This is a genomic window from Paraburkholderia sartisoli, assembly GCF_900107685.1.
GTDB classification, from domain to species: Bacteria; Pseudomonadota; Gammaproteobacteria; order Burkholderiales; family Burkholderiaceae; genus Paraburkholderia; species Paraburkholderia sartisoli.
Map to the genome: position 1 here is coordinate 56,095 of NZ_FNRQ01000007.1, position 57,671 is coordinate 113,765.

The 57,671-nt window shown below is 64.4% G+C and carries 44 protein-coding genes and 1 pseudogene (2 of these 45 only partly in view); 19 read left to right on the plus strand and 26 right to left on the minus strand.

What is annotated here, in order from left to right; genetic code table 11:
- Nucleotides 1-11: the final stretch of a glutamate/aspartate ABC transporter substrate-binding protein gene (locus tag BLV45_RS20155; RefSeq protein WP_090535748.1), read on the plus strand. 895 nt of this gene lie to the left of the window's left edge; the window shows 11 of its 906 coding nt (coding positions 896-906); its start codon lies off the left edge, out of view; the stop codon is at nt 9-11.
- 83 nt (nt 12-94) lie between these two features.
- On the opposite strand, the gene BLV45_RS20160 is transcribed toward BLV45_RS20155, so the two are convergent.
- Nucleotides 95-589 carry an MgtC/SapB family protein gene (locus tag BLV45_RS20160; protein ID WP_245753433.1) on the minus strand — a complete coding sequence of 165 codons (495 nt, stop codon included), beginning with the start codon at nt 587-589 and terminating at the stop codon, nt 95-97.
- A gap of 387 nt (nt 590-976) precedes the next feature.
- On the opposite strand from BLV45_RS20160, the gene BLV45_RS20170 reads away from it, so the two are divergent.
- Entirely contained in the window at nt 977-1,741 is a 765-nt protein-coding gene (locus BLV45_RS20170; protein WP_090535750.1) for a hypothetical protein, read from the plus strand.
- Between the two features lie 10 nt (nt 1,742-1,751).
- Here the strand turns inward: BLV45_RS20170 and dapA are convergent, their stop codons facing one another.
- On the minus strand, nt 1,752-2,609 hold the full coding sequence (gene dapA / locus BLV45_RS20175) for a 4-hydroxy-tetrahydrodipicolinate synthase (protein ID WP_090535751.1): 858 nt from the start codon (nt 2,607-2,609) through the stop codon (nt 1,752-1,754).
- Nucleotides 2,610-3,015: 406 nt separating this feature from the next.
- Here dapA and BLV45_RS20185 point away from each other — a divergent pair, with 406 nt between their 5' ends.
- The gene (locus BLV45_RS20185) at nt 3,016-4,308 is read left to right on the plus strand and encodes an aspartate carbamoyltransferase (protein ID WP_090536305.1); all 1,293 of its coding nucleotides are present in this window, start codon (nt 3,016-3,018) and stop codon (nt 4,306-4,308) included.
- Nucleotides 4,309-4,366: 58 nt separating this feature from the next.
- Here BLV45_RS20185 and BLV45_RS20190 read toward each other — a convergent pair whose 3' ends face one another.
- The 3 genes from BLV45_RS20190 to garD all read right to left on the minus strand — a co-directional run bounded on the left by BLV45_RS20190 (nt 4,367) and on the right by garD (nt 8,939).
- The gene (locus BLV45_RS20190) at nt 4,367-5,932 is read right to left on the minus strand and encodes a methyl-accepting chemotaxis protein (protein WP_090535753.1); all 1,566 of its coding nucleotides are present in this window, start codon (nt 5,930-5,932) and stop codon (nt 4,367-4,369) included.
- Between the two features lie 253 nt (nt 5,933-6,185).
- Nucleotides 6,186-7,280 (minus strand): lactonase family protein, encoded by a 1,095-nt coding sequence (locus BLV45_RS20195; protein ID WP_090535754.1) that lies wholly within the window; start codon nt 7,278-7,280, stop codon nt 6,186-6,188.
- A gap of 69 nt (nt 7,281-7,349) precedes the next feature.
- The gene (gene garD / locus BLV45_RS20200; RefSeq protein ID WP_090535755.1) at nt 7,350-8,939 is read right to left on the minus strand and encodes a galactarate dehydratase; all 1,590 of its coding nucleotides are present in this window, start codon (nt 8,937-8,939) and stop codon (nt 7,350-7,352) included.
- A gap of 205 nt (nt 8,940-9,144) precedes the next feature.
- Between garD and kdgD the strand changes: the two genes are divergently transcribed.
- The 3 genes from kdgD to BLV45_RS20215 all read left to right on the plus strand — a co-directional run bounded on the left by kdgD (nt 9,145) and on the right by BLV45_RS20215 (nt 12,850).
- On the plus strand, nt 9,145-10,062 hold the full coding sequence (gene kdgD, locus BLV45_RS20205; protein ID WP_090535756.1) for a 5-dehydro-4-deoxyglucarate dehydratase: 918 nt from the start codon (nt 9,145-9,147) through the stop codon (nt 10,060-10,062).
- A 209-nt stretch (nt 10,063-10,271) separates the two neighbouring features.
- A complete protein-coding gene (locus tag BLV45_RS20210; RefSeq protein ID WP_090535757.1) occupies nt 10,272-11,621 on the plus strand; it encodes an MFS transporter in 1,350 nt (449 codons plus the stop codon).
- Nucleotides 11,622-12,106: 485 nt separating this feature from the next.
- The gene (locus tag BLV45_RS20215; protein WP_090535758.1) at nt 12,107-12,850 is read left to right on the plus strand and encodes a FadR/GntR family transcriptional regulator; all 744 of its coding nucleotides are present in this window, start codon (nt 12,107-12,109) and stop codon (nt 12,848-12,850) included.
- Between the two features lie 121 nt (nt 12,851-12,971).
- On the opposite strand, the gene BLV45_RS20220 is transcribed toward BLV45_RS20215, so the two are convergent.
- Nucleotides 12,972-14,555, minus strand: coding sequence for an aldehyde dehydrogenase (NADP(+)) (locus BLV45_RS20220; RefSeq protein WP_090535759.1), 1,584 nt, complete (start codon nt 14,553-14,555; stop codon nt 12,972-12,974).
- Between the two features lie 398 nt (nt 14,556-14,953).
- The gene (locus BLV45_RS20225; RefSeq protein WP_090535761.1) at nt 14,954-16,141 is read right to left on the minus strand and encodes a porin; all 1,188 of its coding nucleotides are present in this window, start codon (nt 16,139-16,141) and stop codon (nt 14,954-14,956) included.
- 1,048 nt (nt 16,142-17,189) lie between these two features.
- Here BLV45_RS20225 and BLV45_RS20230 point away from each other — a divergent pair.
- Genes BLV45_RS20230 through BLV45_RS20240 form a run of 3 tightly spaced genes read left to right on the plus strand, consistent with a single transcriptional unit; the run spans nt 17,190 to nt 21,132 of the window.
- A complete protein-coding gene (locus BLV45_RS20230; protein ID WP_090535763.1) occupies nt 17,190-17,906 on the plus strand; it encodes a (2Fe-2S)-binding protein in 717 nt (238 codons plus the stop codon).
- 11 nt (nt 17,907-17,917) lie between these two features.
- Entirely contained in the window at nt 17,918-18,919 is a 1,002-nt protein-coding gene (locus BLV45_RS20235) for an FAD binding domain-containing protein (protein ID WP_090535765.1), read from the plus strand.
- Nucleotides 18,916-21,132 carry a xanthine dehydrogenase family protein molybdopterin-binding subunit gene (locus BLV45_RS20240; protein WP_090535767.1) on the plus strand — a complete coding sequence of 739 codons (2,217 nt, stop codon included), beginning with the start codon at nt 18,916-18,918 and terminating at the stop codon, nt 21,130-21,132. Before BLV45_RS20235 ends, BLV45_RS20240 begins: the two co-directional genes overlap by 4 nt.
- Before the next feature lie 71 nt (nt 21,133-21,203).
- Here the strand turns inward: BLV45_RS20240 and BLV45_RS20245 are convergent, their stop codons facing one another.
- The 9 genes from BLV45_RS20245 to BLV45_RS20285 form a co-directional block, all read right to left on the minus strand.
- A complete protein-coding gene (locus BLV45_RS20245; protein ID WP_322788618.1) occupies nt 21,204-21,788 on the minus strand; it encodes a PqiC family protein in 585 nt (194 codons plus the stop codon).
- Nucleotides 21,788-23,407: a PqiB family protein gene (locus BLV45_RS20250; protein ID WP_090535770.1), complete on the minus strand. Its 1,620-nt coding sequence runs from the start codon at nt 23,405-23,407 to the stop codon at nt 21,788-21,790. Before BLV45_RS20250 ends, BLV45_RS20245 begins: the two co-directional genes overlap by 1 nt.
- Nucleotides 23,400-24,686 (minus strand): paraquat-inducible protein A, encoded by a 1,287-nt coding sequence (locus tag BLV45_RS20255; RefSeq protein WP_090535771.1) that lies wholly within the window; start codon nt 24,684-24,686, stop codon nt 23,400-23,402. Before BLV45_RS20255 ends, BLV45_RS20250 begins: the two co-directional genes overlap by 8 nt.
- The gene (locus tag BLV45_RS20260) at nt 24,683-26,176 is read right to left on the minus strand and encodes an efflux transporter outer membrane subunit (RefSeq protein ID WP_090535773.1); all 1,494 of its coding nucleotides are present in this window, start codon (nt 26,174-26,176) and stop codon (nt 24,683-24,685) included. The genes BLV45_RS20255 and BLV45_RS20260 overlap by 4 nt, the downstream gene beginning before the upstream one ends.
- Nucleotide 26,177: 1 nt before the next feature.
- On the minus strand, nt 26,178-29,405 hold the full coding sequence (locus BLV45_RS20265; RefSeq protein WP_090535775.1) for an efflux RND transporter permease subunit: 3,228 nt from the start codon (nt 29,403-29,405) through the stop codon (nt 26,178-26,180).
- Between the two features lie 13 nt (nt 29,406-29,418).
- Nucleotides 29,419-30,627, minus strand: coding sequence for an efflux RND transporter periplasmic adaptor subunit (locus BLV45_RS20270; RefSeq protein ID WP_090535777.1), 1,209 nt, complete (start codon nt 30,625-30,627; stop codon nt 29,419-29,421).
- Nucleotides 30,628-30,925: 298 nt separating this feature from the next.
- Nucleotides 30,926-31,312 (minus strand): response regulator transcription factor, encoded by a 387-nt coding sequence (locus tag BLV45_RS20275; protein WP_090535779.1) that lies wholly within the window; start codon nt 31,310-31,312, stop codon nt 30,926-30,928.
- A gap of 127 nt (nt 31,313-31,439) precedes the next feature.
- On the minus strand, nt 31,440-32,090 hold the full coding sequence (locus BLV45_RS20280) for a response regulator transcription factor (protein WP_090535781.1): 651 nt from the start codon (nt 32,088-32,090) through the stop codon (nt 31,440-31,442).
- Nucleotides 32,077-33,645: a sensor histidine kinase gene (locus tag BLV45_RS20285; RefSeq protein ID WP_090535785.1), complete on the minus strand. Its 1,569-nt coding sequence runs from the start codon at nt 33,643-33,645 to the stop codon at nt 32,077-32,079. Before BLV45_RS20285 ends, BLV45_RS20280 begins: the two co-directional genes overlap by 14 nt.
- Nucleotides 33,646-34,234: 589 nt before the next feature.
- On the opposite strand from BLV45_RS20285, the gene BLV45_RS20290 reads away from it, so the two are divergent.
- The 3 genes from BLV45_RS20290 (at nt 34,235) to BLV45_RS27635 (ending at nt 35,992) form a co-directional block, all read left to right on the plus strand.
- A complete protein-coding gene (locus BLV45_RS20290) occupies nt 34,235-34,825 on the plus strand; it encodes a nucleotidyltransferase family protein (RefSeq protein ID WP_090535788.1) in 591 nt (196 codons plus the stop codon).
- 163 nt (nt 34,826-34,988) lie between these two features.
- Nucleotides 34,989-35,705 (plus strand): PIG-L family deacetylase, encoded by a 717-nt coding sequence (locus tag BLV45_RS20295; protein WP_090535790.1) that lies wholly within the window; start codon nt 34,989-34,991, stop codon nt 35,703-35,705.
- A 125-nt stretch (nt 35,706-35,830) separates the two neighbouring features.
- Entirely contained in the window at nt 35,831-35,992 is a 162-nt protein-coding gene (locus BLV45_RS27635; protein ID WP_176954216.1) for a hypothetical protein, read from the plus strand.
- A 35-nt stretch (nt 35,993-36,027) separates the two neighbouring features.
- On the opposite strand, the gene BLV45_RS20300 is transcribed toward BLV45_RS27635, so the two are convergent.
- The 3 genes from BLV45_RS20300 to aepX are packed head-to-tail and all read right to left on the minus strand — an operon-like array spanning nt 36,028 to nt 39,970.
- Nucleotides 36,028-37,095: a 2-aminoethylphosphonate aminotransferase gene (locus tag BLV45_RS20300; protein ID WP_090535791.1), complete on the minus strand. Its 1,068-nt coding sequence runs from the start codon at nt 37,093-37,095 to the stop codon at nt 36,028-36,030.
- Nucleotides 37,095-38,273: a phosphonopyruvate decarboxylase gene (gene aepY, locus BLV45_RS20305; protein ID WP_090535793.1), complete on the minus strand. Its 1,179-nt coding sequence runs from the start codon at nt 38,271-38,273 to the stop codon at nt 37,095-37,097. Before aepY ends, BLV45_RS20300 begins: the two co-directional genes overlap by 1 nt.
- Nucleotides 38,270-39,970 carry a phosphoenolpyruvate mutase gene (gene aepX / locus BLV45_RS20310; RefSeq protein WP_090535795.1) on the minus strand — a complete coding sequence of 567 codons (1,701 nt, stop codon included), beginning with the start codon at nt 39,968-39,970 and terminating at the stop codon, nt 38,270-38,272. The genes aepY and aepX overlap by 4 nt, the downstream gene beginning before the upstream one ends.
- A gap of 41 nt (nt 39,971-40,011) precedes the next feature.
- Here aepX and BLV45_RS27640 point away from each other — a divergent pair, with 41 nt between their 5' ends.
- The 3 genes from BLV45_RS27640 to BLV45_RS20320 all read left to right on the plus strand — a co-directional run bounded on the left by BLV45_RS27640 (nt 40,012) and on the right by BLV45_RS20320 (nt 44,287).
- Nucleotides 40,012-40,155 (plus strand): hypothetical protein, encoded by a 144-nt coding sequence (locus tag BLV45_RS27640; protein ID WP_176954217.1) that lies wholly within the window; start codon nt 40,012-40,014, stop codon nt 40,153-40,155.
- Nucleotides 40,156-40,750: 595 nt separating this feature from the next.
- Nucleotides 40,751-42,295: a methyl-accepting chemotaxis protein gene (locus tag BLV45_RS20315; RefSeq protein ID WP_090536307.1), complete on the plus strand. Its 1,545-nt coding sequence runs from the start codon at nt 40,751-40,753 to the stop codon at nt 42,293-42,295.
- 261 nt (nt 42,296-42,556) lie between these two features.
- Complete coding sequence (locus BLV45_RS20320) at nt 42,557-44,287, plus strand: peptidoglycan D,D-transpeptidase FtsI family protein (protein WP_090535797.1); 1,731 nt, start codon at nt 42,557-42,559, stop codon at nt 44,285-44,287.
- Nucleotides 44,288-44,333: 46 nt separating this feature from the next.
- Here BLV45_RS20320 and BLV45_RS20325 read toward each other — a convergent pair whose 3' ends face one another.
- Nucleotides 44,334-45,440 (minus strand): GGDEF domain-containing protein, encoded by a 1,107-nt coding sequence (locus BLV45_RS20325; protein WP_090535798.1) that lies wholly within the window; start codon nt 45,438-45,440, stop codon nt 44,334-44,336.
- A gap of 235 nt (nt 45,441-45,675) precedes the next feature.
- On the opposite strand from BLV45_RS20325, the gene BLV45_RS20330 reads away from it, so the two are divergent.
- Nucleotides 45,676-45,972: a hypothetical protein gene (locus tag BLV45_RS20330; RefSeq protein ID WP_090535800.1), complete on the plus strand. Its 297-nt coding sequence runs from the start codon at nt 45,676-45,678 to the stop codon at nt 45,970-45,972.
- A 39-nt stretch (nt 45,973-46,011) separates the two neighbouring features.
- Here the strand turns inward: BLV45_RS20330 and BLV45_RS20335 are convergent, their stop codons facing one another.
- A complete protein-coding gene (locus BLV45_RS20335; protein WP_090535802.1) occupies nt 46,012-46,917 on the minus strand; it encodes a LysR family transcriptional regulator in 906 nt (301 codons plus the stop codon).
- A gap of 160 nt (nt 46,918-47,077) precedes the next feature.
- On the opposite strand from BLV45_RS20335, the gene BLV45_RS20340 reads away from it, so the two are divergent.
- A complete protein-coding gene (locus BLV45_RS20340) occupies nt 47,078-48,013 on the plus strand; it encodes a 2-hydroxyacid dehydrogenase (protein WP_090535803.1) in 936 nt (311 codons plus the stop codon).
- 78 nt (nt 48,014-48,091) lie between these two features.
- Nucleotides 48,092-49,441, plus strand: a complete 1,350-nt coding sequence (locus BLV45_RS20345) for an MFS transporter (RefSeq protein ID WP_090535805.1) — start codon at nt 48,092-48,094, stop codon at nt 49,439-49,441.
- A 132-nt stretch (nt 49,442-49,573) separates the two neighbouring features.
- Here BLV45_RS20345 and BLV45_RS20350 read toward each other — a convergent pair whose 3' ends face one another.
- The 5 genes and pseudogenes from BLV45_RS20350 to xylA form a co-directional block, all read right to left on the minus strand.
- On the minus strand, nt 49,574-50,773 hold the full coding sequence (locus tag BLV45_RS20350; RefSeq protein ID WP_090535807.1) for a sugar ABC transporter permease: 1,200 nt from the start codon (nt 50,771-50,773) through the stop codon (nt 49,574-49,576).
- Nucleotides 50,770-52,335, minus strand: coding sequence for a D-xylose ABC transporter ATP-binding protein (xylG, locus tag BLV45_RS20355; protein WP_090536309.1), 1,566 nt, complete (start codon nt 52,333-52,335; stop codon nt 50,770-50,772). Before xylG ends, BLV45_RS20350 begins: the two co-directional genes overlap by 4 nt.
- Before the next feature lie 96 nt (nt 52,336-52,431).
- The gene (xylF, locus tag BLV45_RS20360; protein ID WP_090535809.1) at nt 52,432-53,460 is read right to left on the minus strand and encodes a D-xylose ABC transporter substrate-binding protein; all 1,029 of its coding nucleotides are present in this window, start codon (nt 53,458-53,460) and stop codon (nt 52,432-52,434) included.
- A 146-nt stretch (nt 53,461-53,606) separates the two neighbouring features.
- Nucleotides 53,607-55,085, minus strand: coding sequence for a xylulokinase (xylB, locus tag BLV45_RS20365; RefSeq protein ID WP_090535811.1), 1,479 nt, complete (start codon nt 55,083-55,085; stop codon nt 53,607-53,609).
- Between the two features lie 114 nt (nt 55,086-55,199).
- Nucleotides 55,200-56,521, minus strand: a pseudogene (gene xylA, locus BLV45_RS20370) (xylose isomerase).
- A 292-nt stretch (nt 56,522-56,813) separates the two neighbouring features.
- On the opposite strand from xylA, the gene BLV45_RS20375 reads away from it, so the two are divergent.
- Nucleotides 56,814-57,671 carry the 5' portion of a XylR family transcriptional regulator gene (locus BLV45_RS20375; protein ID WP_090535813.1) on the plus strand. The gene runs 345 nt beyond the window's last position, so only the first 858 of its 1,203 coding nucleotides appear in the window; it begins with the start codon at nt 56,814-56,816; its stop codon lies off the right edge, out of view.

The following is a 57,671-nucleotide window of genomic DNA, read 5'->3' on the forward strand; positions in this document are numbered from 1 at the left end:
CGTTCGAATAAGGCGTTCCGCCTGCATCGGATCGCATCGACTGCATTGACTGCATTGGCTGCATTGACTGATACGCGGCGCGGAACGTCGCGTATCAGTCGTCCGTGGCGGTGATTTCGTCGCGTTCGCGTTCTGGCCGTCGCATCCAGAACCGGTACAATGGCTTCTCGATAAAACGGCCGACGAACAGCAACGCAAACAGCAGCACGAGCGCGGCGAGCGCAACCGACCACGCGCCCGTGCCGCACACGATCCCCAGCGCCGCCGTGACCCAGATCGATGCCGCCGTGGTCAGCCCGCGTATCTTGTCGCGTGCCGGATTCTGCACGATCACGCCCGCGCCCAGAAAGCCGATCCCGGTGACGATGCCCTGAATCACGCGCGCCGCGTTCACGTCGGCGGCAACGCCGTTGACGACGAAGCCCATGCTCGCCATCGTCGCGAGACACGAGCCGAGTGAGACAAGCCCGAGCGTCTTGATGCCGGTCGGCTTGCCATGGAGATTGCGGTCGAGACCGACGATGCCGCCGATCACCACCGCGACCGCCATGCGCAGAATGACTTCATACAGTGTGGAAGCAGGCAGCATATAAGGCTCTCAGGTCGTGTGACTGTCGTTTCGGGTGTTTTACCGTGCAGTGTGCGCCGCTTTCGACCGGCGCGACATGCCCACTCAAAGCGGCGCCGGTTCGCCGGAGAATTCGCGGCGGTACGCATCCAGGCGCGCAAGCGTCATTCTCGCGCAACCCGGGCGACCGGCGGCCTCGCCGGTCGAATCGACGAAGGTTTCGATCGCGCGAAGCCATCGTACGAAGCGTCCGGTACGCCGCTCACCAGCAAAGCGTGGAAATCGCACGCGTGCGGAATATGCACACCGTCCCTGCCGTTTACCTCGGGTAGCCCATCACGCGCGAGCGGCGCAACCGCTGCCGCGGCGCGCGGATGCGTTTGTCTCATCGACCGGTGGCAGGCTGTCATGAATATCCACGTTGCGCGTTTTTCCCGCCCCGCGCTGGCTTCATCGTGCGCGGCCCTGGTTGCGACACTGGCAGCGTGCGGCGGTGGCGGAGACGGGGGTGTCAGCGCCGGCACGCCTGCCGCGACACCCGTGAGCATGACCGTGTCGGGTACGGCCGCGAGCGGCAAGCCGCTGGCGGGCGCCGCAATCGGCGTGAGTTGCGTGCAGGCCTCGGCGAGCACGAACGCCGCTGCCAACGGCCAGTTCAGCCTCACGCTGAGCGCGGTGCCGCCCTGCCTCATCACGGCCACGGCCAGCGGTCACACATTCCATTCCGTCGCGTTCGCGAGCGGCACGTTCAACGTCACACCCGTGACGGATCTGCTGCTCGGATACATCGCCGGCCAGCTCGGCACGAACGAAGCGGCGCTGCTCACCGGCTTCGCGGGCAGCGCGCGGTTCCAGCAGGTGCTCGGCAACCAGACCGACGTGCTGAATGCGCAGGCCGCCGTCGTCAGCAATCTTCAGCAGCGCTTCGCGCTGACGCTGTCCGTGCCGGACTTTCTGACCACGCCGTTCGTTCCGGACAACCAGGGCGTCGACCACGATCTCACCGCGCTGCAGGCAGCCGGCGCGATCGACGACAACGGGCCGCAAAGCGCCACGCTGTCCTTCGTGACCGCAGCCGGCGCCGCGCAGCCGCTGGCCGTCACGCCGCCCGCAGCGACGGGAGGCGGCGGAACCGGCAACGCGGGCAGCTCGAATTCGGGCGGAATGATGTAAGCGCGCGCGTTCACCCTGCAACCAGCTCGCGCAACCGCTGATGCAGCGCGGCGGATGCGCGCGTCATCGGCGCGCGCAATTCGTCGCCGATGACGCCCTGCGCCGCCAGCGCGGACTTCACCGGCGCCGGGTTCGGTTCGTCGAACATCGCGCGCACGAGCGGCGCAAGCGAATGCCAGATCGCGCGCCCTTCGTCGAGCCGCCCCGCCGCCAGCGCGCGATAGAGCGCGACAAAACGCCCGGTGCGCACATGCGCCGACGCGGCGATCGCGCCCGCGCCGCCCATGCAGAGCGTCGTGAAGATATTCGCATCCTCGCCGGCCATGACCCGCAAGCGGCCATCGAGAATCAGCGCGAGCGTGCTGTCCTGCGAGCCCGCGCAATCCTTCACGGCTTCGATGCGCGGATGCGCGGCGAGCGTCAGCAGCGTCTCCGTCTCGATGCGCACGCCGGTGCGCGCCGGAATGTCGTAGATCACGACGGGCTTGCGGCTGATGTCCGCGAGCGACGCGAAGTGATCGACCAGACCCGCCTGCGAAGGCCGGATGTAGTACGGCGCGCAGATCAGCATGCCGGCGACCGGCTCGTCGTTGAGCCGCGCGACACGTTCGCGCAGCGTCGCCGCATGGTTGCCGGACACGCCCGCGATCACCGGCACGTCGCCCGCCGCCGCAAGCACGGTCGCGAGCACGGCGGCCTGCTCTGCGTCGTCGAGCGCGGCGGGCTCGCCTGTTGTGCCCAGCGCGACGAAACCCGACACGCCCGCCTTCACATAACCGCCGACGAGCGCGCGCAACGCGTCGTGATCGACCACGCCACCGGCGAACGGCGTGATGAGCGGAATCCAGATACCCGAAAAAATCGACATGACTAATCCTCGAAACGTGACCGTATCGATTCCGTCAGGCAGTGCGGGAAAGGGACGTCGAGGCTGGACCTGGGCTCGCTGTACCGTCACGCCATCTGACGGAACAGCAGGCTCCGGTCAGATGAGCAGCTGTTTTTTTGCTTTGGCTTGCACGACCGCGTGAGCCAGCGCCGAAGCCATCGCGCAGGCATGCACGACACCGCTCGCAGGAGTGGGAGCGACCGGATGCAGGCGTTGGATCGGGCGGGTTTGCATGGGCGTCAGTGTAACCGGCAACCTCGTTATCTCGCAAAGGCGGGTGCCTTCGTGCGTCCCCATCGCAAAATAACTTGACTTCTTCTGTTGCCGAATTAATATACGCAACGCGTACATAACCAGCCTTTCTCACCACCGACGGGTGATCCGCATGAGCGTTCCTCAGCAAGCCTTCCTGCGCGACGCGATGCGTCGCATGAACATGACCCGCGAGAGCTTCGCGAACCGGATCGGCGTGTCGCGCCGGGCGCTCGACACGTGGCTCCTGCCCGACGATTCGCAGGAATCGCGCGCGATGCCGGAGATCGTCGAGCGCTTCGTGTCGGAAATCGTGGTCAACGGCGCGCCGACTGAAAGCTATACGCAAAGCGTAGACTCGCAGTCGCTGGCGAGCCAGATGCTCTTTGAAGGGCGGCCGCAGTTGCTGTCCGTCGACCAGTTCTCGCGCGATTCCGTCGAAGCGCTCTTTCGCGTCGCCGACATCATGCAGCCGATCGCGCGCCGCCGGAAAATCTCGCGCGTGCTCGAAGGCGCGGTGCTCGGCAATCTGTTCTTCGAGGCCAGCACGCGTACCCGCGTGAGCTTCGGCGCAGCGTTCTGCCGGCTCGGCGGTTCGGTGTGCGACACGACCGGCTTCACGTTTTCGTCGATGGCCAAGGGCGAATCGATCTACGACACGAGCCGCGTGATGAGCGGCTACGTCGACGCGCTGGTGATCCGCCACCCCGACCAGGGGTCCGTCGCCGAATTCGCGCGCGCGACGAACATTCCGGTGATCAACGGCGGCGACGGCCCCGGCGAGCATCCGAGCCAGGCGCTGCTCGATCTGTACACGATCCAGCGGGAGTTCTCGCGGCTGGGCAAGATCGTCGATGGCGCGCATATCGCGCTGGTCGGCGACCTGAAATACGGCCGCACGGTGCATTCGCTCGTGAAGCTGCTCGCGCTTTATCGCGGCATCAAGTTCACGCTGGTGTCGCCGCCGATGCTCGAAATGCCGTCGTATATCCTCGAACAGATCTCACGTAACGGGCACGTGGTCGAACAGACACACGATCTGACGGCCGGCTTGCGCGGCGCGGACGTGGTGTACGCGACGCGCATCCAGAAAGAGCGCTTCAAGGACGAATCGTTCGAAGGCTACACGCCGGACTTCCAGATCAACCAGGCGCTGGTCGATGCCGTGTGCGGCACCGACACGCTGATCATGCACCCGCTGCCGCGCGACAGCCGGCCGGGCGCGAACGATCTGAGCGTCGACCTGAATCACGATTCGCGGCTGGCGATTTTCCGGCAGACCGACAACGGCATTCCCGTGCGGATGGCGATTTTCGCGGTGCTGCTCGGCGTCGAAAAGCTCGTGCAACATTCGATGCGCGACGCGGCGTGGCATCCGCCCGCCTATCTCGGCCCGGATGACGCCGTGTTTCACGGCATCGACTGAAGAATGAGCCGGGGGCCGTGACGAGCCTGGCTTCAGGTCCGTCACAAGCCCGTCAAGGTCACGCCGCCGCAACCGCCCTCAGGCGAAATTCAGCAACCGCTTCCGTCATCGACTGCGCCTGATTCTCCAGCGCGCTCGCCGCGGCCGCCGCCTCTTCGACGAGCGCGGCGTTCTGCTGCGTGACCTGATCCATCTGGCTCACCGCCTGCCCGACCTGTTCGATGCCCGTGCCCTGCTCGATCGTCGCCGACTTGATCTCGCTCATGATGGTCGCGACGTTGCGTACGGCGCCGACGATCTCGCGCATCGATTCCCCTGCACGTGTGACGAGCGCGTTGCCGGTTTCGACGTCCTGCACCGACGCGCCGATCAGCGCCTTGATTTCCCGCGCCGCGTCCGCGCTGCGCAGCGCGAGGCTGCGCACTTCGCTTGCGACGACCGCGAAGCCACGCCCCTGCTCGCCGGCGCGCGCGGCCTCGACCGCTGCGTTGAGCGCGAGAATGTTCGTCTGGAACGCGATGCTGTCGATCATGCCGGTGATATCCGCGATCTTGCGCGAGCTTTCGGTGATCACGCTCATCGTCTGAATCGCGCGATCGACCACGCCTTCGCCGTCCTGCGCGACCTGTGCGGCGTTCGCGGCCTGCTCGCTCGCCTGCTGCGCGTTCTCGGCGTTCTGCTTCACGGTGGACGTCAGTTCTTCCATGCTGGCCGCGGTTTCCTCGAGCGCCGCCGACTGCTGCTCGGTACGGCTCGACAGATCGAGGTTGCCCGCGGCAATCTCGCGCGCGCCGGTATAGATCGCCTCGCAACTGCCGCGCACGTTCGACACCGTCTGCGACAGGCCGCGCTGCATCCGGCGCATCGCGGCAAACAGTTGCCCGATCTCGTTGTTGCCCGCTTCGGGAATGCGCGCCGTCAGGTCGTTCTTCGCGATCTGGTCGAGCATCGTGGCCGCGTTCTTCAGCGGCGCAGTGACGACACGCCGCAGCGCGAAGTGCGCGAACACGATCAGCAACAGCGCACCGCAGACGCCCACGACGACCATCGTGACGACGCGCGTGTATTCCGTGTCGACCTCCCCGGCGGCATCGTTCGAGAGCTGGTTCGCCAGCGCCTGAAATTTTTCGACGTTGGTGGTGTACCCCCGGCCGGCCAGCGTGATGTCGTGGTCGTTGATCTGCACGTAGGCGTTGGTGTCGCCCGAGCGCAGCGCGTCGGTGGCCTTCGCCAGGATCGACGCCAGATGCATCGACGATTCGACCAGATTCTGCTTGAGGTCCTCGTCGAGACCGGAAAACTTTGGCGCGTTGCGAAACGCTTCCGTTTCGTCGGCGGCGCGCTTGAAGGTGGTCGCCGCGCTTTTCAGCGCGGAGTCGCGCGTCGCGAGATCGTTGCGCTCCCTCAGCGCGGAGTACGCGCGTGTCAACGCGGCACGCGTGCGGGTGGAATCCTTGTAGCCGTCGTTAACCAGAATTTCCTGCGTCGCGATGCGATGGATGCGATCGAGGTTGGCGTTCGCGCGACTCAGCGTCACGACGCCGATCACGCCCCCGAACACGATCATCGTCGCGAAGATCAGGAAGATGCCAAGAAGACTGTTTTGAACCGATATGTTGCGCATGCCGCTTTCAGCCCGGAGTTATACGATGATCTGTTAACGGCAAAAACGTCCGGTGACTTGAGCAAAAAACGCATCACGTCACGATTTAAACGCGGCTCTGATCGTGCGCGTTGCAGACGTGGCATCGATATATTTCGGATGCCAGATAAAACGGCCCGTGCGTCAGACGCACGGGCCGTTTCAAATCAGTCTCGACACATTCGCGCGAATGCGGACTACGCGCGAATGCATCAGCGTGATGCGGCTTCCGGGATCAGTTCGAGCCGTCGAACTGCACGATCTCGATCCAGTTCGGATTCTTGCCCACCGGGTACTCGCCGATTGCACGCAACGCACCCGTTTTACGGTCGATCCGGTATGCGCGCATCTGCGTCGACAGTTGCCCCACCGCCAGCAGATAGTTGCCCGACGGATCGATATTGAATCCACGCGGCTGCTTCTCGGTCGGATACGTGCCGATCCGCGTGAGCTTGCCTGTGGCCTGATTGACGCGATATGCCGCCAGCGTGCTCGACGTGCGTTCCGATGCGTACAGGAAGCGGCCGTCCGGCGTCAGATGAAGATCCGCGCCCCACGGTTTGTCGCCCTTGAAGTCGTCCGGCAGGATCGAGATGGTCTGGATCGGCTTGACGGTGTCGCCGGTTGCGTTGAACGCGAGCGCATGCAGCTTGCCGTCGAGTTCGTCGATCAGATACGTAAAACGATGATCCGCCGAGAACACGAAGTGGCGTGGGCCCGACTTTTCCGGCAGCGAATACGCGGGCGCGGCGTCCGGCGTGAGATGGCCGTTCGACGCGTCGAACTTCATGCGAAGCCACGCATCCGAACCGAGCACCGACGCGAACACATAGCGGTTATCCGGCGCACTGCGGATCGCGTGCGCCATCGGGCCGGTGGGGATGGTCTGCTGCACGTCGCCCACCACGCCATTCGCGCCGATGCGGTTGACCGCGAGCAGGTTGCCGCCGTACGACGCGGAAAACAGATAGCGACCGGTCGCGTCGGTCGACAGATACGGCATGCTTTCAGCGAGCGGCGCGGTGCCCAGCTGGATCAGACGGCCGTCGAGCGGATTGATCGCAAAGCTCACGACCCGGTACGGCTTCGAACGCAACCCGGCATACAGACGGTGATGATCGGGAGAAAGCGTCATCGGCATCGCGGTGCCACCGACGGCGACGGTCTGCACCGCGTCGAGCGCCTCGGTCGACGGGTTGAGGCTGAACACCGAAATATCCTCGCTGTCGGCGTTCGATACATACGCATACGTGGCAGCGTGGCTCGCGCCTGAAGCGGTCAGGCCGATCAGCGCGCTCGCGATCGTGCTCAGGATTGTTTTTCTTGTCATGAAAGAATGAGTCGACATCCAGGTCTGGTTATTTTTGATGGTTGATTAAAGCCGCGCACGGCACGACGCTCAGGTCACCGGCGCCGGGTTGAACAGCGTCAACGCGTTGTGAAGCCCGAGTTTCTCCGCGCAGGTTTCCTTGCGGCCGCTCGCCACGTCGAGCATCAGGCGGAACAGCTCCCAGCCCACGTCTTCGATGGTTGCGTTGCCCGTGGCGATCGTGCCCGCGTCGATGTCCATCAGGTCGTGCCAGCGGCGCGCGAGATCCGAGCGCGTCGCGACCTTGATGACAGGCACTTCCGCGAGGCTGTACGGCGTGCCGCGGCCAGTCGTGAACACGTGCAGGTTGATGCCCGCCGCCAGTTGCAGCGTGCCGCAGATGAAATCGCTTGCCGGCGTCGCCGCGTAGATCAGGCCTTTTTGCTGGACCTTCTCGCCGGGTGACAACACGCCCGAGATCGCCGAGTTACCCGACTTGATGATCGAACCCATCGCCTTTTCGACGATGTTCGACAGGCCGCCCTTCTTGTTGCCCGGTGTGGTGTTCGCACTGCGGTCCGCGCCGCCGCGCTTCAGATAATCGTCGTACCACTGCATCTCGCGGATGATCGCCGCCGCCACGTCCGCGTTGGCCGCGCGCGCGGTCAGCTGGTCGACGCCGTCGCGCACCTCGGTGACTTCGGAGAACATGACCGTCGCGCCGGCCCGCACCAGCAGGTCGGTCGCGAAGCCCACCGCGGGATTGGCGGTGAGGCCGGAAAACGCGTCGCTGCCGCCGCACTGCACGCCGATCACGAGGTCGGACGCCGGGCAGGTCTCGCGGCGGCGATTGTTCAGCCGCTTCAGATGGCCTTCGGCGGTTCTCATGATCGAGTCGATCATCGACTGGAAGCCGACGTGCGCGTCGTCCTGAAGCACGACCACGTCGCCGTTGGAATCGGCCGTGAGATCGCCGATGTCGGCGACTTCCGCGACATGGGACGCCGCCGCGATCGGAATCGTGCCCGGCGGCATCAGGCGTTCCGGCTGCAGCTTCTCGCAGCCGAGGCTCACCATCATCACTTCGCCGCCGAAGTTCGGGTTCAGGCTGATGTTGCGCACGGTGCGGATCGGCACCATCGCATCGGGCGCGTCGATCGCGACGCCGCAGCCATACGTGTGACCCAGCCCGACGACGTCGTCGACGTTCGGATAGCGCGGCAGCAGTTCGACCTTGATGCGCGTGACGGCGTGCTGGACGACGTCGGCCACGCACTGCACGGTGGTGGTGATGGCGAGAATGTTGCGCGAGCCCACCGAGCCGTCGGCGTTGCGGTAGCCCTCGAACGTGTAGCCTTCGAGCGGCGGCATGTCCGGCGCCTTGATGGTCGCGATCGGCAGGTCCTCGAGCCCCGGCGGGCTCGGCATCCGGATCACGTGTTCGTTGATCCAGCTGCCCTTCGGCAACGCCTTGAGGGCATAACCGATCACCACGTTATAGCGGATGACCTCGTCGCCTTCCGCGAGATCGGCGAGCGCCACCTTGTGCCCTTGCGGCACCCGCTCGCGCAGCACCAGCCCATCGGGAAACACCGCGCCCTCGCCCAGGCCGCCGTCGTTGACGACGATCGCGACATTGTCATTGGGGTGAACGCGAATGTAGAGCGGAGTCAGTTCCATTGCATCGATCCTTATGGCGCACTCTGCGCCTGCTACGCCAACAATTCATACGTCATCCTACAACATGAAACGTTGCAGGGGTGGTCCGTATTAACCCTATATCGCCCATTATGCCGCTAAATCCCGGTTGTCTCGCTCGATTTGTTGTTGTACGATGACGTATAAGAATGCTCTGTACCCGAACTCGTAGCCAGGACACTTAATCATGACGACACCGCAGGAACTGAAGCAGATCGTATCGGAAGGCCTTCTGTCTTTCCCGATTACCGACTTCAACGAACAGGGCGATTTTCGCGCCGACACGTATGCCGCGCGCCTCGAATGGCTCGCGCCCTATGGCGCATCGGCACTGTTCGTCGCCGGCGGCACGGGCGAATTCTTCTCGCTGACCCATGACGACTACTCGAACGTCGTGCGCACGGCCATGGAAGTCTGCAAGGGCAAGGTACCGATTCTGGCCGGCGCAGGCGGCCCGACGCGCGTCGCGATCGCCTACGCAAAGGAAGCGCAGCGTCTGGGCGCGAACGGCATTCTGCTGATGCCCCACTACCTGACGGAAGCGAGCCAGGAAGGCATTGCCGCCCACGCTGAAGAAGTGTGCAAGTCCGTGCCGGGCATGGGCGTGATCATCTACAACCGCGCGAACTCGAAGCTGAACGCCGACATGCTCGAACGTCTGGCCGACCGTTGCCCGAACCTGATCGGCTTCAAGGACGGCGTGGGCGAGATCGAAAACATGGTGACGATCCGCCGCCGCCTCGGCGACCGCTTCTCGTACCTCGGCGGCCTGCCGACGGCGGAAGTCTATGCCGCGGCCTACAAGGCGCTGGGCGTGCCGGTGTATTCGTCGGCCGTGTTCAACTTCATCCCGAAGACGGCGATGGACTTCTATCGCGCGATCTCCGCGAACGACCACGCCACGGTCGGCAAGCTGATCGACGAGTTCTTCCTGCCGTACCTCGCGATCCGCAATCGCCGCGCGGGTTACGCCGTCAGCATCGTGAAGGCCGGCGCAAAGCTGGTCGGCCACAGCGCCGGGCCGGTGCGCGCCCCGCTGACCGACCTGACCGACGACGAAATGAGCCAGCTCGACGTCCTCATCAAGAAGCTCGGCGCGCAGTAAGCGCCCAGCCGCGTGATGCACGCCTACGTGGATCACGCGGCCAGCAGGAGCGCCCGGCACGCATGCGTCGCCGGGCGTTTTTGCAGGATCCACGGCCATCGCGCACTGCATGGCCGATCGCGTCGAAAGGCCGGCCGTGTCAGTGCCGGCTGCCGCCGCATCGAAACCGGGGCGCGTCCGCCCTCGCCTGAACCGTCAGGAAAATCATCATGGAAATGAGCCGCACCGCGAATCCCGCACATGTCGAACGGCGCACGAAAGTCCGCTATACGATTCTGCTGCTGATCTTTGTCATCACGACGTTCAACTACGCGGACCGCGCGACGCTCTCGGTGACCGGCTCGGCGATGCGCACGGAGTTCGGCTTCGATGCGATCAGGATGGGCTACATCTTCTCCGCATTCAGCTGGGCGTATGTGCTGTCGCAACTGCCCGCCGGGTGGCTGCTCGACCGGTTCGGCGCACGGCGCGTCTACGCCGTGAGCATCTTCTTCTGGTCGCTCTTCACGCTGCTGCAAAGCTCGATCGGCGTGCTCGGTAGCGGCGCCGCAGCGGTCGTGGCGCTCTTCGTGCTGCGCTTCGCGATGGGCGCCGCCGAATCGCCGGCGTTTCCGGCCAACGCGAAAGTCGTGGCCAGCTGGTTTCCGACCACCGAACGCGGCACAGCATCGGCCATTTTCAATTCGGCGCAGTATTTCGCCGCCGTCGTGTTCACGCCGCTGATGGCGTGGCTCACACACGCGTTCGGCTGGCACGCGGTCTATCTCGTGATGGGCGTCGTCGGACTCTTCCTCGCCTTCACCTGGCTGAAGGTCATGAAAAACCCCGCCGACCATCCGCGCGTCTCGCGCGCGGAACTCGACTATATCGAGCAGGGCGGCGGCGTCGTGAACGGCCACCAGAAAGCCCGGCCGGAAGACGTCGTGCGCACCGGAGGCTGGCGCCTCGTGCGTCAGCTGCTGGGCACACGCATGCTGCTCGGCGTCTATCTCGCGCAGTTCTGCATCAACGTGCTCACCTACTTCTTCCTGACGTGGTTCCCGATCTATCTCGTCCAGGCGCGCGGCATGACGATCCTGCACGCCGGCCTCGTCGCGTCGCTGCCCGCGATCTGCGGTTTTTCCGGCGGCGTGCTCGGCGGTTTCCTGTCGGACTCGCTGATCCGCCGCGGCCATTCGCTGACGCTCGCGCGCAAGGTGCCGATTGTCGGCGGCATGCTGCTGTCGGTCTGCATCATCGGCTGCAATTACGTCACGGCCGACTGGCTCGTCGTCGCGCTGATGTCGCTCGCGTTCTTCGGCAAGGGGATTGGCGCGCTCGGCTGGGCAGTGGTCGCGGATACGTCGCCGAAGGAAGCGCTCGGTCTGTCCGGCTCGATCTTCAACATGTTCGGCAACGCGGCCGGCATCGTGACGCCGATCGTCATCGGCTATCTCGTCGCGCGGACGGGATCGTTCAACGGCGCACTGGTATTCGTCGGCATCAACGCGTTGATCACCGTGTTCAGCTATCTCGTGATCGTGAAGGACATCAAACGGGTCGAACTGCGCCCGCAGTGATCGCCGGCGCTCCCGGCGCGCGGCGGCCGCATCGGCGCCGTGCACGGGTCCTGGAAATGCTCACCTGTCGACCAGAGTTCGCGCTTTAGCTGTCGACCGGAGTTCGCGCTTTAGCGCGCTACTCCGGTCCCATGCAAAGCACGTTACTCTGGTCCCATGCAATTTATTGCGGTCGACTGGAGTTGACGCTTTAGCTGTCGACCGGAGTTCGCGCTTTAGCTGTCGGCCAGAGTTGACGCTTTAGCGTCTTACTCTGGTCCCATGCAAAGCACGCTACTCCGGTCCCATGCAAAGCACTTACTCCAGTCCCATGCAAAGCACGTTACTCTGGTCCCATGCAATTTATTGCGGTCGACCAGAGTTCGCGCTTTGACGCGTTACTCCACCCCATACAAGATACTTGCGGTTTATCTGACCAGTCATCAGACGACGCTATAATCAATTGCAGCCTATCCCTGCAACCATTTGATTCGAGGACGTGTACGATGGCTACCCCACTGGCATCCGCGGCGCCGGCACGACGCGCCCGCAATCTCGCCGAGTACGTCGTCAATTACGTGACGGAGCAGATCGCTTCCGGCGCGCTCAAGCCCGGCGACAAACTGCCGACAGAATCGCAGCTGATGGTCACCCTGAGCGTGAGCCGCACCGTGATCCGCGAGGCCATTTCGCGTCTGCAGGCCGGCATGATCATCGAAACGCGGCACGGCATCGGCAGCTTCGTCCTTGAGCCGCCGCGCGAGAAACTCGGCATCGACATGGTGCCCGCCACCACGCTGCGCGACGTGCTGTCGATCCTCGAACTGCGCATCAGCCTCGAAACGGAATGCGCGGGTCTGGCGGCGCAACGCGCGAGGCCCGACGACGTCGCGCACATCCGCACCGCGCTCGACGCAATCGAAGCGACGCGCCTGAACGGCCACGACAGCGTCGAAGCGGATCTCCAGTTCCATATTTCGGTGGCGCGCGCGACCGGCAACCGCTACTTCGTCGACATCCTCTCGCAGATGGGCAGCGCGCTCATTCCGCGCAACCGGCTCGACTCCGCCGGCATCGCGCGCGCGGAGCCGGACGCCTACCTGTCGCTCGTGAACCTCGAACACGAAAGCATCCTCGAAGCGATCTCGCGTCACGACGCCGAAGGCGCGCGCGCCGCGATGCGCATGCATCTGTCCAACAGTCGCGAGCGCCTGAGGCGCGCGAACGAAGCGACCGAAACGAACGGCTGATCCGCAGCACAGCCGGTCACGCGACCGGCACAACACATCCAGACGTCAGAAAGCAGATGGCCGGGAATGAATCACTTCATTCCCGGCCATTTTTCATGCCGCCAACCCCGCGCCGTGTCGCCTAGCTGCGCGTGATTTCGCCGTCACGACGACGCCACAGGTCGAGCGGATTGCCATCGGCGAGCGCCTGCGGCAACAGATCGGCCGGGAAGTCCTGATAGCACACCGGGCGCAGGAAGCGCTCGATCGACGTCGTTCCGACCGACGTCACGCGGCTGTCCGACGTCGCCGGGAACGGGCCGCCATGCACCATCGCGTGCGAAACCTCGACGCCCGTCGGGAAGCCGTTGATCAGAATCCGGCCTGCCTTGCGCTCGAGGATCGGCACCAGCTTTTTCGCCGCCGCCAGATCGCCGCCGTCCATCTGCACCGTTGCCGTGAGCTGGCCGGTGAAGTGTTCGGCAACCGCCAGCATTTCCTGCTCGTCGCGGCAACGCACGATCGTCGAAGCGGGACCGAAGACTTCGTCCTCGAGTTCCGGCGTGGCGAGGAACGTCTGGGCGTCGGTCACGAAGAGCGCGGCACAGGCCTGCGTCGGGCCCGTCGCGCCGGCGCCGTGCGCCACCGCTTCCACGCCCTTGATCGCCGCCAGCTTGCCTTCGCCCTGTTCGTAGGCGGCATGGATGCCGGAGGTCAGCATCGTCTGCGCGGGCTTCGCGTTCAGCGCCTCTGAAGCGGTCGCCACGAAGCCCTTGAGCGCGTCGCTGTCGACGGCGATCGCAAGCCCCGGGTTCGTGCAGAACTGGCCCGCGCCCAGCACGAGCGAATCGACGAAGCCGCGCGCGATGCTTTCGCCACGCGCCGACAACGCGGCGGGCAAAAGGAACACCGGGTTGATGCTGCTCATTTCCGCATAGACCGGAATCGGTTCAGCGCGAGCCGCGGCGACGCGCATCAGCGAAGTGCCACCCGCGCGCGAACCGGTGAAGCCCACGGCCTTGATGGCCGGATGCGCGACGAGCGCTTCGCCAACCAGGCTGCCGGCGCCGACGATCATCGAGAACACGCCTTCAGGCAAGTCCATTTCCCGCGCGACGCGTTGAATCACGCGACCGACCATCTCCGATGTGCCGAGGTGGGCGCGATGCGCTTTCACCACCACCGGGCAACCGGCTGCCAGTGCCGCGGCCGTATCGCCACCGGCGACGGAAAACGCCAGCGGGAAATTGCTCGCGCCGAACACGGCGACGGGCCCAAGCGGAATCTTCTGCATGCGCAGGTCCGAGCGCGGCAGCGGCTTGCGCTCCGGCAGCGGCGAATCGAGCGTCGCGGCGAGCCACTGGCCCGCGCGCACCACCTGCGCGAACAGCTTCAGCTGGCCGGTCGTCCGGCCGCGCTCGCCTTCGAGACGCGCCTTCGGCAGGCCGGACTCCTCATGCGCGCGCTGGACCAGCACGTCGCCCAGTTCCGTGATGCCGTCGGCGATGCGTTCGAGGAATTCAGCGCGCACCGTCAGCGGCAGTTGACGGTAAGAATCGAACGCCTGCTGCGCGAGGTCGCACGCACGCGCGACATCCGCAACCGTACCCGTGCCGAAGACCGGCTCGGCGATCTCGGAGCCCGTGGCGGGATTGAACGCACGCAAAGGTTTTTCATTGCCGCGCACGGTTTGGCGGCCAATCAGCATTTCGCCGGTAATAGACATTTCGCTTTCCCTGGATAAAGGCCTTGGATATCGGTCATCCTACAACATAACCGCTTGCCGCCGCAACGTTCATCACTGCTTCTCCCACTATTTTCTCGAACTGTTAAGAAGACGTAAGTGTGGTGAAATTACATCGATCACATCAAGAGATACGACGACATATAACTACGAACAAAACGAACGTTCGCGCGGAAACATCGACCCATGCAATGCGTTGCGGGAAGACCCGGCGCGCGGGCCTCGGCGCGCCAAAGTAAAAATGGAGCGAAGGGAATCCCCTTCGCTCCATCGCTGAAGCAGGCTGACAAGCCGCTTCAGATGCCCGCCGCCTGACTGCGACGGACGGGCCATTCATCGCGTGACGGCAATTCGGAGATCGCCGCCGGCACATCAACCGATTAGAACTTGGTGATGATGCCCACGCCGACACCGACCTGGCTGCGCGACGATGACGGTGTGCCGTTCTGGCCGTCACCAATGCTAGCCGTCGCGTTGATGATGCGACCCGTTGCGGACAGAGTCTGGCCATTGGCACGCTGGTAAGCCTCAAGCGCGTACAGGGCCGTGCGCTTCGACAGGCTGTAGTACTGCGAGAGGTTGAACTGGTTGTAGCTCGCCCCGCTCGTGACGCCATTTGCTTCGGAGGCACGCGTGTAGCTGTAGCCCGCAGCCAGATCCAGCGTCGGAATCGGCTTGAAGTGCAGCACTGCGCCGGCCGTGTTGAAGACCGCTTCGGAGGCGAACCCCGAGTGCGTCCCCGGGATGTATTGCACGTTCGAGTACGAGAACGAAACGTCCCATTGCTTGCTGAACGCGTAACCGCCCGTCACCGCGACGCGCTGTTGCGCCTGCGCCGCCTGGTAGCCGGCGTTGATCGCCGACACGGGAAGCGGGTTCGTCGTGGAATTTACATTCCACGCACCGCCGCCATTGGTCGCGTTGTTGATGCGCTGGAAGCCAGCCGCGATACCGAACGGACCGTTCAGGTACTGGACTCCGGCGCTCCACGTCGAGCCTGCATCGAGGCTGCCCGCCACGCCGCCCACCGAATACGAACCGGCCACCTTCAGGCCGCGGAAACTCGGCGACTGGTACACGAGCGAGTTGTTCACGCGGTACGTCGTATCGAGCGAGTCGAGATCGCCCGGGTGCGCGCCGTAGGCACCGGTCAGCCACGTGGTCGGGCTGTACGGCGACAGCAGCGTGTAGTACGCCGTGTACTGACGCCCAGCCGTGAACGTACCGTACGCGGGGTTGGTCAGGCCAACGAAAGCCTGGCGGTTGAACGCGAGGCCGCTCGTCGACTGCGCGCCCGTTGCGCTGTTAAAACCTTCTTCCAACGTGAAGATCGCCGCTGTACCGCCACCCAGATCTTCGCTGCCCTTCAAGCCGAAGCGGCTGCCCGCCCAGATGCCGTTAATCATCTTGACGACGGAGTGGCCGCCACTCGTCGCACCGACCGACGGTGCCGAGCTGCTGAGATAGCCAATCCCGGTATCGACGATCCCGTACAGCGTCACGCTGCTTTGGGCTTGCGCGCCAATCGCGAACAAACCCAGGGCCGAGGTTGCAATTACCTTTTTCATTTAGACTCCTCTGTAAAAATATTGTTGTTGCCTACCCGTCGCAGCTGCACAGCATCCCGTTCTGCGCGATCCGCGTTAATGCGCTTCGGTCCTGCCGTCCATTCCGGTGGCGGTGGCGGCTCCGCGCCTGCCGACCCTCCCCCGTGCATGTCTTTCACGCTGATTGCGTGTCGCTTCGTATTACCTGTCATCCGGATGGACCCGTCAGCGGGTGCGCGCCAGGTGCCGCGCATCTCTTACGCTTCATCCATCAGCGGAAAACCGCTGCCCTCCACCCCACATCGATCCATCGCGCATCGCCGGCGCAGCCCGCATGTGAGAAGCGGAATGCCGCTGGTTTCCATGAGTGGCCGACAGGTTCGTCCGTACACAAGGACTTATTCAGAATCCGCCTTGTTGTACGACAACGTACTATCAGTGAGGTATCTCTGAAATTCAATTAGGCATTTACCCCTATTTATCTGGGAGAAATGCGGAAAAACAACACTTCCGCAGGATCATCGATGCGGGTCTTTATTATGCGATGTCATACAACTAGAAGCAGCATTCGGGGGCCAATCGCTCCGCATCCCGCCGCTTTCCCGGAACGGGTCATCGCCGCCGCGCCCACTATGTGAGCGGCCCGGCGGGCTGCCAGCGGACGTACAACCCGACGATGAACCGTCGCGAACGGTCCCGTCGCGTGCGCTTATCAGCACCTCGAACGTCGCTCCAGAACCCCTGATTCCGGTGCGAAAATTCGATGCGGGCGCAACCATAACGAAAGGCGTCACAACCGTCGTGTGACACCTCGCTTTCATCCCGAAAGCCACACCTGGCGCGGTTTTGCGAGGCGCTTTACTTCGTCGTTCGTTAAGCGCAACGTACAGCGTTGACGCACCACGTTGCCATTTCCCCCTGGCGCTCCCCTTGCCTGTACACGCGCGCGTGAGTTCTGTGCGTCGATCGTCAGCGGCATCAAAATTGCTCACCCAACCGACGTCCCCCGATGCACGAAACATGCTGTGTCGCGAGTCTGCATCGACCTTCATGGAGCTAGCAGAACGTCATGTCCAGCCGTCCAGACCATCCGGATCCCGCCAGCGGATCAACCGGATCATCCACGCTTGCCGACCCGACGCCGCTTCCGAACACGTCGCGACGGCGCTTCCTGCAATCCGCCGCGGCCGCCGCGACCGTTGGCGCCGCGCCACATGCGCATGCGCAGCAGCAACCGGCCGCGCCGCCGCCCGTCGCGCGCACGCCTGTCCCCGCGCGCCTGGTCACGCTCAACGTCAACGGCCGCGCGTATGCGCTGCATCTCGAACCGCGCGTCACGCTGCTCGACGCGCTGCGCGAATACGCCGGCCTCATGGGCACGAAGAAAGGCTGCGACCGCGGCCAGTGCGGCGCATGCACGGTGCTCGTCGAAGGACGGCGCATCAACGCGTGTCTCACGCTGGCGGTGATGCATGAAGGCGAAGCGATCACGACCGTCGAAGGACTGGCGCGCGACAACGCGTTGAGCCCGATCCAGCAGGCCTTCGTCAAACACGACGCGTTCCAGTGCGGCTACTGCACGCCGGGGCAGCTGTGCTCGGCGACCGCCCTGCTCGACGAGTTCAGGGCCGGCGCCGCCAGCACGGTGACCGCGAACGTGCGCCTGCGGCCGCCGCAACTGTCCGACGACGAGATCCGCGAACGCATGAGCGGCAATCTCTGCCGCTGTGGCGCGTATCCGAACATCGTCGCGGCGGTGCGCGCCGTCCACGACGGCATGGCCTGAGGAGACCGGTCATGGAAGCGATTTCCTACGAACGCGCCAGCGACGTCGCCGGCGCCATTCGATCCGCGCAGCAGCCGGGCACGGCGTTCATCGGCGGCGGCACGAACCTGCTCGACCTCATGAAAGGCGGCGTCGCGCGGCCGGTGCGGCTCGTCGACATCACGCATATCCGCGGGCTCGACACCATCGATCCGCTGCCCGACGGCGGCCTGCGGATCGGCGCGCTCGTGCGCAACAGCGACGCGGCGAATCACGCGACGGTGCGAGCGCGCTATCCGCTGCTGACGCAGGCGCTCGTCGCGGGCGCGTCGGCGCAGTTGCGCAACATGGCGACCGTCGGCGGCAACCTGATGCAGCGCACGCGCTGCTACTACTTCTACGACCCCGCGTTCGCGCAATGCAACAAGCGCGAGCCGGGCAGCGGGTGCGCCGCGATCGGCGGTCACACGCGCATGCACGCGATTCTCGGCGCCAGTCCGCAATGCGTCGCGGTGAATCCGTCGGACATGAGCGTGGCGCTCGCGGCGCTCGATGCCGTGGTGCGCGTGAGCGGTCCGCGCGGTGCGCGGACGATCGCGTTCGGCGATTTTCATCGTCTGCCGGGCGACCGGCCCGATCTCGATACGACGTTGCAGCCCGGCGAACTCATCACGGCAGTCGACCTGCCGCCGCCTCTATATAGCGATCACGCGTACTACCTGAAGGTGCGCGACCGGGCAAGTTACGCGTTCGCGCTCGTCTCCGTCGCGGCGGCGCTGCAGATGGAGGGCGACACGGTCAGGAGCGCGCGCATCGCGCTCGGCGGCGTCGCACACAAACCGTGGCGCGCGAATGCGGCGGAGCAGATGCTCGCGGGACAGCCGCTCACCGATGCGAACCTGCAGGCCGCCGCGGCCGCCGCGCTGCGCGACGCGCGGCCGCAACGCGACAACGCGTTCAAGATCCCGCTCGCGCAACGGTCGATCGTTCGCGCGCTCAGGCAGGCCGCGCAGCAGCCGGGAGGGGTGGCATGAACGTGATCGGCCTCCCGCTCGACCGCACCGACGGTCTGCTGAAAGTCACCGGCGAAGCACGCTACGCCGCCGAATTTCCCGCCGCGCGGCTCGCGCATGCGGTGCTCATCACGAGCACCGTCGCGAGCGGCACCATTGCTTCGATCGATAGCGCGCGCGTGCAGTCGATGCCCGGCGTGATCCTCGTGATGACGTACCAGAACGCGATGAAGCTGCCCAACGGCGGCCGCTCGCCACTCGCGCCGCCGGCCGGCCGTCATCTGTCGCTGCTGCAGGACAATCAGGTTCACTACAGCAACGAGCCGGTCGCGGTCGTCGTCGCGGAAACGCTGGAACAGGCCACCGACGCCGCCCGTCAGTTGCGCATCACGTATCAGTCGGTGCCGGCGACGCTCGACTTCGCGCGCGCGAAGTCCACCGCACACGCGCCCGACAGACCGCAAGGCCGGCAGACCGACACGCTGCGCGGCAACATCGGCGCGGGTCTCGCGAACGGCACGACCCGCATCGACGCGGTCTACACGACGCCGATGGAGCATCACAACCCGATGGAGCCGCACGCGACGCTCGCGATCTGGGACGGCCCGAACCTCACGCTGTACGACTCGACGCAGGGCGTCTCGGGCGCGAAGACCGCCGTCTCGAAGACGTTCGGCATCGGGGCGGACAACGTCCATGTGATCTCGCCGTTCGTCGGTGGCGGCTTTGGCTGCAAGGGCTCGTCGTGGTCGCACGTGACGCTGTGCGCGATGGCCGCGAAGCAGACCGGCCGGCCTGTGCGGCTCGCGCTGGAGCGCCCGCAGATGTTCGGCCCGGTGGGTGGCCGGCCGATGACCGAGCAGCACTTCGTCATCGCGGCGCGCGGCGACGGCACGCTCACCGGCATGCGCCACGACACGTACGCGAACACCTCGGTCATCGAGGACTGGACGGAGACCTGCGCGATGGTCACGCGCATGCTGTACGCGGTGCCCAACCAGTCCACCACGCACAGGCTCGTGCCGCTGAACGTCGGCACGCCGACCTTCATGCGCGCGCCGGGCGAGACCACCGGCTCGTTCGCGCTCGAATCCGCGATGGACGAGCTCGCCTGGGCACTGAAGATGGACCCGGTCGCGCTGCGCCTGAAGAACTACGCCGAAGTCGATCCGCAGGACAACAAGCCGTGGTCGAGCAAGGGCCTGCGCGAGTGCTACCGCCTCGGCGCGGAGAAGTTCGGCTGGTCGCGCCGCACCGCCACGCCACGTTCGATGCGCGACGGCAACACGCTGATCGGCCTCGGCATGGCGAGCGCCACGTATCCCGCGAATCGCAGCGCGGCCTCGGCGATCGCCCGCATCCTGCCGGACGGCTCCGCGATGGTCGCATCGGGCACGCAGGACATCGGCACCGGCACGTACACCGTGATGACCCAGGTCGCCGCCGACGCGATGGGTTTCTCGCCCGACGCCATCCGCTTCGCGCTCGGCGATTCCTCGCTGCCGCAGGCGCCGGTATCGGGCGGCTCGCAGTCGGTCGCGAGCGTGTCGCCCGCCGTGCGCGATGCCGCGACGCAGGTGCGCGACAAGCTCGTCGCGATGGCGCTTGCCGATCCGGCTTCACCCGTGCATGGCGCGACGCCCGACGAAGTCACCGTCGAGAACGGCTGGATCATCAGCATGAAGGACGCGGCGCGGCGCGACCCGGCCGGCGCGATTCTCGCGCGCGCGGGCGGCCAGCCGATCGAGGCGCAGGCGAGCGTCAAACCCGGCGACGAAAAGCAGAAGTTCTCGTTTCACTCGTTCGGCGCGGTGTTCGCGGAAGTGCATGTCGACGCCGATCTCGGCACGATTCGCGTCGCGCGGATCACGTCGGTGTATGGCGTTGGGCGTCTGCTGAACGCGAAGACCGCGCACAGCCAGCTGATGGGCGGCATCGTCTGGGGCATCGGCGCGGCGCTCGAGGAAAAGACCGATCTGGACACGCGCCATGGCCGCTTCGTGAACGCCAATCTCGCGGAGTACCACGTGCCGGTCAACGCCGACATCAACGCGATCGACATCAACTTTATCGACGAAGTCGATCCGCACATCAACTCGCTGGGCGCGAAGGGAATCGGCGAAATCGGCATCACGGGCGTGCCGGCGGCGATCGCGAATGCGGTGTTTCACGCAACAGGCGTGCGCGTGCGCGATCTGCCCATTACGCTCGACAAGGTATTCATGGGGGGATAGTACGCACGTTGCGCACGTTGCGAAGCCGGCACTTCGAATCGGACCTTGTGATGCACCGCCACTGCCGCGTTTCACGGAGATGCCGCCGAGCGGATCGAGGCGGAAATATCAAGGCTGACCGTGGCGAAGGCCCGGCTGCAGGCGGCCACCAGCGCATCGTAACCGGCACCGGCGGAGGGCTCGCGCACGGTGCTGCGACCGCTGAGTGGCGCACGTTTGCCGGGCGGCGACACGGACCATGACGCATCCACCGTGACCGCGTCCCCGAGCGTGGCGTCAAGGCGCTGGACGTCGATCTGCACACGCCAGGCCGCGGCCGGATCACCCGCCATCGGGTAAGTGGACACGCGCGGACTGTTCAGTTCCTGTGCGAGATCAGCGGCCATCACGCGCGGAATCTGGCTCTTCAATGAGTCCGCCCAGCGGGCGAATTCGTCGATCGTCACCTGATTGGCGCCGGCGCGAACCACGATCTGCGGCCGGTCGACGAGTTCCGGCACGGTGACCGGACCGATCAGGACAGTGACCGGCATAGCAGGGCCTGTGCTTTCGCCAGGCGCTTGCGGGCTTAATGTGTAGAAGGCGGCCTTTGGCGACGCACAACCGGCCAGCGTGGCGACAGTCAGCACAAACGCGAAGGGTAAGGACAGGCGCATCACTTGTTATCCTCCTGTTTGCCGCGAATCAGTGCCTCAGGATGACGTTCGAGATAATCCGCCAGCGTGCGGAACGCCGCCGCGGTGCGCGCGAGTTCACGCATCGCATCGGTGGTGCCCTGCTGCAACTGCGAGTCCGGCTGCAACGCACCGTTCGCCGAATCCAGCGCCGTCTGCGCGGCGGCGAGCGTGTCCCGGGCCTGCGGCATCACCTCGGTGCGCAGCTGTTTGAGAAGTGAATCCGCATCCGCCAGCGTCTTTTGCGCGTCCTTGCCGATCCCTTCGAACGGGATCTTGTTAAGCTCGGCGAGCAGACTGGTGAGCGAATCCTGCAGCGATTGCAGCCCGCCAGGCACCGTCGGCATTTCCGGCGGATTCGCGCTCCAGTCCATCCCGGCTTTGGGCGCCGCCGGGAAGAATTCGAGCGCGATGTACAACTGTCCGGTCAACAGGTTGCCGGTTCGCAACTGCGCCCGCATGCCACGCGCGATCAGCCAGTCCACCAGCTGGCGACGATTGCCCGTAACCCTGCCGCCGGCGTCGCCCGACTTGTAACGCGACGTGAAACGCTCCGGATAAAAGCGCACCTCCACCGGTATGCTGAACTGCTTCCTGACCCGGTCGAAGCGCGTATAGATCGCGGACACCTCACCCACCACGATGCCGCGGAAATCGACCGGGGCACCGACCGTCAAGCCCCGCACCGAACCGTTGAAATTGAATATATAGGTATCGACGATACGGTCATGGCGCTTCATTGCCTCCGTACGATCGTGGAACAGGATAAATTCGGTACGAACGGCAGCCTCGGGCTGACCGGTTGTCTCATCCGGGGTCTGGAACGCCAGGCCGCCGATCAGGATCGAGACCAGCGATTGCGTGTTGACCTTGACGCCCTCGGTGCCCAGCGACACGTCGACACCGCTCGCATGCCAAAAGCGCGTATCGGTCTGCACGTATTTGTCATACGGCGCGTTGATGAAGGCCCGCAGCGTGACACCCTTGCCGTTTGCGTCGAGCGTGTACGAGGTGATCTGTCCGACCTGCAGGCGTCGGAAGAAAACTGGTGAGCCCACATCGAGCGAGCCCATATCCTCGCTCTTCAGCACGAACTCGCGCCCTGCCACGCCGCTCGCGATCACCGGTGGCGACTCGAGTCCAGCGAAATCGCGCCGCTCCTTCGTCGACGTGCCCAGATCCATGCCAATGAAAGACCCGGACAGCAGGGTGCCGATGCCCGATACGGTGCCCCCGGAAATGCGTGGGCGCACGACCCAGAAGCGCGTGTCGTCGACCAGCATGTTCGACGTGTCCCTGGTGAGTTCGGCGGTCGCGATCACGCTGCCGTGGTCTTTGGACAAGGTCACGCTCCTGACCACGCCGATGTCGACGTTCTTGAATTTGATCCGGGTCTTGCCGGCTTCGAGACCTTCGCCGGTCGCGAAGCTGATGGTGATCGTCGGCCCCTTGTCGAGCACCGCCTTCGCCGCCAGCCAGCCGCCGATCAGCACGGCGATGACCGGCACCAGCCACACGATCTGCACACGCCAGCGCGAACGGGGCGTGGCCACCGCCTCGGGTAGATCGGGCGCGTCCGGCTCGCTGGGAGGTCTAGCCATCGCACACCTGCGCCGCGTCCCAGATCAGTCGCGGATCGAACGACATCGCCGCGAACATCGTCAGCACGACCACCGCGCCGAACGCGATGGCGGCCGGGCCGGCCTGAATCGTCGCGAGCGCATTGAACTGCACGAGCGCGACCAGAATGGTGATGACATAGATATCGAGCATCGACCAGCGTCCGACGAGCTCCACCAGCCGGTAGATGCGAATGCGTTCCCGCAGCAGCGCATTCGAGCGCCGCTGCGTGGAAATCACGAGGTACATGATCGCCATGATCTTGAGCATCGGCACCGCGATGCTCGCGATGAACACCACGATGGCGAGCGGCCATGCGCCCGAAGTCCACAGATAGACGACACCGCTCAGAATCGTGTCCTTCTGCGAGCCGAACACCGAACTGGTGTTCATCACCGGCAGCACGTTCGCCGGGATGTACAGCACCATCGCCGCGATCAGGAACGCCCACGTGCGCGCGATGCTGTCGGGTTTGCGCGCGTGCAGGCGCGCACCGCAGCGCGGGCAGCCGGTGGCGTGCGGATCCGTGCGCGAGTGCATCAGCAGCCCGCAGCCATGGCAGCTCAGCAGACCGCAATGCATGGCCGTGGGCGCGGGTGTGGGCCACGCGGCGACTTCGGGCAGGCGATCGGCAGCGGCGCCACGCTGCCCGCCGGGCCGCTGCCAGAGCGCGCGCGAATCGAATGCGGCACTGGCCGCCGCCAGCAACAGCATCAGAGCGCCGAACGACCAGAGCGCGACGCCCGGTACGACGCTCGCGATCTTCGCCAGTTTGAAGAGCGCCACCAGCATCCCGAGGATCAGCACCTCCGTCATCCCCCACGGCTGCGCCAGATGCATCAGGCGAAACACAAGGTCGGCTCGATACGGCCGGCGATGTAGCCACAGTCGCACCAGCAGATACGTCGTCGTCGCCATTTGCAGGAGCGGCATCAGGAACGTCGTCGCGAACACCAGTCCCGCGATGGGCCACATGCCGTCGTCGTACAGGATGCGAACGGCGCGCAGCAAAGTCGTTTCCACGAGGTCGCCATTAACCTCGAGGCCAACGATCGGATATACGTTGCTGATCGCGAACATCACGCCCGCCGCGAGCGTGAAAGCCAGCGCCCGGTCGATGCTGTCAGGGTGCGCGCGATACAGCTCCGCGCGGCAACGGCAGCAGCGCAGCACGCCGTCAGGCGGCAAGGCCGGTTCGCGCTGCAGCAGATCGCATTCGTGACACGCGATGAGGCGCCCGGCCGTCGCTCGCGCGGTCATTGCGGCTGCTCCGTCGCGGCTTCATGCCCGCCCGGCGCGGCGGCGCCCTGTTGCCCCATCACCTGGCCCGTGATGCCCTCGGCCTGCACCACCCAGCCGCCACCCATGGCCTTGTAAAGGCCTATCAGCGAGTTGAAGACCACGCCATGGGTTTGCGTATAACCCAGTTGCGCGTTGAAGAGACTCCGCTCGGCATCCAGCACTTCGATGTAGCTCGTGTAGCCCCCTTCGTAACGCAGCCGCGCGAGCCTTGCATAGGTGCGCAATGCTTCCACCTGACGACCTTGCACGACGAGCTGTTCGCGTGACTTCTGCAAGGCGACCAGCGCGTCGTCGACTTCCTGGAACGCCACCTGGATCGATTGCTGATACTGGAACAGCGCCTGTTGCTGCAGCGCTTCTGCCTGTTGCACCTGACCGCCGATGCTGCCCGCGGTAAAGATCGGCACCGTCAGCGAGCCGGCATACGACCAGACCCGCGCGGGACCGGTGAACAGCTTCGAGAACTGCCCGCTGACCGAGCCGAACAGACCCGTGAGCGAAATCGACGGAAAGTACAGCGCGCGAGCGGCGCCAATCAATGCGTTGGCGGCGATCAGGTTCTGCTCCGCCTGCCGCAGATCGGGACGGCGCTCGAGCAGACCGGAAGGCAACCCCATCGGCACGGCGGGCGCCGCCAGCGTGCTCAGCTCGCGCCCGCGCAGGATCGGACCGGGATTGCGCCCGAGCAGGACGGACAGCGCATCCTCTTGCTGGGCGATCTGCGTCTCGATCTGCGGAATCGTCGCGAGCGACGCCTCGTATTCCGACTGGCTTTGCGCGAGCTCCATCTGCGAAACGTCGCCGCCTGAAAAGCGCGCCTGGAACACTTTCACCGAACCGGCGCGGCTGTCCGTCGTCGCCCTGGCGATCACCAGTTGCGCGTCGAGATCGCGCAGATTGACGTAAGCCGTGGCAACCGAGGCGACCAGCGAGAGGATCGTCGCCCGGCGGCCCTCCTCGCTCGCCAGCAGGTTCGCGCGCGCCGATTCGGTTTCGCGCCGCACCCGGCCGAACAGGTCGATTTCCCACGCGACCGTGAGCGGCGCCTGAAATTCGTTGAACACCGGGCCCGTGCCGGGCGGCAACGGTGTCGGGCCCGCCTGCGAAGCCCGCTGACGCGACGCGTCGAAGCCGGCGCCCAGTTGCGGAAAGAGTGCCGAGCGCGTCGTGACGAACTGGCCGAGGAACTGGTCGACGCGCGCGGCGGCGATTTTCACATCCTTGTTGTCCGCCAGCGCAGCCGTGATCAGGTCGTTCAGTACCGGATCCTGAAACTGCTCCCACCAGCGCGTGTTGGCAACGTCGAGCGCGTCACCCGTCTCGAAACGAAAGGTCGCCGGCGTCGCAACGGTCGGCCGCACGTAGTCGGGGCCTGGCAGACAGCCGCCCAGCCCCAGCGTCGCGAGCAGGACAGGCGCGAGATGCAGCAGGGACGCTCGGCCGCGCATGTCAGTCGTCCTCACGCGGGGCGGATGGGGTGGTCGCCGGGCCGCCCGGGCCGGGGTGCGTGGCGGGCCCCGGACCCTCAGGTCCGCCGCTCGCGCCCGGGGTCGTCTTGCTGCCCCCGCGTTCCGACAGCGACTCGAGCACGTAGAAGAACATCGGAATAAAGAACACCGCGATCACGGTCGCGCCGAGCATGCCGCCGATCACCCCCGTGCCGATCGAATGGCGGCTGTTGGCCGACGCCCCCAGCGCAATGGCAAGCGGCACGCAGCCGAGGATGAAAGCGAGCGAAGTCATCACAATCGGCCGCAGCCGTTCGGTCGCCGCCGTGACTGCCGCGTCGTACACGGACTCGCCCGCTTCCCGGTTCAGCACCGCGAACTCGAAAATCAGGATCGCGTTCTTGGCGGCGAGCGCGACCAGCATCGTGAGACCGATCTGAAAGTACACGTCGTTCTCGAGACCGCGCAGCAGGATCGCGAGCAGCGCGCCGAACAGCGCGAACGGCACCGCCATCAGCACGCCGAACGGCAGGCTCCATTTCTCGTATTGCGCCGCGAGAATCAGGAACACCATCACGAGGCCGAACACGAACACAAGGCCCGATGTGCTGCCCGACTGCCGCGCCTCGAAGGCCTCCCCGCTCCAGCCAACGCCATAGCCCGGCGGCATGACCTCGTCGGCCACTTCCTCGAGCGTCGAGATGACCTGCCCGGAGCTGTAGCCCGGCGCGCCATTGGCGGTGATCTTGACGGCCGGAAAGTTGTTGAAGCGCGTGATGAGGTCCGGTCCGGTGACGAACTTCGATGTCACCACCGCCTTGAGCGGCACCATGTTGTTTGTCTTGCTGCGCACATAGAGCTGGTCGAGATCCTGCGGCGTGAGCCGGTACGACGGCTCGGCCTGGAGGATGACCTGCCACAGCCGGCTCGAGCGGTTGAACTGCGACACGTACAGCGAGCCGAACATCGTTTGCATCGCGCTATACACCTCTTCGATCGGCACGCCGAGCGTCTCCGACTTGTCGCGGTCGACGTTGACCAGCAACTGCTGCGCGGACGCATTGAAGGTGGAGGTCACGCGTGCCAGTTCGGGCCGCTTTTTCGCCTTTTCCATGAAGTCCTGCACCACACCGGCGAGCTGCGCGATGCTCCCGTCGCCCTTGCTCTGAATCCACATCTCGGTTCCGCCCGTCGTACCGAGCCCCGGAATCGACGGCGGATTGATCGGCAGGATGATCCCTTCCTTCACTTTTGACAGGTTCTCATACGCGTCGAGCAGCACGGCCCGCGCATTCTGCGTCTTGAGGTTGGCGAACCTGTAGCGTTCATCGAAACCCTTCAGGCCGATGAAAAACGCGCTCGCGTTGTTCTTGTTCTGACTGTCGAGCAGGCTGAAGCCGTCGACGACCGTCACGCTGCTCACCGCCGGCTGCTTCATGAAGTAGTCGGTGACATGCTGCGACACTTCGCCGGTGCGATCGAGGCTCGCGGCGTCCGGCATGATGACCGCGCCAAGCAGATAGCCCTGGTCTTCAGGCGGCAGGAACGACGTGGGAATCGTGCGCATCATGACGACCGCCAGCACGACCATTCCGCCAAACAGCAACAGCGCGACCACGAAGCGCTTGATGACCAGCTTGACGACCTTCGTATAGCCGTTCGTCATCCTTTCAAAGCGGTTGTCGAACCATTTGAAGAAGCCGCGTTTTTCGTGGTGACCCGGCTTGAGCAGCAACGCGGCCAGCGCCGGCGAGAGCGTCAATGCGACCACGCCCGAGAAAATCACCGAGATCGCGATCGTGATCGCAAACTGCTTGTACAACTGGCCCGTGATGCCACCGAGAAACGCCACCGGCACGAACACCGCGCACAGCACGAGCACGATCGCGACGACCGGGCCGGCGACTTCGTCCATGGCCCGTATGGCGGCGTCTTTCGGACTCAGCTTGTGGACATTCATGTTCCGCTCGACGTTCTCGATCACGACGATCGCGTCGTCCACCACGATGCCGATCGCGAGCACCATGCCGAACAGCGTCAGCATGTTGATCGAGAAACCGAGCGCGAGCATCCCCATGAAGGTGCCGAGGATCGACACCGGCACGGCCAGCACTGGAATCAGCGTCGCGCGCAGGCTTTGCAGGAACACGAACACGACCACCACGACCAGCACGAGCGCCTCGAAGAACGTGTGGACGACATCCGTGATCGACGCGCGGGTGAAGTCGGTCGTATCCATCGCGATGCTGTATTCGAGCCCCTCCGGAAAACTCTTCTTCATTTCGGCGAGCGCCGCGTGGACCTGCTTCGACACGTCGAGCGCATTCGCGCCAGGCTGCTGATACACGGCGATGACGGTGGCCGGCTTGCCCTGAAATTTGCTGCGGATCGAGTAGTCCTTCTGGCCGAGCGCCGCGCGGCCGATGTCCTTGAGCCGCACGATCGCCACGTCGCCGCTCGCCGCGCGAATGATGATGTTGTCGAATTCGGCCGGCTCGCTCAGGCGCCCGGTGGTCGTGACCGCGAACGACTGCTCGACCGGCACGCCAGTCGGCGACTGGCCGAGGCGGCCAACGGCGAATTGCTGGTTCTGGTTGGCCACCGCCCGTTGCACGTCGGCCGCCGTAATGCCCAGTTGCGCCATCCGGTCCGGCTTCAGCCAGATCCGCATCGCGTAGTCGGGCGTGCCGAAGATGCTCGACTGGTTGGCGCCCGGAATGCGCTTGAGCGCATCGAGTACGTAGATGTTCGCGTAGTTGGCGATGTAGGTCGCGTCGTAGCGGTCGGTCGGCGAATAGATCGCGATCACCATCATGAACGCCGACGATTTCTTCTGCACCTGAATGCCTTGCGACTGCACCGATGACGGCAGTTGCGGCAGCGCCAGGTTCACGCGATTCTGCACGTCGACCTGCGCGAGCTCCGGGTTGGTGCCGATCTGAAAGTACGCGTTGACGGTCAGGTTGCCGGTCGACGAACTCGACGAGTTCATGTAGATCATGTTGTCCGCGCCGTTCACCTGCTGCTCGATCGGCGCGGCCACGTTGTTGGCGACCACGTCGGCGCTCGCCCCCGGGTAGTTGGCGGAGATCGTGATCTGCGGCGGCGTGACGTCCGGGTACTGCGCGATCGGCAGATTGAACATCGCCACGGCGCCGCCGAGCGTGATGACAATCGAGATCACCGACGCGAAGATCGGGCGCTCGATGCAGAAGTGGGAGAGATTCATGTCGCTGGCCGGCTCACTTCGCCGCCGTGGTGTCAGCCGTGCGCTCCCCGGCCTTTCCTGCGCCGCTCGCCGGTGCATCGCCCGCGGCAGGTGCCGCGGGCGCTGCCGGAGCCGCGACGATCTTCAGCGGCGTATCGGCGGCAACACGGATCGCACCGTCCACGACCACCTTTTCGCCCGGCCGCAATCCCTGCGAGATGAACCAGTCGTCGCCGTGCCACTCGCCGACCTCGACTACCCGTTGATGCGCCTTCGAATCGCTGTCGACGACCCACACAAAGTGACTCTTCGCACCCTGCAGGACCGCGCGTTGCGGCACGAGAATCGCATTCGGACGCGTGGCGCCGGACACCCGCGCACGGACAAACTGCCCGGGGCGCAGCGTGCCCCTGGGGTTCGCGAACGAGGCGCGAACGAGGAACGTACCGGTTTGCGTGCTGAAGGCCGGATTGGTGAAATCGATATGGCCGCGGTCCGGAAATTCCGTGCCGTCGGCCAGAATCACCGTCACTTCGAAGTCGTTATTGGCCGGAAACCGCAACAGGCCTTTGCTGGTCTCGTCGCGGTACTTCAGCAATTCATTCTCCGAGAGGCTGAAGTTGACCCACATCGGATCGAGCTGATAAACGTAGGTCAGCAGTCCCGTGGCGGCGGCCGTAACATAGGTGCCGTCCTGTTGCCTCGCGAAGCTCGACAAGCCGGTGAGCGGAGATTTGATCGTTGTATAGCTGAGGTTCAGCTGGGCGGTTTGCACCTGTCCCTGCGCGGCGATCACCGCGGCTTCCGCCTGCTTTTCATTGCCGGTCGCGTCGTCGAGATCCTTCTTGCTCACGGCGTTCTGCGCAGCCAGCGGGATCACGCGAGTGAGGTTCGCTTTCGTGACGCCGAGCCTGGCCTGCTGCTGCGCAAGCTCGCCTTTTGCGGTCTGCAGAACGGCCTCGAATGGTTTGGGATCCATCAGAAAGAGTGTCTGCCCGGCATGCACCCGTTGCCCTTCGGTATAGACCCGCCTGTCGAGAAAACCGTCGACGCGCGCGCGAATCTCGACTTCGCGGGAACTCTGCGTTTGCGCGGTAAATTCGAAATCGACCGGCGTATCGCGCGCCGCGACCTGCATCACGGTGACTTCGATCGCGCCGGGAGCGGGCAACGTAGCCGCTTTATGACAGCCGGCACACAGCGCGAGCATGGCGAACGCGAGACGTGACCATTTCCTGCTCATGGATGTCTCTCCTGTTTCGATCGATGTCTACCGGACCGTGTAGCCACGATCTGGCATTCGGCGGTGTCAATGTTTTGCTTCCGCGCGCTCTGCCCTTTGGCCGGACAGAAAGAGGGGTACCGCGAGAATCAGCCGAAGGCACTGGATCAGGATGCGTGCTCCATCCAGAAATCGACATCACGGCATGAAACGCGTTTGCACCTCAAATTCCTCGCAGGCAACGTGAATAGTGGTGTTTGCGTCCCGTTAAAACAATTGGCCTTTGGTCCCATACCGTCTGAATTCGCACGCGCTTGCGCTACGGCGGCTGATCGCCTTCGAGGGCAGTACGTACCGTCTTGACGAACAGTTCGTCGTTGAACGGTTTGCGCAGGTAGGCGACCGCACCGGCTGCGAGCGCGTGCTCGCGCACGCCGATGTCATCGTGGGCAGTGATGAAAACGACAGGTATGCCGCTACCGGATAGACGTCGCTGGACTTCCAGCCCGTTCAGCCCTGGCATCTGCACATCGAGAATCACGCAGTCAGGGCGATACGACGGCATGGACGACAGGACATCGAGAAACGCGTCGCCGCTTGCGAACGTTTCGGCGGCGATTCCGATCGAGCGCAACAGTCTCCTGATCGCCCGGCTCACCGATTCATCGTCATCGACGACGACAACGAATGGTTTGAGTTTTCCCATTGTGAATAGCCCGGTGTCCGGGAATGCACGCAGAAGCGTATTCCCCCATACGACACAGCCTACGAGTCAGACAGGTTTGCCGATAGTGGACCTTGGTCCCGAATGGGCACCGGGAAAGCGAAACGCGTCAGATTGCGGCTGCCTGGTGCGATGCGCGTGTTTCAGCAGCACCACCGAGGCCGACCTTGTCCGCGACGCGAACGAGCTCGGCGAGCGACGAGACTTCCATCTTCGCCATCACCCGCGCGCGATGAGCCTTGATCGTTTTTTCGACCGTGCCCAGTTCGCCAGCGACCTGCTTGTTCAGACGGCCGGTCACGACGAGCGCCATCACTTCCCGCTCGCGAGGTGTCAACCGTCCGAGACGCATACGGATTGCATCCAGTTCGCGGCGGACGGCGCGGGTTTGCGCCACACACTCGAACGCCTGTCCAATAGCACGAAGCAGATCGGTGTCACGCACCGGTTTCGGCAGGACATCGGTCGCCCCCGCCTTCATTGCTCCCACGGTCATGGGGATGTCCCCGTACCCGGTGATGAAAATGATCGGCAATGCCGCATTGAGTTCGCGCTGCAGTTCAAGACCATTGAGATCCGGCAACTGGATATCCAGTACCAGGCACGCAGGACAGCGATCGGCGCGTATCCTGTCGAGAAATGCGCGTGCCGAATCGAATGTCTCTACCCGATAGCCGGCGGACTGAAGCAGACGCGCGAGCGCACGGCGCACGGAATCGTCGTCGTCGACGACGAACACGAGCGAATCAGAATCCGTCATGGCCAGTTCGCGACTCGTCCTGCCCCGTCGCAGTCATATCCTCGGCGGGCAGGGTGACATAGAACGTCGCGCCTCGATCGATGTTGTTTTCGGCCCAGAGTCGCCCGCGGTGCATGTCGATGATGGAGCGACTAATCGACAATCCCAACCCGAGCCCCTGGGGTTTTGATGTAAAGAATGGGGTGAAGATCTTGTCGAGCTTGTCGGAGGTCAGTCCATGACCCCGATCGCGAACGGCGATACAGACCATGCCGTTGTTCCCGGGCCGAAGCGTCACGGAGACCACACGATCAAGCGGCGGTACATTGTTCATCGCGTCGAATGCGTTGAGCAGAAGGTTGAGGATGACCTGCTGCAACTGCACCTTGTCGCCACGCACCGGCGGCAGATCGCCGTCGATGTCGAGCACTACGCGCATTCCGCGCACAATCGCGTCGCTGCGCATCAGAACGACCACGTCACGAATCTCGCACGCGAGGTGGAGTGGCGCGACCTCCAGATCGCCTTTCCTGACGACTGCACGAATGCGCCGAATCACTTCGCTTGCCCGGTAGTCATCCTGAACGATGTCATTCAGGATCTCCCGCACCTCATCCAGATCGATCGGATCAGCAGCCATGAACCGCTGCGCGGCCTGCACATTGCTCAGGATCGCGGTAAGCGGCTGGTTCAGCTCATGGGCTAGCGATGAGGCCAGCTGGCCCATGGTGGACACCCGCGTCAGATGGGCGAGTTCCTGGCGGTTGCGGTGTAGCTCATATCGATCCGACTGATCGACGATGAATGCAAGCGTTACGTTGTGGCCATCGAAGCGAAATGCACTAAAGCCGATTTCAACGGGAAACTCCGTACCGTCCTTGCGCCGCGCGGACAGCTCGTGCGAAGGTGCCATGCCGCGAGATTGCCGTACCGCGGACGGGTCTACCCAGAAGCGGGCATCGCTATCGAAGTGGAGGTCCCGCACCAGCAGTTCGACAGATTTCCCGATTATTTCGTCGCATTCGTATCCAGACAGCTTCGCGGTTTGCGGGCTGACCATCACGATCAGGCCATGCGCGTCCAGCACCAGAACCGCGAACGGCAATAGCGCCAGCGCCTTGCGAAAGTAACGCTCACCACTCTCCCGTTCGACCGCGCCGCCGGCGTGAGAACCCACCAGCCGCACCGGTTGTCCGCCACGCTCGAAAGGTTCCCGATGAACGACTCTTGCGGAAGCCATCGTGCTGAGTCGCTCTGCAAATGGATGCCCGGCGCGCGCGCCACGTTGACCCGCTCCCGGGACGCGAAGGTTTCCCGTGCGAGGCTCGCATGTCTCTTCTGACGAACCTGCTTTAGCCAACGAATCGAAAGAACTGGCACTCCTCGTCATCCTGAACAAGCGTGCCCGCACCACACGCAGGCCGAGCATGACACGCGCGGCGTAACGCGCTGACAGACGTGGCGAATGACGACTGCCGATCGATGTCGCCGCCCGCTGGCGTCGCGCCAGCACCGTCAGCAACCACAGGATGGCTGACGTTTCCAGCACGACAGTGACTGGCATGACGATGCTCATGGCCGAACCGCCTCTCAAAGGTCGGCACCGCGAGATGGGCAGACAAGAACTCGCTCTGGACTTCCATAAGAGGCAAAGCCCCTTGACCCGAAGGCGGGTTACCGCCGCTCGATGTTACGAAGCCGGCCGTAAGCCCGGAATCGTGATTCGCTCGTCAGTGCGCGCTCAAGGCGTGCGTCATGGGCAAGCTTTCGAGTCGTCACCTTTGTTGTGCGTTGCCTGTCTGGCGATTTGCTGGCGTGGCAGATGGAAGGGCTGGGCGTAGACACCGTCAGCCAGATGGAAATCCCGGTAAAAACTTCCAGGACCGGGTAACCGAACGGTAAATCAATCCTAGTACGCGGTGAGGAAATAGCAAATGAAGTACACGGATATTCTTCTGGCTCTCAACTCGACGCCTCTGTACTGGATAGCCGTTGCATTGGACCAGGCACGCCCTGGTCAACCTGTCTTTCTGGCTGCGCTACTGACGGCAAAGGCGACCCGACCGCCAACATCCGCGCCGCGACCCGCCCTGCAACCATCCCGGCTTGCCTGATGAAGCGTTGCGCCGCACAATCCGACTATCTCCTCTCCCCGGTGCCGTCCCATGGCTTATGCGTCGTCCGCCACTGGCGTGCTGCTGGCCGCAGGTTACGGGTCGCGCTTCGACCCGGCAGGCGTTCGCAACAAGCTGCTCGCGCGTCTGCCCGAAGGCCGGCCGGTCGCACATGAGGCCGCGCACCGTCTGCTGATGATCGTGCCGCGCGTGCTCGCCGTCGTGCGGCCCGGCTCCGACGCGCTCGCGCGCGTGCTGAACGACGCGGGCTGCGAAGTGGTGTTTTCGAGCGACGCCGAACGCGGCATGGGCGCGAGTCTCGCGGCCGCCGTCGAGGCGAGCCGCGACGCCGAAGGCTGGATCGTGTCGCTCGCCGACATGCCGCGCATCGCGATCTCGACCGTCGAGGCCGTGGCCCGCAAGCTCGATGAAGGCGCCACGCTCGTCGCGCCGTTCTACAACGGCGAGCGCGGACATCCGGCGGGATTCGGCGCCGGCCATTTCGACGCGCTCGTCGCGCTCGACGGCGACACCGGTGCGCGCGACCTGTTCAGGCGGTTCGAGGTCACCCGGCTGGACGTCGACGATCCCGGCATTCTGCGCGACGTGGACACGCCCGATGATCTGCTGGGGCTGGCCTGATCCTGGCCTGTGTGATTTGATCCGCACTCATGCCGGGCACGCCGCTTGCGCCCCGCTCACGTGGTCACACAAGCTTCGCCGATCAGGTCTAAGCTGAAAGCAACCATCCGACACGCACGCGCATCATCCGCTCCGGCGCGGGCTGTGCGTCACGCACGAGGCCATGAGCGAAACCAGTCCGCGTCTTTTCATCGTATCCCCGCATTTCGACGACGCCGTATTCAGTTGCGGCGCGCTGCTTGCGTCGCATCCCGATGCCGCCGTCTGCACGGTGTTCGCCGCGCCGCCCGCGCACGAGATGCATACCGAATGGGACGCCCTGTCCGGCTTCGGCGGCGCCCACGAAGCGGTGCATGCCCGCACGATCGAGGACAACAACGCGCTCGCCGCACTCGACGCGATTCCCGTGCGCATGCCGTTTCGCGACGGCCAGTACCTCGATTCACCGTCGATCAGCACGCTCGCCGCCGCGCTCGAAGAGATCATCTACGGCTCGACGGCCAACACGCTGCTGATGCCGGTCGGCCTTTTTCACAGCGACCACGAACTCGTCTCCGACGCGTGCTGCGAACTGCTGCCGCGGCTCGCGCATCTTGCGTGGTTCGGTTACGAGGAAGCGATTCACCGGCGCCAGCCGGGCGTCGTCGAGGCCCGGCTCGAGGAACTCGCGCGACGCGGCATCGTCGCGACGCCCGCGCGTCCGGACGCGCTGCACACGATCGATCCGGCGCGCCAGGCCATCATCAAGCGTCACGCGGTCAACGCGTACGCCAGCCAGTTACGCGCGTTCGGCCCGCATGGCTGCGACGACGTATTCGCGCCGGAACGTTACTGGCAGTTGAGCATGACGCACCGGCCGGCGCGTCATGCAGGAAAATGAGCGCCACCGCACGAGAGACACCTGCAGACAGCCTTCATTTGGCCTACGCTAGACAGAATGTCCCGCGCGCAGCGGGCGGCACGGCCGCCGCGCGCGTCGGACGCCTTCCGGATACGAGGTAAGGTATGACGTATCAGATGCAGACCAGCCCGGTTCCCGATCCGCTCGCGGACCCGACACGCGACCCCGAAGGCGATCCGCTCGCGCCGCCTTCGCCGGGACACAACGATGAACCGCAACATCCCGACGGCCCGCCCAGCAAGGACCCGGTGAACGACCCCGGCTGAGCCGGGGCCACTCCAGGCACGGCCCGGCGAACCGCTCAGCGCGCCAGTTCGGCGAAGCCTTGCAACAGACGGTCGATGTCGGCCGGATGGATGTTGCCCATCGTCGAGATGCGGAACAGTTCCGCCGACAGGCCGCCCTGCCCCGCGTAGATCACGAAACCGCGTGCCTTCAGCGCGTCGTGCAATTGCGGGTACGTGACGCCCGCGGGCAAGCGGTACGCGCGCAACACCACCGACGACTGCGCCGGCGGCACCGCGCTTTCGATCCCGAGCGCGGCCAGCCCCGCGCGCGCCTGTTCGGCGAGCGCCTCGTAACGCGCGTGACGCGCGGTCCAGCCGCCTTCGTCCTCGAGTTCGCGCAGCGCCTCGACGAGTGCGTAGTACGCGTGTACCGAAGGCGTGAACGGCGTGTTGCGCTGATCCTGAAGCTTCGCGAGACGCCCGAGGTCGAGATAGAACGTGCGGCTTGCCGCGTTCGCGAGCGCCGCGCGGCGCACCATCACGAACGAGGCGCCTGGCACGCCATGCACGCATTTGTTCGCGGTGGCGGCGACGGCGTCGATGCCGCCGTCGACGAAGTCGATCGCTTCGGCGGCAAAGCTGCTCACGCCGTCGACCAGCAGACGGATGCCGCGTTGCTGGCAGAGCGCGCCGAGCGCCGCGAGGTCGTTCAGGCGGCCCGTCGTCGTTTCGTGATGGATCACGGCGACGTGCGTGAAGCCGCGATCGCCGTCGAGACACGCGGCGACGCGCGCGAGATCCGGCGCCTCCATCCAGTCGTGCTTCAGCGCTTCATGCGCGATGCGATACTGGCTCGCGATCTGCGTGATGCGCTCGCCGTACACGCCGTTTTCGATGATCAGGAGCTTGCCGTTTTCCGGCACGAGCGCCGCGATCATGCTTTCGACGGCCGCCGTGCCGGAGCCCGTCATCAATACGGCCTGCCATTGCGACGGGTCGAGGTCGTACAGCTTCACGAGACGCGTGCGCGCCTCTTCCTGCAGGTCGAAAAATTCGCTCTCGCGATGGCACAGGTCGGTTTGCAGCAGGCTCTGGCGCACGCGTTCGGTCAGCGTGACGGGGCCGGGATTGAGCAACAGCATCAACGCACTCCTTGATCCGTGCCGATGTGGCGCATCAGGCGCGTCTTCACATCGGGCGGGGTGATGGTGGGACGCGGCAGGCCATCCGGCGTGCCGCGCCTGATCGACACGCGCACGAAGCGCGTACCGTCCTTCGCGGGCGCGGAGCCGAGCACCTCGTCGAGCAGCGCAAGCTCGTCGCCTTCGACGGCCGACGCGTAGCCGCACGCCGCCGCGACACCCGCGAACGACACCGCCGGCGAAACAGTCGCCTGGCCGCCGGTCGAATCGTGCGCGCCGTTGTCGAGCAGCACGTGCGTGAGGTTCGACGGACCATACGCGCCGAGCGTCGCGAAGACGCCCATGCGCATCAGCGCGGCGCCGTCGCCGTCGAGCGCGACCACGTTCAGGTCCGGACGCGCGAGCGCCAGACCAAGCGCGAACGGCGTGAGACACCCCATCGAGCCGACCATATAGAGCTGGTTCGGACGGTCGTCGATCGCGTAGAGTTCGCGGCCGCAAAAACCAGTCGATGCGAGCACGACGGTCGAATCGACCGGCGTGTGCGCGATCACGCGCTGCAACGCGTCGTGACGCGACGGCAACGCGTCCTGCGGCACGCCGGCCGGCACCGAACGCGCCGCCTGCGGCGCACGCGCGGCGGGCGTCGCGTTCTGCTTCAGCGCGTAAGGCGCGACGCTGCCCTTTTGCATCACGAGTGCATACGGGCGGCCCGTTTCGTCCATGTGGGCGATGGCGCGGTCGAGCGCCGGACCGATGGCGTCGCTTTCCGTCGGGAACGTCTCCCACGGAATGTCCATCGTTTCGAGCATGGCCGGCGTGACCGGGCCCATCAGCGCGTGCTGCGGTTCATCCGGCACGCCGGGCTGGCCGCGCCACGTCACGATCAGCAGTTGCGGCAGCCGGAACGTCCACGTGAGCGACGTGAGCGGGCTCACCGCGTTGCCGAGACCGGAGTTCTGCATCATCGTGACGCCGCGCCGGCCGTTCTTCGCGCCCAGCGTCACGCCCGCGATCAGCGCGACCGCGTCGCCTTCATTGGCCGCCGACACGTAGTGCAGCGACGGATCCTGCACCACGTAGTTGATGAACGGCGTCAGATACGAACACGGCACGCCTGCGTACCAGTCGAAGCCGCGCTCGCGCGCCGCCTCGACGAATTGCGCGGCTTCGATCATCGGGCCTCCCCGCCGCTCGTGTCGCTCGTGCCGCCCACGGCAAACGGCGTCTGTGCGTGCGCGAAGTCGCCGGCGCGACGAAAATCCTCGAGGTCGTTCACACCGCGCCAGTGGCCGTGTACGTACTGCACCTCGATCTGCTCGCCCGCTTCGACGAGCGCATTCAAAAGCGCCGGCATGTCGAGCGTGTCGAAATCCTGTTGCTCGCGCAGCTTCGCGACAACGGCCTTCAGACGCTCGCGCCCTGCGCCGCGCACGTTCAGCAGACCGACCCAGCGGCCATCCGGCTTTTGCGCGTCGAGCGGCTCGCTCGCGACACGCGTGAGCCGCACCTTGTTGCCGAACAGGCCGCGGTCATCGGCCGCCGAGCACCATGCGAAGTCGCGCACGCTGCTGTTCTCGGTCTCCGCCAGCGACGAATCGACCACCACGCTGAAGTCCGCTTCGCTCTCGACGAGATCGCGCAGGATATAGCTGCGAAACAGCAGGTCGCCGTACGAAATCACCGTGTCGGCTTGCAGGCCGTCGATCGCGCAGGCAAGCGACGCCAGCTCGCCCGTTTGCGCATGACGCTCGTTGACGACGAGCTTCACGCCCGCCGTGTCGATGGCGTCGGCGCGATAGCCGCCCACCACCGTGATGTCGTTCACCCCCTGCTTCTTGAACGCGTCGACGAGCCAGCGCAGCAGCGGCTTGCCCGCGATCGGCAGCATGACCTTCGGACGGTCGGTCGTCACGGCTTCGAGGCCCGCGCCGCGGCTCGCGGCCAGCACCACCGCCGCGCCCGACGCGCGCGAGGCCGACAGGTAGCGCTTTTCGGCTTCCGAGTATTCGTCGGCGTCCTGCAGGCGGAAGATTTCGTTGACCGGCGCGATGCGGTCCTCGACATCGACGAGCGTCTCGTGCGCGTGGATCTCTTTCGCGACCGCCTGCATCGCCGTCGTCGCCGAGCGGATCAGATGGTTCGCCCAGATCACCGTGCTGATGCCCGCCTTGCGGAACGCTTCGGTCGGCGTGCTGTAATACTTCGTCGGCACGATCACGAGCGGGCCGCGGCCGGCCCATTCGCGCGCGAATTCGAGAATCTCGTCGGGGCGCGACAGCTTGCTGTGGATCAGGATCGCGTCGGCGCCGGCCTGACGGTACGCTTCCGCGCGACGCAGCGCTTCGTCCATGCCCCAGCCGGCGATCAGCGCCTCGACACGCGCGACGATCGAGAAATCGTCGTCCGTCTGTGAATCCTTGCCGGCCTTGATCTTGCCGCAGAACTCATCCATTTCCGCGAGCGGCTGGCGCTCGCCGTTGATGAAGCTGTTGGTCTTCGGAAACTGCTTGTCCTCGATACAGACGCCCGCCACACCCCGCTGCTCCAGCTTGCGCACGAGACGGCGCACGTTGTTGAAGTTGCCGTAGCCGGTGTCGCCGTCGAGCAGGATCGGCAGGTCGCTCGCATCGGCCATGAATTCGAGCGTGTCGACCACCTGGGTCCAGCTCGCCTCGTTGTTGTCGCGCACGCCGTATTGCGCGGAAATCGCGAGGCCCGACGCCCAGATACCGCGGAAACCCGCTTCGCGCACGATGCGCGCCGACAGGCCGTTGTGGGCTTCCATCAGGAATTCGAGCTCGTTGCCCACCAGCATCTGGCGCAGGCGTGCGCTGCGTGAAGTGCTCAGGAATTGGGGATCTCTTGCATTCATCGTGTGACTCCTACAGTCCTCTGAAGGCGCGGCTGGATTTCATGGCCGGCACGCGCCACATCGTTGGGAAAACCGGTTTCGATTCACGGCGCGACGGTGGCGTCCGCGATATCGAACGGGCGATGGCCTTCGAGCCGCAACTCGCGCAACGCCGCTTCATGCGGCGGATTCAAGTGGCGGGTTAAAGCAACGGCTAAAGGCGCGAGCCAGATCCCGCGGCAAGACTAATGGCTCGCATGAGTTTTCCGGCACAAAAGAAAATCGGGCTTAAAGGAATGAGCAGGAATGGGCGAAAAACCCCGCGTCCCATCCGGATTTTTATCTGCCCCGATCGATCGCCCGGTGACGATATAACGCGGTATCTCGCGAACTAAAAGTGGCGACTATAAACGAAATAAAACCACACTGTCTTCTGGCTGCGAGCCTTATGGCAATTGATGGAGTAGCGGTGAAAATTGTGTAATTTTTATGCGCATCATGTGGCATATTCTGGCGAAATTAGCTGAATAAAACCGCGCATGATTAAACCACATTCCGGTTATCCCGACTTCGGCGGATATTCGAACGGATTAATGCCGCATGGCGCGTAAAACTGCCTTTCGCCATGCCGGAATATCCCGTTTTTTGTCTGCGGATTACGGGTTTCCCCTTCCTGTGCCGTGCCGCGCGCGCTGCCGTAAACGCGAGCATGGCATCGCCTCCCTGCCCGCTTCGTCAGGGTTGCCAGCCTCTCAATCCAGCCCGCTTCGACCGACGGAAAACGCATCCACCATGCAGAAGATGACCCTCAATAAAAAGCTCGGCTCGATGATCGCCGTACTCTGGATCGGTCTGATCCTGATCGGCGCGTTCGGCGCGATACAGAACCGTACGTCGATGATCGCCGACCGTCGCGACCAGTTGACGGCGCTGGTCCAGCAGGCCAACAGCATCGTCAATCACTACTACACCCTTTCGCAGCAGCACACGATCACCGAAGAGGAAGCCAAGAAACAGGCGCTCGCCACCGTCGCCGCGATGCGTTACGGCACGGACGGTTATCTGTCGATCAACGATTCGCAGCCCGTGATGCTGATGCATCCGATCAAGCCGGAACTGGTCGGCAAGCACCTCGGCCAGTTCGCCGACCCGGCGGGCAACCATCTGTTCCTCGACATCGTCAAGGCCGGCACTTCGGAGCACGGCGGCTTCGTCGACTATCTGTGGTCGAAGCCCGGCAGCCAGGAACCAGTCGCGAAGACGAGCTACGTGCTTCGCTTCGCACCGTGGGACTGGTTCATCGTGACCGGCATGTATATGGACGACGTGCAGGCCGCGTTCTACGCGAACCTGCTGCGCTGGCTGCTGATCACGGCCCTGCTCGGCGGCGTCGCGACGATCGTGATGATGGTCGTGCTGCGCAGCGTGCGCCGCACGCTCGGCGGCGACCTGGAAGTGGCCGTTGAAGCCGCGCAACGCATGGCGCACGGCGATCTCGCGGCGACCGTGCCGGTACTGAGCCACAAGGATCACAGCAGCCTGCTGTTCGCGCTGCATACGATGCAGCAAGGTCTCGTCGAAACGGTTTCGCGCGTGCGCACCGGCACCGACAACATCAACGTCGGCGCGACGGAAATCGCCGCCGGCAACACCGACCTCTCGCAGCGCACCGAGGAACAGGCCGCCGCGCTCGTGCAAACCGCGTCGAGCATGGACGAGATGACGGCCAACGTGAAGCACAACGCCGACAACGCGTTGCAGGCCGCGGAACTGGCCGGCCAGGCCGCCGATGTCGCGAAGCGCGGCAGCAAGGTCGTCGAGGACGTGGTGCGCACGATGGGCGAGATCACCAGCAGCTCGCGACAGATCGGCGACATCATCGGCGTGATCGACGGCATCGCGTTCCAGACCAACATTCTTGCGTTGAACGCCGCCGTGGAAGCGGCGCGCGCCGGCGAACAGGGACGCGGCTTCGCCGTCGTGGCCTCCGAGGTGCGCAGCCTCGCGCAACGCTCCGCCACGGCCGCGAAGGAAATCAAGGCGCTGATCGAAACCTCGACGGATACCGTGGAAGAAGGCGCGTCGCTCGTGACGAACGCCGGTTCGACGATGACGGAGATCGTGCAGTCGGTGCGTCGCGTGAACGAGATTCTCGCGGAAATCAGCAACGCGTCGCGCGAGCAGAGCGCGGGCATCGAGCAGGTCAACCGCGCGGTGGGCGAAATGGACCAGGTGACGCAGCAGAACGCGGCGCTCGTGGAGCAGGCCGCCGCCGCCGCGCATTCGCTGAAGGATCAGGTGGGCGCGCTGCGCGAAGCGATCGCGAGCTTCTCGCTGCCGGCCTGAGCGCGTAGTCGCAGGCAGGATCAAAAAGAAGGCGCCCGGAGATCGATAGCGCCTCGCAAACACGCCGCGTCGGGGACGACGCAGTGATAGAACGAATCGCCCGGCCAGGCTTTTAAAACCTTTTAAAACACACCGCGGCCGGGCATTTTCTTTTTCGCGGCGCCGTTTCGGGCTCCGCCTCTCGCGGGCCGACACCCGCCCGCCTCGCCCTTTTCCGCATCGCGCTGGTATAGAGATTACGATCTCATTACAATCAGTGCCATGAACTCAAAGCACACCCCGCCGCACCGCGATCCGCACGCGGGCGCGTCGCAGAATCCGCTCCTCGCCTCGCGTCTGCCGATGTGGCGCTCGAAGCTCGTCGTCCTGATCATCTCCGTGGCGTTTGCTTCGCTGGTGGGGCGCGCGTTCTGGATCCAGGTCGCGAACCAGGACTTCTATATCGAGCAGGGGCAAAAGCGCTATCAGCGCACGATCGAACTCGACGCCACGCGCGGGCGCATCGTCGACCGGCATGGCGCGATGCTCGCCGTGAGCCTCCCGACCTTCGAGATCTGGGCGACGCCACGACTCATCAAGGAGAGTGCAATTGCGCCGCTCGCGAAGCTGGTCGACATGCCGGTTGCCGAACTGCGGCGGCGACTCACTGGCGACCGGCAGTTCGTGCTGCTCAGGCGCCAGGTCGACGCCGATACCGCCGAAAAAATCGACCGGCTCGGGCTGGCGGGCCTGACGCAGATTGCCGACACGAAGCGCTTCTATCCCGAAGGCGAATCGGCGGCGCACGTGGTGGGCTTCACGGACATCGAGGACAAGGGCCAGGAGGGCATCGAACTCGCCGCCGACGCGTGGCTAAGCGGCGCGCCGGGCGAACGCGAAGTGATCCGCGACCGGCTCGGCCGCGTGGTGTCCGAGACACGGCCGCTCGTGCCGGCGCAGAACGGCGCGACAGTCCAGCTGACGATCGACCGGCGCATCCAGCAGCTTGCGCACGCGCAACTGCGCGCGGCCGTCGAGAAACACAGCGCGGAGGCCGGCAGCGTCGTCGTGCTCGACGCGCGCAACGGCGAAGTGCTCGCGCTCGCGAACTGGCCGACGTTCGACCCGAACGACCGCGCGCGCCTGACCGGCCGGCAGCTGCGCAACCGCGCGGTCGTCGACACGTTCGAGCCGGGTTCGACGATCAAGCCGCTCATCGTCGCGTTGTCGATCGACGAAGGCAAGGCGCGTCCGCAATCGCTCATCGACACGGCGCCGGGCAGTTACCGGATCGGGCCGGACGTGATTCACGACACGTCCGATCACGGCCGGATGACGGTTGCCGAGGCGGTGCAGAAGTCGAGCAACATCGCGCTCGCGAAACTCGCGCTGAACCTGCCGGCGGAAACGATCTGGACGAAGTATCAAGAATATGGGCTCGGCCAGCCACCGGCGCTGACGTTTCCCGGCGTCGCGGCGGGCAAGGTGCGGCCGTACAAGCGCTGGCGACCCATCGAGCAGGCGACGATGGCGTACGGCTATGGACTCTCCGCGTCGCTTCTGCAGATCGCGCAGGTCTATACCGCCTACGCGGGCGACGGCACACTGCATCCGGCCACGCTGCTGCTCGATCACGCGCAGCCTGGCATCGACGTCGCACCGCGCAGCCCGGGCCATCGCGTGACGAAGCCCGCGACGGCGGCGTCGATCCGCTCGATGCTCGAAATGGCGACGGGGCCAGGCGGCACCGGCCGCGCGGCGGCGATCGAAGGCTATCGGGTGGGCGGCAAGACCGGCACGGCGCGCAAGCAGGTCGGCGCGACTTACGCAAAGAACCGCTATCGCGCGCTCTTTGTCGGCATGGCGCCGATGAGCGATCCACGGCTGATCGTCGCCGTCATGATCGACGATCCGGCTGGCCGCGCGTTTTATGGCGGCACGGTCGCGGGTCCGGTGTTTTCATCGGTGGCCGGGGGCGCGCTGCAACTGCTCGGCGTGCCGCCGGACGCTTGATGCCGTGATGCGCGGCTGCGTGCCTTTTGCCTCTGACGCCTAAAGCCTAAAGCGCGTCTGGTGCATCGCCGGGGAGCGCCCGCACGCGATTGCGGCCGTTGCGCTTGGCGAGGTACATCGCGCGGTCGGCTTCGTCGATGAGCGTTTCGCCGAGCGTCGACGGATCGTCGCGGCGTTTGCTGGTGCGCGCCGACACGCCGATCGACACCGTCAGGTCGATTCGTGTGCCGCTTTCGTCGAACAGTTCGAGCTTCGACACCGCCTGACGCACGCGTTCAGCGACGACCATCGCATCCTTCAGATCGCCTTGCAGCAGCGCGGCGAACTCTTCCCCGCCGTAACGCGCGAGCGTGTCGCCGAGCCGCACCTGTTGCCGCACGCAGGCGGCGACGTGGACGAGCGCGCGGTCGCCCATGGGGTGGCCGTACGCGTCGTTGATCTGCTTGAAGCCGTCGATGTCGATGAAGAGACACGCGACCGGCAACGCATAGCGCGCCGCGCGCGTGGTTTCCTCGCGCAGGCGCTCGTCGAAATAGCGGCGGTTCGCGAGGCCCGTCAGCGCGTCGGTCATGCCGAGCTGCTTGAGCCGCTCGCGGTGCGCGACATTGTCGAGGCTCGCGTTGACGATCGTCGCGAAGCGCTCGAGGATGTCGGTCGCCATGCCTTCCGCGAAGCGCCCTGCGTTGTCGCTGCCAAGGCAAAGATAGCCCATCGCGCGGTCGCCGCTCGTGAGCGGCAACACGATCGCGCTGGCGGCGGGCGTCTGGCCCTCGAAGAACGCATTGCGTGCCGTTTCGCCCATGTCGCGCGCCTTGCCGAGCCACGGACGGCCTTCTTTACAAAGTTGCGCGCCCGCCTCGCCGATCTGGCGCGCGGTTTTCAGCTGGTGGCTGGCGGGCCGGTAAGGCGCCTCTGGCGAAAGCAGTTCATGCAGCATCGGCGCGCGGTCGTCGAGCCAGAGCAGCACGCTTGTCAGCGTGAATTCGCGCGGCAGGCGGGTGAACAGCGTATCGAGGAAAGACCGGAAGTCCTGCGCGCCGATCAGATGCAGTTCGACGTCCTGGAAGCGACGAAGCGTGCGCTCGTTGTGCTGGACGGTGTCGATCAGCGCGCGAAGGCGATCGGAAAGCGGCGTTTGGGCGAGATTCGTCACGTTATCGGTTGAGCGGACAGGGCGAGGCGTACACATTGGCCTCATCTGTCCTGTTATCGGCCGATTTTTCCGGGGCTTGAGCGCTTTTCCGGGGCAATGCGGGATAAACGCGCGGGCGATCCGGTGGGATGCCCGGCTTCCTTTATGATCCGGGTTGGCGATACCTTCGTTCACATCCACCCGAATTACCGGTGCCAGGAACAACGCTAAAAGCATATGGAACAGTAGAAGTCCGATGAAAAAAACCATGCTTTACGTCGGAAATCTTGCGCTGACAGTCATCGGCGCATTTTTTCTTGTGCGACTTTTCCTGACGCTACCGTTCAACATGCCGGACGCTGTCGACGGGTTCCTTCGTGCCATGCTGCACATCCTCGGTCAGGACGAAATGGCGAACCCCGACGACATGGAGGTTCTCTCGGTTCTGCTCTATTTCTGTATCGCACTCGTCATCGTCGGATTTGCCGTGTCCGGATTGAATGTTTTATTCAGGTGGCGTCGTGCGAAGTGGCGCGGCTATCGCCAACACTGACAGGCTGGCGGCGCCCATGCGATTTCGCGAACCAGACACCTACCGCCGCTTCGCCACTTCCGCAAAATGGTTGATCGCGAAGATCCTGAAGTTTTCCACTGCCGCACTACGCGGGTCTTCACTCCACGCAAGGTCCATATCCGCGTAAGCGTCCGGAGTCCACACCGGGCGAAAGACGACGTCGTCGAAGCACAACTCCCTGGCTGAAGCAGGCACGATGGCGACGCCCGTTCCGGCGCGAACCAGCGCGACGATGGTATGCGTCTGGTCCATGAACTGCATGAAGTTCACCCTCACCCCGGCAGCGTTCAAAAGCGCCGTTATCCGGTCATGAAAGTATTTGCCGCCGTCTGCCGAATACATCACGAACGGCGCATCCTCGAGGTCCTTCGCCGCTATCGACCGGCGCTTTGCGAGCAGATGCGTCGCGGGCATGGCAACGAGAAGAGGCTCACGCACCAGATGACAAAACGCGAGCCCTTTCGTCGCGAACTGCGAGCGCATGATGCCAAGGTCGATGACGCGTGTCTCGAGTGCCTTGACCTGCTCCACTGAAACCATCTCCTTCAACACGACCTTGATACCCGGCAGTTTCGCGCGCGCCGCGGAAAGCAGCTCCGGCATCAGTTGATATCCGGACACCGCCGTGAAGCCCAGTGTGACCTGGCCCGAGTCTCCACGCGCAACCCTGCGCGCATGGTCGGCGGCCTGGTCCGACAGCCGCAGGATTCTCACCGCGTCGTCGTAGTACACGCGTCCGGCGTCAGTCAGCCGGACGCTCCGGCTGTTGCGCTCCAGCAGCACCAGACCGAGCGCCTCCTCCAGCAAATGGATCTGTCTGCTCAAGGGCGGCTGGGTCATGAACAACCGCGCGGCGGCCCGTCCGAAGTGCAATTCCTCGGCAACCGCCACAAAACATCGCAGGTGATTCAGCTCAATAATCATTTCAATTTTTGAATTGTTCGATGCCGAATATAGCTTAGACCTTAATTGATCCTCCGCCTATACTCGGTTTCACTTTCATGGCCGCGCGTGCGTTTTTTGCGCACGAACCCAGTCGTTCCAACGCGGTTTTTCCGACGTGCGTATTGTCCGAGGCACCTGTATGTCTGACGTTCTTCTCATCAACCCGGTACTTCCCTCGCTCGACGAGCAGCTCGGCGCGCTCTATACCGTTCACCGGTATTACCAGCACGCGGACAAACGGGGCTTCCTCCGGGAAGTGGGTCCGCTTATAACAGGTGTCGTTACAGGTGGCGCGTCGGGCATCAGCAACGAAATCATGGACGCGCTGCCGGCGCTGCGCATCGTCGCGATCAACGGGATCGGGACCGATGCCGTCGACCTCGCCTACGCGCGCTCGCGTGGCATCCATGTCTCGACCACACCGGGCGTGCTGACCGACGACGTCGCTGACCTCGCCATCGGCCTTCTGATTTCGGCGTGCCGTGGGCTATGCATCGGTGATCGCTATGTGCGCGACGGTCAATGGGGAAAGTCGGCGCTACCGCTTGCGCGGAAGTTCAGCGGCATGAAGGTCGGCATCGTCGGTCTCGGGCGAGTCGGGCGGGCGATTGCCACGCGCGCCGCAGCGTTCGGATGCCCGGTCAGCTACACGGATTTGCGCGAAATCGGTGATGTCCCATACCTGTTTGTGCCAGGACTGCGTCAGCTCGCCGACGAAAGCGACGCGCTGATTCTCGCGGCTTCGGCCGACGAAGCCGAAGGCATCATCAACGCCGAGGTGCTCGACGCCCTTGGCCCCGACGGCTACCTCATCAACGTTGCGCGCGGCAAGCTCGTCAACGAAGCCGATCTCGTGCAGGCGCTCACAACGAAGCGCATCGCTGGCGCCGGTCTCGACGTTTTCGTGGACGAGCCGAACGTGCCGACCGAACTGTATTCACTGGCAAACGTCGTCCTGCAACCTCATCGCGCGAGCGCGACCGTTCAGACCCGCGTCGCGATGGGTGACATCGTGCTGGCGAGCCTCGCCGCCAGCTTCGCTGGTCGTCGCCCGGACACCAGTGTGACACCTTGATTTTCAGCGTATTCAACGCATGAGCGCCGCCAGCGCCAGCGCTTTCAAAAAACCATCCCGGGAACAGGGAGGAGACATATGAAGACTTTCGATATCCCAGCAGCCCCCGCGCGGGCCACCACGGCCAGAGCTGGGCACTTCCGTTACTACATCCTCGGTCTGATTTTTTTCGTCACGGTCCTGAACTACGCGGACCGGGCAACGCTCTCGATTGCCGGAACGTTCGTGGCGAAAGACCTCGGCCTCACGGCGGCCTCGCTCGGTATCGTGTTTTCCGCTTTCGGATGGGCTTATGCAATCGGCCAGATTCCGGGCGGGTGGCTGCTCGACCGTTTCGGCGCAAAGCGCGTATACGGGACGAGCATCGTGTTGTGGTCGCTCTTCACCATCAGCCAGGGCACCGTCTCCATTTTCTCCACGACCGCCTCCGCCACCATCGCGTTGTTCATCATGCGATTCATGCTGGGGCTCGTCGAAGCGCCAGCGTTCCCGGGCAATGCGCGCGTTGTGGCGACCTGGTTCCCGACTTCTGAACGCGGCACGGCGAGCGCGCTCTTCAACTCGGCGCAATATCTTGCAGTCGTCATCTTCACGCCGTTGATGGCATGGCTCACCCACGCGTTCGGCTGGCACCACGTGTTCTTCTTCATGGGTGGACTCGGCCTTGTGGCTGCATGCATCTGGTTCGCCACAATGGGCGACCCGAAGACGCATTCACGCATGAGCAAGGACGAATTCGAATTCATCGCTGAGAACGGCGCGCTTGTCGGACTCGACACAGGCGTGACGAAGGACCGCCGGCGCTTCACGCGGCGTGAAATCAGCACGCTGTTCACGAGCCGTATGTTGTGGGCCATCTACATCGGCCAGTACTGCATTACCGCGCTGACCTACTTCTTCATCACCTGGTTTCCGATTTACCTCGTCAAGGAACGCGGCATGAACATCATGACCGTCGGCATGGTCGCGGCACTGCCGGCGATCTGCGGGTTCAGCGGCGGCATTATCGGTGGAGCGCTGTCGGACTATCTGATTCGCAGGGGCTTCTCCGTCTCGTTCGCCCGCAAGACGCCGTTCATGATCGGGATGGTCCTCGCAACGGTCGTCATGGCCGCACCGTTCGCCGTCAGCAACACGGCCGTGGTCATCATCATGTCGCTGGCGTTCTTCGGGAAGGGTCTCGGTGCAATCGGCTGGGCAGTTGTCGCCGACGTTGCCCCGCGTGAAATGACGGGCCTGAGCGGTGGCGTGTTCAACGGCATCGGCAATACGGCGGGAATCGTGACACCGATTGTGATCGGCTTTGTCGTGGCCAGCACGGGCTCGTTTGACCGCGCGCTGTGGTTCGTGGGGGCGCACGGAATCGTTGCCATACTCGCGTACGGTGTCCTTGCCGGACGCTTTAAGCGGATCGAGCTGAAGGTTTAGGTTTTTCAACCGGCGCCCGACTCGCATCGTTCGCCGGTTTCCAGCAATCACCGCAACGCGTAGGGCGACAATGGTCTCCCTACGCGTTGCGCCGTTCAGTCGGCATGACGATGAGCGAAACCATCACGTTACCTAACGTCGGTTCGATCCCGACACCACATCGATCCACACGGCCAGCACCAGAATGCCGCCCTTCACGATCATCTGCCAGTAAGCGTCGACGTCCAGCATCGACATGCCGTTATCGAGGCTCGCCATCACGAGCGCGCCGATCAACGCGCCGTACACCGTACCCGAGCCGCCGCGCATCGATGTCCCGCCGATAAAGCACGCGGCGATCGCGTCGAGTTCGCCCATCGTCCCCGCCGAGGGCGAGCCGGCCGCGAGCCGTGCCGTGTTGACGATGCCGCCAAACGCGCACATCAGCCCCATCAACGCGAAGATCGCGAGCTTCACGCGATCGGTATTGACGCCCGAAAGCCGGGTGGCTTCCAGGTTCGAACCGACTGCGTAGATGCGACGGCCAAACACGGTCTGCGTGGCGATCCACGTGAAAACGGCCAGCAGCGCGAGCAGCATCAACACCGGCACCGGAATGCCGCCGTAGCGGTCGAGCGTGGCGATAAACGCGAACAGGATCACGCCTGCGCCCACGATCTTCGCGACGTCCTGCCAGACCGGCACGACCGGCAGTTCATAGCGCTGCCGGTTGCGGCGCTGGCGCACCGTCAGCAGCGCGAGCAGCGCGAAGATCACGACGGCGAGCGTGTCGCCCGCGATTCGCGGCAGGTAGCCCTGGCCGAGAAACACGAGGCCATCGGAGACGGGCGCGATGGTCGAGCCGCCCGTGAGCCCGAGCAGGATGCCGCGATACGCGAGCATGCCGCCCAGGCCGACGATAAACGAAGGCACACGCCGGTACGTCGACCACCACCCGTTGAACATGCCGACCAGCACGCCGAGCACCATCACGACGGGCACGGTCACGGCAAGCGGCCAGTGACGGTTCACGTCGAGAATCGCCGCGACGCCGCCCAGCAATCCAAGCAGCGACCCCACCGACAGATCGATCTCGCCCGCGATGATGACGAACACCATGCCGCAGGCCAGCATGCCGGTGATCGACATCTGTCGCAGCAGGTTCGACAGGTTGCGCGGCGTGACGAACGCGCCATGCGTCAGGAACGAGAAGAAAATCCAGATCGCCGCGACTGCGAGCAGCAGCGCGAGAATCTTGTAGCGTGCGAACAGTTGCTGGAAACGCTGTCCGTTGCCGTACGAGGCGGACGAAGCCGCGTCGCCAGGGCTTTGGGAAGTGACGTCGGGAGTCATGCGGCACTCGCTCCGGTTTGAGTCATGGAAGAATTCACAGGGTTCAGTGCGGCCGTCAGGAGGTGTTCCTGGGTGAGCGTCTGGCCGTCGTTGATGAAGTCGCCGCGCAACTCGCCCTCGCCGATCACGAGCACGCGGTCGCTGATGCCAAGCACTTCCGGCAACTCCGACGAAACCATCACGATCGCCATGCCGCGCTGCGCGAGCTGGAAGATCAATTTGTAAATCTCGTACTTCGCGCCCACATCGACGCCGCGGGTCGGTTCATCGAGAATCAGCACCTTCGGATTCGTCAGCAGCATCTTCGTGAGCACGGCCTTTTGCTGGTTGCCGCCCGAAAGGCTCGCGATCGACAGCATCGGATGCGCGGCGCGAATCGACAGCCGCCGTATTTCCGTGTGGATGGTGTCGAGTTCGGCGGCGGCGTCGATGCGCCCGCCTTTGGCAAAGCGTTGCAACACCGCGAGCGTGATGTTGTGCCCCACGCCCAGTTGCGGCACGATGCCGTGACGCTTGCGATCCTCCGGCACCATCGCGATGCCGGCACGGATCGCGTCGACCGGCGCGCGAATCCTGAGCGGCGCGCCTTCGAGCATCACGCTCGCCGTGCTGGTGCCCGGATAGGCGCCGAACACCGCCTGCATCAGCTCGGTGCGCCCCGCGCCGACGAGCCCGGCCACGCCAAGAATCTCGCCGCGCCGCAGCGTGAACGAGACGTCGTCGACGCGTTTGCGGCGTGGATTCGTGACGTCGTAACACGTCACGTTGCGCGCCTCGAAGATAACGTCGCCGATTTCGTGCGGCTCGCGCGGAAACAGGTTCCTGATTTCTCGCCCGACCATCATCGCGATGATGCGTTCGGTGGTCAGTTCGCGCATCGGCCCGGTCGACACGTGCCGGCCATCGCGGATGACCGTGATCGTGTCGCACACCGCCTCGACTTCGTCGAGCTTGTGCGAGATGTAGACGCACGCCACGCCGCGCTTTTTCAGGTCGCGCACGATGTTGAGCAGGATGCGCGTTTCCGTCTCCGTCAACGAAGACGACGGTTCGTCGAGAATCAGCAGCTTCGCGCGCTTGTTCAACGCCTTGGCGATCTCGATGAGCTGCTGGTGACCGCCGCCGTAGTTCATCACCGGCTGCGCGACGTTGATGCCGGTAATGTCCAGTTCGCGCAGCAGTTCATCGGCGCGACGGTACATCGCCGCGTAGTTCATGCGCCCGCCGGGCAACGTGATTTCGTTGCCCAGAAAAATGTTCTCGGCCACCGAAAGCTCCGGCACCAGCATCAGTTCCTGATGAATGATGACGATGCCCGCGCGTTCCGTGTCGCGCACGTTCGCCGCCTTGAGCGGCTGGCCTTCCCAGAGAATCTCGCCGTCCCATGTGCCGTGCGGATACACACCGGAAAGCACTTTCATCAGCGTCGACTTGCCCGCGCCGTTTTCGCCGCACAGGCCGACACATTCGCCCGGTGAGACGGCGAGGTCGATGCCATCCAGCGCCTTGACGCCGGAAAACGATTTGACGATGCCGCGCATCGTCAGCAATGATTGCGCCATTCGCGTCTGCCTCGTTGCAAAGTGCGCGGCTTCGGTCATCCCCTGGCTTTAATCCTTAGCTAGCGGGATGACGACAAGCCGCGCACGTCTTACGTCTTATTGGCTCGCGAGTTGCGACTGGGTGTAAAAGCCATCCTTCACGACGATGTCGACGTTGCTCTTCGTGAGGAGCGTCGGTTGCAGCAGCACCGTGTCGACCTTCTTCTTGCCGTTGTCGTATTGCGCGTTAAACGCCGGCTTCGTGCCCTTCGCCAGATCCACCGCGAGCTTTGCGGCTTCACCTGCGATCAGCTTGAGCGGCTTGTAGACCGTCATGGTCTGCGTGCCGGCAATCAGGCGCTTCACGGCCGCGAGGTCGGCATCCTGGCCCGACACCGGCACCTTCCCCGCCATCTTCTGCGCGGCCAGCGCCTGGATCGCGCCACCGGCGGTGCCGTCGTTCGATGCCACGATCGCGTCGATCTTGTTGTTGTTCGCGGTGAGCGCGTCTTCCGTGATGCGAAGCGCGGTCGAGGCGCTCCACTCCGGCACCCACTGCTGCCCGACGATCTTGATGTCACCGCGGTCGATTGCCGGCTTGAGAATCTTCAACTGGCCTTCGCGCAGCATCTTCGCGTTGTTGTCGGTCGGCGCGCCGCCAAGCAGGAAGTAGTTGCCCTTGGGCTGCGCGTTGTACACGCCCTGGGCCTGCAATTCGCCTACTTTCTCGTTGTCGAACGAGATGTAGGCGTCGACGTCGGCATCGAGAATCAGGCGGTCATACGAGATGACCTTGATGCCGGCCTTCTTCGCTTCGGCCACCACGTTGCCAAGCGTCTTTGAATTGAACGGCACGATGACGATCACGTCCACACCGCGCGAGATCAGGTTTTCGATCTGCGCGATCTGGCGTTCCTCGCTGGCATCGGCCGATTGCACCGACACCGTGGCGCCGAGCTTCTGCGCGGCGGCGACGAAATAGTCGCGGTCGCGCGACCAGCGCTCGACACGCAGATCGTCGATACAGAAGCCAATTTCAGGGTGGTCCTTGCTCGCGTGCGCGAGCGGCGCGACGACAGACAGGCTGGCTACCATCGCTCCGCACAGGAGCGTGCCCAGCAGGGAACGGCGTGTTTTGAATTTCATGTCTCACTCCTCGTTATGGTCGTTTCGTGCTGCATCGAAAGGCCGTGCATCAACGCTGCGCGGCCGGGCAAATGACAACAAAGGCACTACCTTTTTCGCGTCGCGGCTGCACTGGCCGCGACCATCGGTCCGCTTTCACCCATCCGTCAGGGATGGGCTGCAAACACGGGTTCAAGCGCGCGATACAGCGCGTGAAAAGTGGGACGGCGCGCGTCGCGATACCACGCGTGGCGTGTCGCATCCGGCTCGCGCACCGCGACGACTTCGGGCGTCGGACACACCGCTTCGAGCGCCGCCGTGGGCTCGACCGCCAGATGCGCGAGACGCGCGGCGCCAAGCGCGGGGCCCACCTCGCCGCCCGACCGCAACGTCAGCGGACGGTCGGCGATGTCGGCCAGCATCTGCGTCCAGTAAGCGCTGCGTGAACCGCCACCGATCACCGTGATCTCCTCGGGCACGAGACCCGCCGCATGCAGCGCGTCCATGCCGTCGAGCAGCGCGAAACCGACACCTTCCAGCGTCGCATTCGCGAGATCGGCGCGCGTCGTCCCGGGCGTCATGCCATAGAACACGCCCCTGGCGTTCACGTTGTTGTGCGGCGTGCGCTCGCCCGTCAGATACGGGAGGAACCACGCGTTGCGGCTGCCCGCGTTTGCCTCGGCATCGGCGAGCAGCGCGGGTACGTCCGCATATCCGGTGAGACCTGCGCAAAAGTCGATACAGCCTGCCGCGTTCAGCATCACCGACATCAGGTGCCACGTCTGCGGCAACGCATGGCAGAAGCTGTGTACCGCCGAAGCGGGATTCGCGAGAAAACCATCGGACACGGCGAAGTAAACACCCGACGTGCCGAGCGAAAGCATCGCCTGCCCTGGCTTGACGATGCCGACACCCACCGCGCCCGCTGCGTTGTCGCCGCCGCCCGCGACTACCGGAATCTCCTTCAATCCCCATTCGCGTGCGAGTTCGGGCTTAAGCGTTCCGGTGACACGATTGCCTTCGAACACCGTGGGCATCTGTTCGCGCGTCAAGCCGCATGCACCAAGCAACGCGTCGCTATAGTCGCGCTTCGCGACGTCGAGCCATAGCGTGCCGGCCGCATCGGACGGATCGGTTGCGAAGTCGCCGGTCAGCCGGTAACGCAGATAGTCTTTAGGCAGGAGCACCTGCGCGATACGCGCAAAGACGTCCGGTTCGTGCTTGCGGACCCACAACAGTTTGGGCGCGGTAAACCCGGGCATCGCAAGATTGCCCGCGACGGCATGCAGCTGCGGCACGGCCGCTTCCAGCTCGACACATTCCACGTCCGAGCGTCCGTCGTTCCACAGGATCGCGGGGCGCAGCACCTCACCTTTGGCGTCGAGCAACGTCGCGCCGTGCATCTGGCCGGTGAGACCGATCGCTTCGATACGCGTCGCGTCGATGCCCTCCACGCGGACCTGCGCGAGCAGATCGCTGATTGCAGCCGTCGTCGCATGCCACCAGTCTTCGGGTGACTGCTCCGACCAGCGCGGATGCGGACGGCTGACGGACAGCGCGTGTCCGGCCGTGCAGCGCACGCGTGAGTCGCGATCGAGCAGCACCGCCTTGACGCCCGACGTGCCGAGGTCAATACCGATGAACATTGTCTCCATCCTTTTTTCGCGCAAGTGTGCGCCTTGCCGCCCCGTCATCCATTGCGAAATTGACGGGTGGCGCTAACGTTTTTTTAGCGGCGCGAGAAGCGCCTTTAGCACGGCCTAGCGTTGCGCGTAGATCGCCCGGTTCACGATGTTCTCGAGCTGCTCCTGCTGGCCGCTGACGTGTTGCGGATTCACGCCGCGCGCCAGTGCATCGGTGGCGAGCGTCGACAGCGAATAGCCACCCGACAGGATCTTGCGTCCGAACTCCGTATCCCAGCCGGCGTAACGCTGCTGGCGGAATTTCTCCAGACGGTCGTTCTCGACGAGCACCGCGGCGCGCTCCAGCGCCACCGCGAGCACGTCGATCGCGCCGACGTGGCCGTAGAACAGGTCTTCCGCATCGACGCTCTGGCGCCGCACTTTCGCGTCGAAATTCATGCCGCCGGTCGTGAAGCCGCCGTGACGCAGGATTTCGTAGAACGCGAGCGTCATTTCCTCGACGCTGTTCGGGAACTGGTCGGTGTCCCAGCCGTTTTGCGGATCGCCGCGATTCGCATCGAGGCTGCCGAAGACACCCAGCGCGAACGCAGTCGCGATCTCATGATGGAACGAGTGGCCGGCAAGTGTCGCGTGATTGGCTTCGATGTTCACGCGAATTTCGTCCTGCAAACCGTATTGCCGCAAAAAGCCGTGTACGGTTGCGACGTCGTAGTCGTACTGGTGCTTCGTCGGTTCCTGCGGTTTCGGTTCGATCAGCAGCGCGCCCTTGAAGCCGATGCGATGCTTGTGCTCGATCACCATGTTCAGGAAGCGCGCGAACTGGTCGCGCTCGCGAACGAGGTCCGTGTTGAGCAGCGTGTCGTAGCCTTCGCGTCCGCCCCATAGCACGTAGTTGTCGCCTCCAGCTTGAGCGTCGCGTCGAGCGCGTGGCATACCTGGGTCGCGGCATAGGCGAACACCTCGGGGTTCGGGCTCGTCGCGGCGCCCGCCGCATAACGCGGATGCGAGAACAGGTTCGCCGTGCCCCACAGCAGCTTCATGCCGGTATCCTGCTGCTTGCGCGCGAGATAGTCGGTCATGCGCGAGAAGTTTTCGACGTAGTGCTTGAGGCTCGTGCCTTCAGGGGCAACGTCGGTGTCGTGGAACGTGTAGTACGGCACGCCCAGCTTCGTGAAGAACGCGAACGCTTCATCCGCTTTTTGCTGCGCCCGCTCCATCGCGTCGCCCGGCTGCTGCCAGGGGCGCTTGAACGCGCCCTGACCGAAGATGTCGGAGCCCGGCCAGACAAACGTGTGCCAGTAGCAGACGGCAATGCGCAGGTGCTCTTCCATGGTCTTGCCGAGCACCTCTTTCTTGCGGTCGTAGAACCGGTAAGCAAGGGGATTGTCCGATTGCGGGCCTTCGTATTGCACTGCGGGAACGTGTTCGAAAAAGGACATGTCGTCTCCTGATGTCATGTTGCGCTGCAACCGGGTTTTCCCGCGGCATCGGTGATCCGGCGCGGGGTGGTTGATGCAGGTTGACGCCATGCTGCCAGTGGGTGGGACGCCCGGGCAATTGCGAAATTGCGCAGCCTGTGTAATGTTTCTCGCGGGCCATCGCAATCGGTCGCCCAGGCGCGGGTTTCCCGGCCTAAAATAACCACACACTTAAAACCAGCGCGGGCGAGGTCGCCACGCCCAACAGAGACAATGGTTCGCGCGTGTCCACACGCCGCACGCCATCCAGGTGATGACCCGAACCCAGACACCGCCAAAAACACACCGCATCGCGCTCCTGTTCAATGCGAACAAGGTGTATGACCGCGAGATCATCACGGGTATCGGCAATTACCTGCTGTCGACGCGCGTCGCGTGGGACCTGTTCCTCGAAGAAGATTTTCGCTGCCGGCTGGAAGGCATCGAGCGGTTCGACGGCGACGGCATCATCGCGGATTTCGACGATCCCGCTGTGTGCGAGGCGCTGGGCGACTGCGCGCTGCCGGTCGTCGCGGTCGGTTCGTCGTATGAAGACACGTCGCAGTATCCGCCGGGTCTCCCCTACATCGCGACCGACAATCCCAAGCTCGTCTCGCTCGCGTTCACGCATCTGATCGGCGCCGGGTTGCAGCGCTTCGCGTTTTACAGCCTGCCTGAAGCGCCGGAAAACCGCTGGGCCCAGCAGCGCGAACTCGCGTTCACGCACCTGCTCGATGCGGAAGGGCTCGAAGTCGAGATCTATCGCGGCCTGCCCACCAGCGCGCCCGGCTGGAACAAGGCAAGCGGGCAACTCGCCGCGTGGCTCAAGGATCTGCCGAAGCCCGTCGGCATCATCGCCGTGACGGATGCGCGCGCACGGCATCTTCTGCAGGCGTGTCTGATGGCGGGCGTCTCGGTACCGGAAGAAGTCGCGATCATCGGCATCGACAACGATCCGTTGACGCGCACGCTCACGCGTATTCCGCTTTCCTCCGTGATTCAGGGCACCGAGGAAATGGGCCGCACCGCCGCGCACCTTTTGCACCAGATGCTGCACGGCGCGCGTTTTCCTGGGCGGCGCATTCTCGTGCCGCCCGTCGGCATCAACGTCCTCGAATCGACAAAGCATCAG

Excerpts from the sequence above, each read along its gene's own strand:
- BLV45_RS20350 (WP_090535807.1), bottom strand. The coding sequence starts at position 50,773 with ATGACTCCCGACGTCACTTCCCAAAGCCCTGGCGACGCGGCTTCGTCC.
- BLV45_RS20335 (WP_090535802.1), bottom strand. The coding sequence starts at position 46,917 with ATGATTATTGAGCTGAATCACCTGCGATGTTTTGTGGCGGTTGCCGAG.
- BLV45_RS20280 (WP_090535781.1), bottom strand. The coding sequence starts at position 32,090 with ATGACGGATTCTGATTCGCTCGTGTTCGTCGTCGACGACGACGATTCC.
- kdgD (WP_090535756.1), top strand. The coding sequence starts at position 9,145 with ATGACGACACCGCAGGAACTGAAGCAGATCGTATCGGAAGGCCTTCTG.
- BLV45_RS20230 (WP_090535763.1), top strand. The coding sequence starts at position 17,190 with ATGTCCAGCCGTCCAGACCATCCGGATCCCGCCAGCGGATCAACCGGA.
- BLV45_RS20290 (WP_090535788.1), top strand. The coding sequence starts at position 34,235 with ATGGCTTATGCGTCGTCCGCCACTGGCGTGCTGCTGGCCGCAGGTTAC.
- aepX (WP_090535795.1), bottom strand. The coding sequence starts at position 39,970 with ATGAATGCAAGAGATCCCCAATTCCTGAGCACTTCACGCAGCGCACGC.
- BLV45_RS20235 (WP_090535765.1), top strand. The coding sequence starts at position 17,918 with ATGGAAGCGATTTCCTACGAACGCGCCAGCGACGTCGCCGGCGCCATT.
- BLV45_RS20320 (WP_090535797.1), top strand. The coding sequence starts at position 42,557 with ATGAACTCAAAGCACACCCCGCCGCACCGCGATCCGCACGCGGGCGCG.
- aepY (WP_090535793.1), bottom strand. The coding sequence starts at position 38,273 with ATGATCGAAGCCGCGCAATTCGTCGAGGCGGCGCGCGAGCGCGGCTTC.
- BLV45_RS20195 (WP_090535754.1), bottom strand. The coding sequence starts at position 7,280 with ATGACAAGAAAAACAATCCTGAGCACGATCGCGAGCGCGCTGATCGGC.
- BLV45_RS20225 (WP_090535761.1), bottom strand. The coding sequence starts at position 16,141 with ATGAAAAAGGTAATTGCAACCTCGGCCCTGGGTTTGTTCGCGATTGGC.
- BLV45_RS27635 (WP_176954216.1), top strand. The coding sequence starts at position 35,831 with ATGACGTATCAGATGCAGACCAGCCCGGTTCCCGATCCGCTCGCGGAC.
- BLV45_RS20270 (WP_090535777.1), bottom strand. The coding sequence starts at position 30,627 with ATGAGCAGGAAATGGTCACGTCTCGCGTTCGCCATGCTCGCGCTGTGT.
- BLV45_RS20300 (WP_090535791.1), bottom strand. The coding sequence starts at position 37,095 with ATGCTGTTGCTCAATCCCGGCCCCGTCACGCTGACCGAACGCGTGCGC.
- BLV45_RS20265 (WP_090535775.1), bottom strand. The coding sequence starts at position 29,405 with ATGAATCTCTCCCACTTCTGCATCGAGCGCCCGATCTTCGCGTCGGTG.
- BLV45_RS20285 (WP_090535785.1), bottom strand. The coding sequence starts at position 33,645 with ATGAGCATCGTCATGCCAGTCACTGTCGTGCTGGAAACGTCAGCCATC.
- BLV45_RS20190 (WP_090535753.1), bottom strand. The coding sequence starts at position 5,932 with ATGCGCAACATATCGGTTCAAAACAGTCTTCTTGGCATCTTCCTGATC.
- BLV45_RS20345 (WP_090535805.1), top strand. The coding sequence starts at position 48,092 with ATGAAGACTTTCGATATCCCAGCAGCCCCCGCGCGGGCCACCACGGCC.
- BLV45_RS20340 (WP_090535803.1), top strand. The coding sequence starts at position 47,078 with ATGTCTGACGTTCTTCTCATCAACCCGGTACTTCCCTCGCTCGACGAG.
- BLV45_RS20215 (WP_090535758.1), top strand. The coding sequence starts at position 12,107 with ATGGCTACCCCACTGGCATCCGCGGCGCCGGCACGACGCGCCCGCAAT.
- BLV45_RS20250 (WP_090535770.1), bottom strand. The coding sequence starts at position 23,407 with ATGGCTAGACCTCCCAGCGAGCCGGACGCGCCCGATCTACCCGAGGCG.
- BLV45_RS20210 (WP_090535757.1), top strand. The coding sequence starts at position 10,272 with ATGGAAATGAGCCGCACCGCGAATCCCGCACATGTCGAACGGCGCACG.
- BLV45_RS20170 (WP_090535750.1), top strand. The coding sequence starts at position 977 with ATGAATATCCACGTTGCGCGTTTTTCCCGCCCCGCGCTGGCTTCATCG.
- BLV45_RS20220 (WP_090535759.1), bottom strand. The coding sequence starts at position 14,555 with ATGTCTATTACCGGCGAAATGCTGATTGGCCGCCAAACCGTGCGCGGC.
- BLV45_RS20255 (WP_090535771.1), bottom strand. The coding sequence starts at position 24,686 with ATGACCGCGCGAGCGACGGCCGGGCGCCTCATCGCGTGTCACGAATGC.
- BLV45_RS20330 (WP_090535800.1), top strand. The coding sequence starts at position 45,676 with ATGAAAAAAACCATGCTTTACGTCGGAAATCTTGCGCTGACAGTCATC.
- BLV45_RS20315 (WP_090536307.1), top strand. The coding sequence starts at position 40,751 with ATGACCCTCAATAAAAAGCTCGGCTCGATGATCGCCGTACTCTGGATC.
- dapA (WP_090535751.1), bottom strand. The coding sequence starts at position 2,609 with ATGTCGATTTTTTCGGGTATCTGGATTCCGCTCATCACGCCGTTCGCC.
- xylG (WP_090536309.1), bottom strand. The coding sequence starts at position 52,335 with ATGGCGCAATCATTGCTGACGATGCGCGGCATCGTCAAATCGTTTTCC.
- BLV45_RS20160 (WP_245753433.1), bottom strand. The coding sequence starts at position 589 with ATGCTGCCTGCTTCCACACTGTATGAAGTCATTCTGCGCATGGCGGTC.
- xylF (WP_090535809.1), bottom strand. The coding sequence starts at position 53,460 with ATGAAATTCAAAACACGCCGTTCCCTGCTGGGCACGCTCCTGTGCGGA.
- xylB (WP_090535811.1), bottom strand. The coding sequence starts at position 55,085 with ATGTTCATCGGTATTGACCTCGGCACGTCGGGCGTCAAGGCGGTGCTG.
- BLV45_RS20260 (WP_090535773.1), bottom strand. The coding sequence starts at position 26,176 with ATGCGCGGCCGAGCGTCCCTGCTGCATCTCGCGCCTGTCCTGCTCGCG.
- garD (WP_090535755.1), bottom strand. The coding sequence starts at position 8,939 with ATGGAACTGACTCCGCTCTACATTCGCGTTCACCCCAATGACAATGTC.
- BLV45_RS20275 (WP_090535779.1), bottom strand. The coding sequence starts at position 31,312 with ATGGGAAAACTCAAACCATTCGTTGTCGTCGTCGATGACGATGAATCG.
- BLV45_RS20245 (WP_322788618.1), bottom strand. The coding sequence starts at position 21,788 with ATGCGCCTGTCCTTACCCTTCGCGTTTGTGCTGACTGTCGCCACGCTG.
- BLV45_RS20295 (WP_090535790.1), top strand. The coding sequence starts at position 34,989 with ATGAGCGAAACCAGTCCGCGTCTTTTCATCGTATCCCCGCATTTCGAC.
- BLV45_RS20240 (WP_090535767.1), top strand. The coding sequence starts at position 18,916 with ATGAACGTGATCGGCCTCCCGCTCGACCGCACCGACGGTCTGCTGAAA.
- BLV45_RS27640 (WP_176954217.1), top strand. The coding sequence starts at position 40,012 with ATGGCCGGCACGCGCCACATCGTTGGGAAAACCGGTTTCGATTCACGG.
- BLV45_RS20185 (WP_090536305.1), top strand. The coding sequence starts at position 3,016 with ATGAGCGTTCCTCAGCAAGCCTTCCTGCGCGACGCGATGCGTCGCATG.